Raw genomic sequence first — 56,992 nt, 5'->3', positions numbered from 1 at the left:
CCGTGGATATCGTCCATGCGATCGCGCCCCGCATCTGCGTCGGTCACGTTCATCGCGCGGATATCGCCGCCCGAACAGAAATCCGTGCCCGCGCCGCGCAGCACCACCGCGCGCACGCTCCGGTCGGCGCGGATCTGCTGCACGGCGCCGCGCAGCGCATCGCGCATGGGCAGGTTCAGCGCGTTCTTTTGTTGCGGCCGATTGAGTGTGAGCGTGGCGATGCCATCCGCGATATCGACCAGCAAGGCTTGTGCTTCCGCCATTCCGTTGTCTCCGTTCAAGGTTGCCGCCACAGCTTGAACGAAGCGCGGGCGCGCGGCTATTTGCATGTTTTGAAACCGGCATTCGCTTGCAGTGAAGGCCCCCGTAATTGCCAGAATGGAAAAGGTGGTGGCGTTCGGGAGATAATCGCCGACTACTTTGGAGACAACGTCATGCGCTTTGATCTGGTTGATCTGAACCTTTTCACGCATATTGCGGAAGCCAGCAGCCTGACCCGCGGTGCAGAACGTTGCCACCTGTCGTTACCCGCCGCCAGCACGCGCATCAAGAACCTGGAAGAGCAGGTGGGCGTCAAGCTGTTGAGCCGCAGCAGCCAGGGCGTGAAGGTGACGCCAGCCGGCGAGACGCTGCTGGCGCACGCGCGCCGCGTGCTGCGCCAGATCGAACAACTGAGCGGCGACTTGCAGGAGTACGCATCCGGTATCAAAGGGCACGTGCGCGTGTTTGCCAATACCACCGCGATGAGTGAATTCCTGCCCGGGGTGTTGCGCACGTATCTTGTCAACCATCCCGACGTGACAGTGGATATCCGCGAGCGGCTCAGTCCGGATATCGTCCGGGCCGTGCAGGAAGGCATGGTCGATATCGGCATCGCGGCCAGCGGCGTCAATATGGAAGGGCTCGAGGTCATGCCCTACCGGCGCGACCGGCTGGTGCTGGCCACCGCGCTCAGTCATCCGCTGGCGCAGCGCAGGCGCGTGCGTTTTGTCGATACGCTCGACTACGACTTCATCGGCCTGGCCGAAGAAAGCGCCATCCACAACTTTCTGAAGCGCGCCGCGTCCGATCTGCAGCGCACGCTGCGGTGGCGGATCCAGGTCAGCAATTTCGAGACCGCGGCCCGCATGATCGAAGCCAACGTGGGCATCGGCGTGCTGCCGGAAAGCACGGCGCGCCGCCATGCGCAGACCATGGCGTTGAACATCGTGCAGATCGACGACGAATGGGCGGAGCGCAAGCTGCAGATCTGCGTGGCGGATCTGGACGCGCTGCCCGTATTCGCGCGCAAGCTGGTGGACCTGCTGGTGGCCGATGGCACGGGCAACCCGGCCTGAGCAGATCGCTATCGTGCGCTAGACCAGTTCCGCGATCATGCCGCGAAGTTGATGCTTGTGGAGCTTGCCGCTGGCCGTGGTGGGTATCGCCAGCACGCGCACGATGTGTGCGGGGCGCTTGTACGGAGAGAGCCGTTCGGCCAGGAAGCCGTGCAGCGCCGCTTCGTCGAATTTTTCGCCTTCGCGCAATTCCACAAACGCGATGATTTCCTCGTTGCCGTCGGCTGTGGCATTTCCCATGACGGCGGAAAGCCGCACCGACGGATGCGAATTGATCACCGATTCCACTTCGATCGGGTAGACGTTGAAGCCCGAGCGGATGATCAGATCGCGCGTTCTGCCAACGATGAATAACGCGCCGTCCGGGCCGATGCGGCCGATGTCGCCGGTGTTCAGCCAGCCGTCCGGTCGCAGCGCCTCCGCGGTCTGCGCGGGCGCGCGATAGTAGCCGCGCATCACGCCCGGGCCCTTGACCCATAGCTCACCGGGTGTGCCGGGCGGCAGCGTTTCGCCGTTGGCCCCAACCACGCGCAACTGCGCGCCTTCGACGATCTCGCCGGCGGAACAATCGCTGCGCGGACGATCCATGCGCGTAATGAACAGCGATCCCGCATATTCGGTCATGCCGTAGCCATGATGAAACGGCTGGCCGAACATCGCCTCGACATTGCGCTTGAGCGCCGGTTCGAGCGGGCCGCCGCCGGTGTAGAGATATCGCAGTCGCGGCGGATGCAGCGTGGTGCGGCCGGTCTTTTGCAGATGCGCGAGGATGCGGCTGAACATTGCCGGCACGCCTTGCAGGATCGAGATTTCGTTGCGCTGTAGCGCTTCGCATGCTTCGGCGGCGTTGAAGCGGGCCACCAGATGCAGGCTGCCGCCGGCCTGGAAGGTGGCCAGCAGCAATGTCGCCAGGCCGAAGATGTGGGATATCGGCATGACCGCGAAGGCGCAATCGTCTGGCGCCATGCGGCGCGTCTCGGCGGTGACGCGCGCGTAATGGAGCAGGCCGCGATGCGTGACCATCACGCCCTTGGGTTGTCCCGTGGTGCCCGACGTGTAGATCAGCGCCGCGACGTCGCGCGCGAGGTCCGCGGATTCGGGCTGGCTCGATGTATCGACGTCGGCGGCCATCAACGGGCCCAAACCGGGCGGGGCGATCTCGCGCGCACGGTAGCGCAGGCCATGCCGCAGCGCGTCCGGCGACGCCGCGTGCGTGAACAGCATCAGGCGCGGCGTGCAGTGCGCGCGGATCTCCTCGATCTCGCGCGCGGTCATCCGTGCATTGGTCGCCACCGGCCATGCGCCGCGTTCCGATAGCGCAAAGATCAGCGCGATCAGCGCGATGCAATTCTCGCCGACGATCATCACGCGGTCGCCCGCGCCGACGCCCTGATCCTCCAGGTAGCGCTGCGCCAGGCCAATGCTGGCCCACAACTGCGCAAAGGTCTCGGTGCGTTCGCCGTCGACCACAGCGACGTTGTCCGGCGCATGCGTGGCCCAATGGCGGGGAATATCGCTAATCCGCTGCGCGATCTCTCGGTCCTGCGGCATCTCGCTCACGTCCTTGTGCAGTTTGAAAGAGGGGACCGGCCACCGGCCCCGCACGATACGTCGCAGTGTATGGGTGTGCGCGGCGCGGCGGCAATTCGTGATTGGGAAAGCGGCGCTTCGCCGTGGCGAAAGCGCGTGGCCGGCATGCCGGCCGTGCGCACGGCGTGGCCGTGAGGCCCGTCATTCGACTGCGATATTGGCTGTCTTCACCACGTTGCCCCACAGCGCAAGTTCCTTCTTGATGCGGTCTTGCAGTGGCGCGGGGCCGGTGATGTTGAGATCGTAGCCGCCATCGGTCATGCGCGTGCGGAATGCCGGATCGTTGCCGACGGCTTGCTGCGCCTTCACCAGCCGGTCAGTCACGTCGGCGGGCATGCCCAGCGGTCCGATCAGGCCATACCAGCCGGTGATGTCGTACTGCTTGAGTCCCGATTCCACCAGCGTCGGCACGGTCGGCAATGCCGCGTTGCGCGTGCGCGAAGTGACGGCCAGCGCGCGCACCTTGCCGCCCTGGATATGGCCGATGGCGGTGCCAGTGATGTCGAACATGAACGTCACCTTGCCGCTGATGACGTCGGCCATGGCGGGCGCGTTGCCTTTGTAGGGCACGTGCAGCATCTTTACGCCGGTCATCTGCGCCAGCAGTTCGGCCGACAGATGATTCGACGCGCCGACGCCGGCCGAACCAAAGCTGACATCGCCCGGATGCTTGCGCGCATACGACACCAGTTCATCGACGTTGCGCGCCGGGAAGTCCTTGTTGATCAGCAGTACGTTGGTGTAGTCGGTGATCAGGCCGACGTACGTGAAATCCTGCGCGGGCCTGAAGGTGACCGACTTCTGCACCAGCGGCGTCATCGTCATGGTCGGGCTGGCGACGAAGTAGAGCGTGTAGCCGTCCGGCTTGGCGTTGACGGTCATGCCGGCGGCAATGGCGCCGCTGGCGCCGGCGCGGTTGTCCACGATCACCGGTTGCTTGAGTACGCGGCCCAGATAGTCCGCATAGATACGCGCGGCGGTATCCACCGGTCCGCCCGGCGCGTAGCCGACCAGCAGCCGCACCGGCCGCGATGGATAACTGTCGGCAAATGCCGCCCCGTGGACCAGCGCCAGAATGGCGCCGGCTAGCATGATGCGTCGCATGGTCTCCTCCTGTTTCTATATCAGGCTGTTATGGGAGGAGACTGTGCGCCACGCCCGCCACGCAGGCAATTTGCATTTGTTTAAGGTGGGCTTTGTTGAAGCGATAGCGGCGCGGCGGGACGGCGATCGCACGAAACTGCGGCGGAGCGGCTGCCTGCCGGCGCAAATGCTGGCGCCGGCGATGAAGCGCCTACGCCACCTGCACCGCCTACAGCGCGGCAGGCTGCTTTTGCGGCGCGGCTGCGGCGGGCTTGCCGGCGGCGCCGGCGTTGCCGGTGCTGCTGCCGGCGTTATAGGCGAAGTATTTCGCCTTGGCGCCTTTGCTCCAGTAGGCAACGGTGAATTGCTTGCCGTCGCGCGCGTAGAGCAGCTCCAGGCTGCCGTTTGCCGCAGTCCATTCGGCGTAGGCGTTTTCGGCGTTGGCGTCGGTCTTGCGCCGGGATGTGTAGCGCGCGTCGAGCTTGCTGCTGACCTCGTCGAGCGCGCTGCGCTCGAATGTCATGGTGATCAGCGCCACGTTATCCTGCGCATCGCAATTGACGATCACGCGGCTCAGCCCTGGCAGGTTGAAGCGGTCCAGGCGCTTGATCTCGATGGCATCGCCACCGGCCCATTGCGCCGTGCCGGCCTTTTCGTGACCCGGGCCGGGCGTCATGCGCGCGCATTTGGTCTTGCCCAGTTCCAGGCCGAGCGGCGCGGCGATATTGGCGGCGGCCGGGGCGCTGGCGGCGGTTTGGGCGTTGGCGGCGGCGGCCAACAGCATGGCGCCGAACAGGAATGCCTTGTGCATCGAAAGAATTCTCCAGATCGTAACCGGAGGATTCTACGGCTTTCCGGGGCGGCAACTTGAGCGCCCGCCCGGCGCCCGGGCGCGCCGCCTCGCGCAGCCACCGTCGCCTTCGTCACCTGGTCGCGGCGTGCGCCAGAATGGGGCATGCGCGCCGCGCTTGTCGGGCTCCACGCCCGACGCTGCGCAAGGGGGCGTGCGGCGTGCCCCTTTTTTTGCAATGCCGCCGCGAAAAAGTTACTCCGCGCGTATCCAGCAACTACAGTAATTCATGCCCCCGATCGCCTCGCGCGCGTGCAGGCAGGTCGGGCACGGTGATTGCGGAATCGTCTTCCACCGCCACCCGGGGCTGCCCGGCGTCGTGTCGGTGCCTGGATATACCTAACCATGCAAGAGCTTGCCTTTCGCACGCTGCTGTATCGCTATTTCTTTTTCGACTGGCTGTTCAAGGATGTCAGCCGCGGCGATCTGATGGCGCGCGCCGCGGCGTGGCGCTTCAATCAGTCGCGCGCGCACTGGCTACTTACCTATATGCGGCGCTGGCTCTGGTGCGGCGTGCTGTTCTACGGGCTGGGCTGCGCGGTCGAAGTGCTGATGCGGGCGCCGACGCTGTCCGTGATTTTCTATGTGCCCGGCACCCTCAGCGTGCCCGTCAATATCGTCATCGGCGTGATCTGGATCGGCCTCAAGGCCTGCCCGGGTCCGCTGCGGATGTAGCCGCCCCGCTGGGTCTCGATGCTGCGCCGCACATTGGACATCGCCTCCAGGGGCAAAATAGTTACTGGCTCTCCACAGTCTGCTGCGGCAAAATGGCGGTGATGTGCGCCGCGACCCGCTCGGGTCGTTCCGTCCGCTACCCCTGTACCGCCCGCCGGCGTCAATGACGCGCGAAGGAGTTCCGATGACGATTGCCCTATTCGCCACCGATGGATGGCGCAGGTGCACGTGCCGCGGCCGTGCACCGCGCGCAACCGAAACCATGCCTGCGCCGCGTTCGGCGCCCATATCTGCGCACCTCCCCGCGCTACTTGCCGCGCCAACGCCCGCCGAGGGCCGCGCATGCTGATGATTGCGCTGGTGGCGCTGCCGTTCGCGGGCGCCATGCTGATCCAGTTCTGCAAGCGCGCCGGCAGCACCGTGGCCTTTGCGCTGGCCGCCGCAGCGGCGCTCGGTGCGCTGGGCCTGCTGGCGGCAAGCTGGCCGACCGTTGCGGCGGGCCAGGTCCTGGGCTGGCGCCACGACTGGCTCGATGCGATCGGGCTGCACCTGAGTTTACGGCTCGACGGGTTGGCCTTCACGTTTGCCCTGCTAATTGCCGGCATCGGTCTGCTGGTGATCGTTTACGCGCGCTATTACCTGCCGCGCGTGGCGTCGACGGTGCGATTCTTCACGCTGCTGATGCTGTTCATGGGCGCGATGCTTGGCGTGGTGTTGTCCGGGAACCTGCTGCTGATGCTGATGTTCTGGGAGATGACCAGCATCGTATCGTTCCTGCTGATCGGCTTCTGGTCTTATCGTTCAGACGCGCGCAAGGGCGCGCGCATGGCGCTGACCGTGACGGGCGCGGGCGGCCTGGCGTTGCTGGCCGCAGTGCTGCTGCTCGGACATATCTGCGGCAGCCTGGAATTGAACGACATCCTGGCGCAGGCGGGCGCGGTGCAGCGCCATCCGCTGTATCCCCTGATGCTGGTGCTGGTGCTGGTCGGCGCGTTTACCAAGTCCGCCCAGTTTCCGTTCTTCTTCTGGTTGCCGCACGCGATGTCGGCGCCCACGCCGGTTTCGGCGTATCTGCATTCGGCCACGATGGTCAAGGCCGGTGTGTTTCTGCTGGCGCGGCTGTATCCGGTGCTGGACGGCACCGATTGGTGGTTCTACCTGGTCAGCCTGTCGGGTCTGATCACGCTGGTGGGTGGCGCGGGCATGGCGTTGCTGCAGCGTGACCTCAAGGGGCTTCTGGCGTATTCCACCATCAGCCATCTGGGCCTCATCACGCTGCTGTTTGGGCTCGACACGCAACTGAGCACGGTGGCGGCGCTGTTCCACATCATCAACCACGCGGTGTTCAAGGCGTCGCTGTTCATGGCGGCGGGCATCATCGACCATGAAACCGGCACGCGCGACCTGACGCGCCTGCATGGGTTGTGGCGCTATATGCCGCACACCGGCGCGCTGGCGATCGTGGCGTCGCTGTCGATGGCTGGCGTGCCGCTGCTGAACGGCTTCCTGAGCAAGGAAATGTTCTTCGGCGAAACGCTGGCGCAGGGACTGTTCGGCCATTTCAACTGGATGGTCCCGGCGATGGCGACGCTGGCCGGCGCGCTTAGCGTCGCCTATTCGCTGCGCTTCATCTACGGCGTGTTCTTCGACGGCACCCCGAACGACCTGCCCAACTATCCGCCGCATGAGCCGCCGCGCCTGATGAAACTGCCGGTGGAGATCCTGGTGGTGATCTGCCTGGTGGTGGGCCTGGTGCCCAACGTCACGGTCGGTGCGCTGCTCGATGTCACCGCGCGCGCCACGCTGAACGGACCGCCGCCCGCATACAGCCTGAGCCTCTGGCATGGCGTGAACCTGCCGTTGCTGATGAGCCTGGTGTCGATGGTCGCGGGTGCCTTGCTGTTCCGCTTCCGGCGCGAGGCGTTTCATCGCCACCACGCCACGCTGGCGATCCTCAATGCGCGCGACCGTTTCGAGGACGTGATGCAGGCCATGACGTGGCTGGCGCGCCGTTTTACCGCGTGGATGGAAAACGGTTCGCTGCAGCGGTACGTGGCCATGCTGCTCGCAGCGATGGTGCTGCTGCCGGGCTGGTATCTGCTCGGGGCGGGCGCACTGCAAGGCGCCGACGCGGTGCGCGCGCTGCGCGGACCGCTGCCGCAGTCTCCGCTCGATGCGATGACGGCGCTGGCGCTGGCCATCCTGTCGCTGGGCGCGCTGCTGGTGGTGTTCAACCGCCGTCGCCGCGTGGTGGCGCTCGCGCTGCTCAGTACCTGCGGCTTGATGGTGGCCTTGCTGTTTACGCGCTTTTCCGCGCCAGATCTGGCGCTGACGCAGATCTCGGTGGAAGTGGTGACGATCCTGCTGCTGGTGCTGGGGTTGTATTTCCTGCCCGTCGATGCGGGCGAGCGCGTGGGCGTCGTGCGCCGCGTGCGCGATGTCGCCCTGGCGGTGGCCGGCGGCGCATTGGCGGCCGGTGCGGCATTCGCGGTGATGACGCGCCCCTATGCGTCGATTGGCGATTTCTTTGTCGAAAACGCGCTCAGTGGCGGCGGCGGTCATAACATCGTCAACGTGATCCTCGTCGATTTCCGCGGCTTCGACACCTTCGGCGAGATCTGCGTGTTGCTGGTGGCCGGGCTCGGCGTGCAGGCGATGCTCAAGGGTTTGCGGCTGGCTGCGCCCGATCTCGATCCCAACGGAGCGCCATGGGCTAGTCAGAGCCATCCGCTGTTGTTGTCGATCCTGGCGCGCCTGATGCTGCCGCTCACGATGCTGGTGGCGGTGTTCATCCTGCTGCGTGGGCACAACCTGCCCGGCGGCGGCTTCGTCGCGGCGCTGGTGACGTCGATCGCGCTGTTGCTTCAATACGTGGCCAGCGGCGTGCTATGGACCGAAGCGCGCATCACGGTCAACTATCGGGTGCTGGCAGGCGCGGGCATCTTGGTGGCGGGCCTGACCGGTGCGGGCAGCTGGTTGTTCGGCTATCCGTTCCTGACCACCGCGTTCGGGCATTTCCATCTCCCGTGGATCGGCGAGATCGAACTGGCCACGGCGATGGTGTTCGACCTTGGCGTCTATTTCACGGTGGTCGGCACCACGCTGCTGATCGTGTCGCACCTTGGCGTGCGCGACAAACGCATTGCCGCGCGCGTGGCCGAATCGCAGGAGGACCGGTGATGGAAGCCGCTTTCGCCATTGCCATTGGCGTGCTCGCCGCTTGCGGCATTTATCTGCTGCTGCGTGCGCGCACCTTTACGCTGGTGCTTGGACTGACGCTGCTTTCGTATGCGGTGACGCTGTTTTTGCTGTCGATGGGGCGGCTGGCGACGGCGCGGCCGCCGGTGATAGCCGCCGGCGCAAGCTATGCGGATCCGGTGCCGCAGGCGTTGGTGCTGACCGCCATCGTCATCAGTTTTGCGATGACCGCGTTCGCCGTCGTGCTGTCGTTGCGCTCGCTGGGCCAGTCCGGCAGCGATCACGTTGACGGCGCGGAGCCCGGTGCAGGCACGGCGAAGGAGCGCGCATGACGGTGACGCATTTGCTGTTGCTGCCGGTGCTGGTGCCGATGTTTGCCGGTGCGCTGCTGGCGATGATGCCGGCGCGCTGGCAACGCCGGCAGCGCAGCTTGTCGATTGCTGCCGCCCTGGCGTTGCTGCCACTGGCCATCGTGCTGCTTCGCGTGGCCGATAGCGGCGTCATTCCGGTGGCTGCGATGGGCAACTGGCCGGCGCCGTTCGGCATCGTCTTCCAGCTGGACCGTCTTGGCGCGCTGATGCTGACCTTGACCGCCGTGCTGGCATTGGCCACCTCGGTCTATGCCAGTTGTGGCGACGCGCGCCTGGGCCGGCATTTCGATGCGCTGTTCCAGTTCCAGCTGATGGGCCTGAATGGCGCGTTCCTGGCGGGGGATCTGTTCAACCTGTTCGTGTTCTTCGAGATCCTGCTGATCGCCTCGTATGCGCTGCTGGTCCATGGCGGCGGCGAGCGGCGCATCGTGCCGGGCCTGCATTACGTGCTGATCAATCTGGTCGGGTCAAGCTTCTTCCTGATCGCCATCGGCGTGTTGTACGGCGTGACGGGCACGCTGAACATGGTCGATATGGGCGCCCGGCTCGGCACGCTCGATGCCGATGCGGCGCACCTGGTGGCCGCGGCCGGAACCATGCTGCAACTGGTGTTCCTGCTCAAGGCGGCGGCATTTCCGCTGTACTTTTGGCTGCCGCGTGCCTATGCGGGCGCCACGGGCGCGGTGGCGGCGCTGTTCGCGATCATGACCAAGGTAGGCCTGTACGCGATCGTGCGCACGCAGGCGCTGATCTTTGCGCTGGACGCCGGGCCGCTGGCGGGATTCATGCACGACTGGCTATGGTGGATGGCGCTCGCCACGCTGGCGATCGGCGCAATCGGCGCGCTGGGCGCGCGCGAGGTCCGGGTGCTGACCGCGTATCTGGTGCTGACCTCCGTCGGTCTGCTGCTGGCGGGCATCAGCGTGCAAAGTGCGCCGGCGTGGAGCGCTGCGCTGTACTACCTGCAGAGCACCACGTTGTGCACGGCCGCCTTGTTCCTGTTGTCGGAAGCGCTCGATACGCAAGGCGAGCCCGATAGTCGCGCCGCGCGGGCCGCCGCCGCGGCAGCGGCCGATTCCGTCGCGGCGGATCGCGCGGCGGGGCGGCGTCCCGGCATTCGGCTCGAAGGCGCGCTGTTCATGGTGGCGGCTGTGGCCGCGGCCGGTTTGCCGCCGCTCTCGGGATTTCTGGGCAAGGCGATGCTGCTGCGCGCCACCGTCGGCCCCCTGGCGCCGGTGTTGTGGCCGGCGGTGCTGGTATCGAGCCTGCTGTTGCTGATCGCAGTGAGCCGCACGGGCAGCCGGCAGGTCTGGAGCGCGCCGCACGTTTATCACGGCGTGCGTTCTCCCACGCGCCGGCTGGTGCTGCGCAGATGGAAACTGGCATGCGTGGTGTTGCTGCTGGCTGGCAACGTGGCGTTGGTGGTGTTTGCCAAGCCGATGGAACGCTATCTCGACGCCACCGTGGGCCAGTTGTTCGATATCGCCGCCTATCGCAAGGCTGTGCTCGGAGCGGGCCACGTGGGCAATGCGGACCATGCTGGGGCTGGCGACGCGGCGCAATCGGGCAGGGGAGACTGAGCGATGCTGAAACGATGGTTCCCGCATCCGTGGCTGAGCCTGGTGCTGTTGATTATCTGGCTGCTGCTGGTCAACGATCTCTCGGCCGCGCAACTACTGCTGGGCGCGCTGCTCGGGTGGGGCATCGCGCTGATGGTGGGGCAGCGGCTGTGGCTGCGTCCCGTATCGCTGCGTCGCCCGGACCTGATGGCGCGGCTGGCCGCGCATGTGCTGTTCGATATCGTGCACGCCAATATCGAGGTGGCGATGCTTGTGCTGGGGCCAATCGGGCGCCTGCGTCCGGCCTTTATCCAGTTGCCGCTGGACGTGGAGCATGAGATGGCGCTGACCGCGCTGATCAGCATCGTATCGCTCAGTCCTGGCACGCTATGCGCAGAATTGAGCGACGACCGTCGCACGCTGCTGATCCACGTGCTGCATTTGCGCGATGAAGCGGCGCTGGTCGACACGATCAAGTCGCGCTATGAAGCGCCATTGAAGGAGATATTCGTATGCTTGCCGTCGTGATTCCGATTGCACTGACGATGCTGGGCCTTGCCTTTGTGCTGACGCTGTACCGCCTGCTGCGCGGGCCGGGCCTGCCCGACCGCATCATTGCGCTCGACACGCTGTCGATCAACGCGATCGCGCTACTGGTGCTGTACGGCATGGTGATCGATTCGACGCTGTTCTTCGAGATCGCACTGCTGATCGCGGTGACCGGCTTTATCGGCACCGTGGCGCTGACCAAATACCTGCAGCGCGGCGACATCATCGAGCTGAAGTAGGAGCATGGACATGCATCCCGTAGCCGAAACCATCGTATGTGCGCTGCTGCTGATCGGCAGTGCCTTCACGCTGATTGGCGCCATCGGTCTGGCACGCCTGCCCGACTTCTACATGCGCCTGCATGGACCAACCAAATCCACCACGCTTGGCGTCGGCGGCGTGGTGCTGGCCTCGGTGGTCTATTTCAGCACGCGCGGCAGCGGCCTGAGTCTGCACGAGATCCTGGTGACGGCGTTCCTGTTCCTGACCGCGCCGATCAGCGCGCACATGCTGGCCAAGGCCGCGATCCAGCAGCGCTTGCCCGTGATCGATCGCACGCGCGGTCGCGCCTGGATGCCCGATCGCTCCGTGGCCAACGCCGACGACGATGCGGCGGAAGCGGTCATGGCGGCTGGCGAAGACCGCTAGCGCGGTGCCCTTGCCAGTGGCGGTGGATCGATCCCCCGTCGCCATACGTTTTTGCCGGCTGGATCTTACGAGCCTTGTTCAGCTCCGCTGCACAGCGTTGCGTCGCGGCGACATACCCCACTTCCGGACGACCCTCCACACGTTGGCGCGATGCTAAGGTAGCCCGCCGCCGTATGGTGGCATTTCAAAAATCCTTTTCAAAAGACATAGAAATGCTCAGGGTCGCAGTGTCCAGATATATCCCGGTGTTCGCGTGCGTGGCTACGCTGGCCGGTTGTGCAACGTTCCACAATGCCGAGCCCTTTCCCAAGGAGCCGAAGCAGATGACGGTGGACGTCAGCAAGGAAATGCCATCGACATGGACGGAAATGCCGATGGGTGTCCATGTGGTGCCCAACACGCGCATGCTGGTGAGCGGTCATCAGGCGGGGCAGGGTGCGTCGATGCTGTTCGGGCCGCTGGGCGTACTGGTGGGTAGCGCGATCAATGCCGAGCGAGGCAAGTCGATGCTGGGCGACGACAAAGCGCTGGGCAGTCACGATCTGGTGTCGGCCACCGAGCAGCTCGTGAAGGACGGTATCGCCGCGGACGCGCAAAGCAAGCTGAAGTTTGGCCCGGGTATCGCGGGCACGCCGCAACTGACGCTGCTGCCATTCGTGGTGCTCAGCTATGTGAACGACACCGACGTGCGTCCCTACGTGGTGGTGAAGACCACGCTCAAGGACGCGACCGGTGCGCAAGTCTGGAGCAGCCGCTATATCTCGGCCAGCGCGCAGGCGCGGCCATTCGCCGGCGACAACGGCTGGCTCAGCGATTCAGGCCAGCCGCTGAAGCAGGCCCTGGAGCAGTCGCTCAGGCGCAGCGTCGACGTGATGTTGCGCGACGTGGCTGGCAAGACCTTGCGCGATCCCGCCAAGTGGATGTACGTGGGCGGCCAGTACGCCTTCGTCAAGCAGCCGTTGAAGGTCAAAGGCAACCTCGTGCTCGACGAAGGCGAATACATCGCCTTCACGCCGCGTCTTGGCGATGTGGTCGTGTTCACGGGTGTCAACATCTTCGACCGCAAGATCGTCGCCATCTCCGATGCCACGGAGCAGGATCCGAACGTGGCGAAGTTCGAGGTGCCTGAGGGCAACGCCCAGCGCGCGGCAGGCAAGGACGGGGGCGACGGCAAGGACAGCGGCGCATCGGGTGCACCCGCCGCTACGCCCGCACCCGCCGCTCCCGCGGCCGGGCCGGCCACCACGCCCGCTGCGTCGGTGTCGATGCTGCCGCCTGCGCGGTAAGTCGTCGAAATCAGCCGCCGAAATCAGCCGGGCCGCAGGTCACGTGCCGGTCGACACGCCGGTGCGTGGCAGGTCCCATTTCTGGCGGTATGCATGCTTCATGGGCCTTCGCGCGCCGCGTCGCGCCAGCAACCGGATTCCGGGTCCACGCTGGCCGGCGCGCCGCCGCGCAGCAGGCCGGCGTCGTCATGCGCGGGCGGTTCGACGTCGAATGCGATCCGCAACGCCTGCGCGACGCGCGGGTCTTCGACGGGAAGCTCCCACGTCAGAAATAGCTGCGTGCCATCCCGATCGACCGGAAAGTCGCCGGCATGGAAACCCGTGCCGTCGCGCGGAATCACCGCGTGCGGCTGGCAGGTGTCGAAAATCAGTACCGTGCCGCGCGTCAGCGGAATGCGCAGATCCAGGGCCGGAAAATGCACCACTTGCCCTTTGTCTTCGCTGACGAAGAGATTGCAGAACGCCGATTCGCCGTACTGTTCGCCGTCGTGGTGATACCGCGCGCCGCGACACGCCATCAACGCAACGTCGCTGCCAGCCAGCAGATTGGGCAGCCCACGCGCGGCTGCCCAATCGGACGCAGCTTTCACGCAGCGCGAATATTCGGGCCAGCGCGCACGCGCGCGCGCCAGCGGCATTTGCTCGACGTCGCCGGGGCCCAGCGCAAGATGGGTGGCGATCTCGCGCGCCCAGTCGGCGTTTAGCCGCGCGCTTGCGGCGGGGATGTCGAGCGTGCCGCTCAGCACGATATCGCTGACGCTTCGGCTGCGCAGCGTGTCATCGGCCAGCGTGCTCCAGAAATACGAGGTCAGGGCGTCGCGTGCGGAATCGGGATCGGTGCGGGAATTCATGGACGCCAGTGTAGGGCCGCCGGTGCTTGGCGGCCAACCGGATTCTTGCACGCGCCACGGCGTGCGGCAGATCACCCGCTTTTCATTTCCGGATGCATCCGATACATTGCGATGTCACGATCTGCCAGAGATGCCGTGAAACACTACACACGCGAAAACTTCGAGCTCACGCAAAGTGTCGGTTTCCATCTGAACCGTGCGCGCAGCGGCCTGCTGATGGAGATGGATGCGGCGTTGCGTCATCTCGATATCACCGCGCAGCAGATGGGCGTCCTGCTGTCGCTGGCGCGCGGCGCGGCAAGCACGCCGCTGGAGATCAGCAAGCTGCTGGGCATCGACACCGGGCTGATGACCCGCATGCTCGACAAGCTGGAAAGAAAGGACTTGCTGCAGCGCCAGCGCAGCGCCGAGGACCGGCGCGTCGTGCATCTGGTGCTGACCGACAAGGGGCGGGACATCGCCATGCAGTTGCCGCAGATCGCGCCCGATGTGCTCAACCATCGCCTGCGCCATTTCAGCGCGGAAGAATTCGCCGATTTCGTGCGCTTGCTGCGCAAATTTACTGACGGTGCGTGAGCCGGCGGGCGCGGCCTGGCTCAGCGCTGCCGCACGACGAAATCGGCTGCGAACGCCACGGCCAGCTCTACGCCATCACACGGCGCGCGGCTTTCACTTCACGGTCAGTGAAGGCGCATTCACTCAATATGACTTGGCTGCACCGCGTGATGCTATCTATAGTCGTGCGGGGCCGGGCGTCGCTCCGGCGGGACACGGGAGATCCAAACGATGACAAAAAACTGGGTGGCGGCGGGGGCCGTCGCGGCATCCTTGCTGGCGTCGACGGCGTTCGCGCAGGACGATGCTGTCCACGTCATGATTTCAGGCGGTTTTACCGCGGCGTATCAGACGTTGGCGCCGCGCTTCGCCGATGAGACCGGCAACAAGCTCGCCACGGAGCATGGGCCGTCGATGGGGCAGTCGCCCGAGGCCATCCCCAATCGCCTGGCGCGCGGCGAGCCGGCCGATGTGGTCATCATGGTCGGCTATGCGCTGGACGATCTGATCCGCAAGGGCGTGGTCGATGCCAGATCGCGGGTTGAGCTGGCCGATTCGCGGATCGGCATGGTGGTGCGCGCGGGGGCGACCGTGCCAGACATTCGCACCGTCGACGCGCTGCGCCGCACGCTGACGCAGGCGAAATCGATCGCCTATTCAGATAGCGCCAGCGGCGTCTATGTGGAGCGCGAACTGTTCAAGAAGCTGGGCGAGCCCGATGCGCTCGCTGCCAAGGCGCGCAAGATCCAGAAAATTCCCGTGGCATCGGTGGTGGCCGATGGCCAGTACGAAATCGGCTTTCAGCAGGTGGCGGAACTGTTGCCCGTGAAGGGCGTGACGTTTGTTGGGCGTATTCCCGAAGAAGTGCAATCGGTCACGCGCTTTGCGGGCGGTGTGCCGATCCATGCCGCACATCCAGCGCAGGCCAAGGCGCTGCTCGACTATCTGGCGTCGCCGGCGGCACAGCCAGTGGTGCGCGACACGGGACTCGATTCCGTATCGAACTGATTGCGCGTTACGGTGCGGCCATCGTGCGGTGGCGTGCGCCCGCAGTAGCGGCGGCTGTTATCGACCGTGCGATTTTTCGCTGTGGGGTCCTGCCCGGGGCCGGCGTGATTGCCGGCCCTTTTTCATTGGGGCGCACAGTTCGACGCACCTGCCGGGACAAAAAGTGACGTTGTGGGAATTGTCTTACGAATGTTTCAGCAGGGGTCTTCTGCTCGGGTCAGGGGCAAAAACGTAACCTTCAACTACAGCAAGGCCACAACGCAAACCGGCATGTGAAGGGCAAGCCGGCAGTCGCGGGCCTGACCAAAATCCACTTCAAGAGAAGGAGCACGACATGATCGCAAAGAAATGGCTGACCGCCGCAGTGTGTTCGATGATGGTAGCAGCGCCGGCGGGCTTCGCCTACGCGCAGGCCGGTTCCAAGGCCGACTACGACGCTGCCGTGAAGCAGGCCGACGCCGACTACAAGACGGCCGCCGCCAAGTGCGACGGCATGTCCGGTAACGCCAAGGACGTTTGCAAGGCAGAAGCCAAGCGCGACCGCGACGTGGCCAAGGCCAACGCCGAAGCCAAGCGCGACGGCACCGAGAAGGCCCATGCCAAAGCCATGAAGACCAAGGCCGATCGCGACTATGACGTGGCCAAGGAAATGTGCGATGACAAGAAGGGCAACGACAAGGACGTGTGCGTGAAGGAAGCCAAGGCTTCGCATGAACGCGCTCTGGGCTCCGCCAAGGTCGAAAAGGCTGCCGCCACCGGCACCAGCACCGATGTGGCCGAAGCCCGCGCCGATGCGCGCAAGGACACGGTCGACGCCGCCTACAAGGCCGACAAGGAAAAGTGCGACGCAATGTCCGGCGATGCCAAGGACAAGTGCCAGGCCAACGTAAAGGCCAAGTACGCCAAGTAATGGGATCCGTGCGCAGCACGATCTCGATATAGGTAATGCACCGGCTGGTCTGCGCACCGCGTGGACCAGCACTCACCCGAAATCAGGAGCCACATATGAACTGGGATCAGATCGAAGGCAAGTGGGATCAGGCGAAGGGCAAGATCAAGGAAAAATGGGGCAAGCTGACCGACGACGACATCACTGTCATCAACGGCAAGCGCGACCAACTGGCGGGCCGGATTCAGGAACGCTATGGCTATACCAAGGAACGGGCTGAGGAAGAAATGAAGGCCTGGGAGCGCGATACGCGCTGGTAACCCGGCGTATCGGGCCCGATCGGCAAGCCGGCGTCACGCCGGCGATCGGGTCCACACACGCGTCATGCGCGGACACGCGTGACGGACGGCGGCGGAGCTTCGGCTCCGCCGTTTTTTGTTTGTGCTGTGGCCGATATGACGGGATCCTCCTGCGTCCTGGGTCGTTTCCCCATTGTCAACCCCTCATGTAGGCGTTGCGGCCGCAGACGTACTGGCATATCCGTTCCCTGTTACAAAACCGCGTGACAATCTAAAAAAAATGTCTGGGAAACGCCCGGGAAATCCGGGATTCCGTGCATATTGCCAACCGGTGTCAACCAGTATTATTTCAAAGCGTTACGGAATATTACGAGCCTCGCCCGCATCCCCACGCACATGACAAGACGGGCAGGCCAGCCGGCGCGCCGCGGGCGCGAATGCCGGAAAAGGGTTATCTGCGCGACCATGTTCCACGAGAGAACAGGCGCGCCATCCAGGGGAGCATCAAGTCGTGCCAGGACCGATCGCTTGTCTGCAAGCGCTTCTTCACGCCCGCGCAGGGGGGCTTTTCGATTTTTTTCCGTCGCATTACGTGCGCTATCTGGCGACGGTCGCGTCGGTTTCCACGTTCTGTTACCCGGCGGGCAGCCGCAAGTGGTTGCCGCGCCGCGCGAAGCTGGTTGCACTATCGGCGCTGCAAGCCGACGCCGCGCAGCCATGGCTGCGGGCCGCGGCATCATGTGCGCTGCTGCAGCGCGTCGTGACCGCGCGCCCCTTGGTGCTGGAAAAGCCATTCCGGCCGCTTGGCGCGCTGGGCATGGGCTTTGCCGAGCGCGCGCGGCTGGTGATGGAGCACTACGCGACCATGCACGCCGCGCTGCCGATTTGCGTGTGTGACCGCATCTATCTATCCGGCGGTATCGACTGGGCGTTCGCCGATGGGCGCTACGCGCTGCGCCTGGCAGATTCCGGCCCCAATCCGAAGGAAGGCGAACTGGCGTTCTATTGGATCGACACGGAAACGGGCGCGAGCCTGACGCAACTGAGCTTCTATCTGCGTCGTGGCGGCGAGGGCCCGGAGATCTTCATCGGCGGCCTGCAGGGACCGATGAACGAAGACAGCCGCGAGTGGATTCGCGCGGCCACCAAGGCCTGCGACGGTCTTCGTCCCAAGGATGCGGCGATGGAAGCGTTGCTTGCGCTGGCCGGGCAGATCGGTGCGCGGCGCATTGTCGCGGTGTCGCGCGCCAATCATGTTGGCCGCCAGCGGCGTACGCCGCGCGAGATCCACGCGGACTACGAAGGCTTCTGGCAGGAATACCACGGTACGGTGCGGCCCGACGGCAATGTCGATGTGCCCGTGCATCAGCCGCAGCGCGACATCGCCGAGATCGCGTCGAAGAAGCGTTCGGCATGGCGGCGCAAGCAGGCCATGGCCGAATCGATCCAGGCGACCGTGCGTCACGCCCTGCAAGCCGACAGCGAGCCGGCGCGCAACGACGCGGCATCGCCACCGATGGTCTACGCGGCGGCGTGAAGGGTCGCGCACCACGCGCGCGCAGCCATGAGAGACGTCATACACGCCATGTGCTGTCTGCACGACAGAACGATGCGGCGGTAAACCCTAGTAGTCTAGCCACCTAGACTTTCACTAGAGTCCGGTATCGACCTAGATCGCGCTCATGCCCCGGCATGAGCGCGCCTGTGCATGCTGGACGCCACCGCATTACTTTCCCGCAGCCGCGAGCCGGTTTACCTGCAACTCGCCACGATATTTCGCCGCCAGATCGAGAGCGGCGCATGGCGCCTGGGCGAGCGGATTCCGTCGCTCGATGTGCTATGCCGCCAGTACGGCGTGGCGCGCATGACCATGCATCACGCGATATCCCAGCTAGATGCCGAAGGGCTCGTGGCGCGTTCGCGCGGGCGCGGCACGTTCGTCAAGGCCGCCGGGCGCGAACGGCGGCAACTGTCGCTGCCGGTCAGTTGGGATCAGGCCGTCGCCGTCGGCGACCAGCTTTCCACCGAAGCAATGGTGGAATCCACCGCGGACGTGGCACTGCCGCAGGATCTGGGCATGCCGTGCGAAGGCCAACCAGCCCCCGCCTATCACTTTCTGCGGCGCGCGCATCGCTCGGCGGGACGCCCATTCGCGGTCGGCGAGGTCTATATCGCCGCCGACGTCTTTGCACGCGAGCCCGAGGCGTTCCGGCAGGGCGCATCGGTGCCGGTGCTGGATCGCTTTCCGGGCCTCAAGGTCAACGCTGCGCGCCAGCGCCTGTCGATCGTCGCCGCGGGCGCGCAATCGGCCGGCGCGCTGGAGCTTGCCGTGGGCGCGCCCGTCGCGGAGCTGCGCCGCTTCGCCTGCGTCGACAACGTGATCGTTTATTACGCGCGGATCGAATTTCCGACCGAGTACGTGTGCCTGGATTTCGATCTGCTAGCCCCACTTTCCTGACAACCGCCAACCACACGGAACCCCAAGATGGAGACACAAGAATCGATGAACGGTGCGGAGAGCCTGGTCAAGACACTGCTTGCCTGCGGCGTGGACACCTGCTTTGCCAATCCCGGCACCAGCGAAATGCACTTTGTCGCCGCGCTCGATCGCATTCCCGGCATGCGCTGCGTGCTGGGTTTGTTCGAGGGTGTGGTGACCGGCGCGGCCGACGGCTACGCGCGCATGGCCGACAAGCCCGCCGCCACGTTGCTGCATTGCGGCCCGGGCCTGGCCAACGGCCTGGCCAATCTGCACAACGCGCGCCGTGCGCAGACGCCGGTGGTCAATATCATCGGCGACCAGGCGACCTACCACCGGCCGCTCGATGCGCCGCTGACCGCCGACACCGAAGGCTGGGCGCGGCCGGTTTCGGTGTGGACGCGCACCGCGACGCATGCCGCCTCCGTCGGCGCGGATGCCGCGGTGGCCGTGCAGGCTGCGCGTTCGGCACCGGGCGGCGTGGCCAGCCTGATCCTGCCGTCCGACGTGTGCTGGGATGCCGGTGGCAAGGTTGCGGCGCGTCTGCCAGACCTGCCCGTGCCGAAGGTGTCGCCCGACGCGGTGCAGAACGCCGCGCGCATCCTGCGCAGCGGGCAGCCGACGCTGATCGTGCTGGCCGGCAGTGCGCTGCGCGAAGCCGCGTTGGCCGACGCGCATCGCATTGCCGCGGCGACCGATGCGCGCCTTATTACGCCGATGTCGAACTCGCGCGTGTCGCGCGGGCGCGGACGCCTGGCCGTCGACCGCATTCCGTATTCGGGCGACGCTGCGCGCCAGAAGCTCGCCGGCATTCGTAACGTCATCCTGGTGGGTGCGCCCGCCCCGGTCACGTTCTTTGCCTATCCGGGCAAGTCGCCGCGGCCGTATCCCGAGGATGCGGCGATCCACGTGCTGGCGCGCGCCGAAGAAGATCTGGGCGAAGCGCTGGCGCGCCTGGCCGATGAACTTGGCGCACGCAATGCCGCGCTGCCGGCTTCCGGTTCGACATCTGCCCCGGCCGAGACCGCGCGCGGTGCGGTGACGTCCGAAGCCGTGGCGCAATCGCTGACCGCGTTGCTGCCCGAGCATGCCGTGGTGGTGGAAGAGAGTGTGAGCTTCGGCCGGGCGTTCTATCCCGGCACCGTGCATGCCGCGCCGCACGACTGGCTGCAGCTGACTGGCGGCGCGATCGGTGCCGGCTTGCCGCTGGCAACCGGCGCGGCTATCGCCGCGCCCGATCGTCGCGTGGTGGCGCTGCAGGCCGACGGGTCCGGTATGTACACACTGCAATCGCTGTGGACCATGGCGCGGGAACGTCTCGACGTCACCATCGTGCTGCTGGCCAACCGCAAGTACGCGATCCTGCTGGGCGAACTGGCCGGCGTGGGCGCCAATCCGGGCAAGACCGCGCTCGACATGCTCGACCTCGGCAATCCCGATCTGGATTGGGTCAAGCTGGCCAACGGCATGGGCGTGGAAGCCGCGCGCGCCGACAACATGGAAGCGTTCAACGACCTGTTCCGTAGCGCCAACCAGCGCAAGGGCCCGTTCCTGATCGAACTGGTGATCTGAGGCGCGGTGCCTCTTCCGGCGCGTGCATGTCGCGCGTCGGAAGAGGGTATGCCGAGCGCCCCCGGCCCGCGCGCTGCACCGCTTAGCGTTCGATTTCGGCCCAGGCGGTCATGGCCTGACCGCCCGCGTCGTCGCCGGTCCAGAGCATCACGCGCGCAGCGTTGTCGGGATCGTCCCTGCCGCCGACGGTGACCGTGTCCTGGTGGAACAGCGGCGCCAGACCGCGGAAGCCAAAGCGCTTGACGCGCACGTCGGGCCGTTCCTGCCGCAGTAATTCGAGCGTCAGCATGGCCTGCAACGGGCCATGCACGATCAGTCCTGGATAGCCCTCCACATCGCGCACGTAATCGAGGTCATAGTGGATGCGGTGGCCGTTGAACGTCAGCGCGGAAAAGCGGAACAACAGCACCGGATCGGCCTGCAGTGCTCGGCCGAACTGCGCGGTGTGTTCCAGACGCGGGCGCGGCGGTTGCGGCTGGCCTTTCTCGGGCATCGCGCGGTAGACGATGTCGTGCCGCTCGCTGAGGCGCGTCTCGCCCTGCACGCTGTAGTCGTGCGTGACCGTCACGAACCACAACTCGCCGGTGCGGCCGCTCTTGTGCTGTACATCGGTGATGGTTGACGTCTTGGTCACGGTTTCACCGACGCGCAGGCCGCGCTGGAAGCTCAACTCGCCGCCGGCCCACATGCGGCGCGGCAGCGGCACCGGCGGCAGGAATCCGCCCAGCGCCGGATGGCCGTCCTGACCCAGTGTGTGCTGCGGCGCGCGCGGCAGAAAATACAGCCAGTGCCACAGCGGCGGCAGCGGCTGCGCGGCGATGGCGTTGCCGTCCAGATCGAAGGTGGCGGCCAGCGCGTGCACGGGCTCGGGGGCCAGCGTCTCGGTGCGCGTTTCCGAACGGCCGATCCATTCGCGCAGTTGTTCCAGAGTGGGTGTGCTCATCGTGATTCCATGGATCGTTCAGCGGCCCGCGGGCAGCCAGTTGGTGACGTCGCGTTCCTGCTCCAGCCGCCATACGCGGGCGATGATGGCGCGCATCTCCGCTTCGCTGGCGCCGTGCCGGAATGCACCCAGCTGGATCGCCTTGGCTTCCAGTTCGGGGCGCGACAGTGTGTTGTCCGGGTCGCCCTTCGGCACGTCGACGCGGGCTTCGAGCGTGCGGCCGTCGGTGGTCTGCACGGTCACGCGGCCAATCCACTGACGCGGATATGCGTTGTTGATTTCCTCGTCCAGCACCATCGTGACCTTATTGCAGAACGCGGCGATGCGGGTGTCCTGCAAGGCGTGCTGCTCGAACTCTGCCAGCCCGGCATGGGCGTGCACGGCCACCAGCCCCAGCACCGTGCCCATCGAAAACTTGGCCTGATGGATCGTGACGGGATTGACTACCGGGCCCAGCACGTCGATGGCGCCCTGGTGCACGTGGGCCGTCACCGCAGCGATCTGGTCTGCATGCAGCGATTCGCGCTGCATCAGCGCCTTCAGTGCATCGGCCGCCGGATGCGTGTGGCGGCACGAGGCAAAGAACTTGAACGACGTTTCGGCAGTGGCCCAGCGCGTGCCAAGACGATCGGTCAGCGCGGCCGGGTTTGCGTCGCTGGACATCCCGGCGGCCATGCCCTGCTTGCCTTCGAGAATCTGTTTCGCACCGGTGAAGCCGGCGCGCGCGAGCCATGCCGACTGCAGGCCGTCGGCCGCGGCCTTCGCCGTGTGCAGCTGTTTGGAATCGGCGGCATCGCGCAGGAATTCCCACAAGCCGGCCGCTTGGGTGCCGGCGGAACCGAGCGCCTGGTTGATGCCTTGCGCATCGAGGCCGAACAGCTTGGCCACGGCCGCGGCGGCGGCCAGCGTGCCGACCGTGCCCGTGGTGTGGAACACGCGATAGTGCGAACGGCCCATGAATTCGCCGATCCGGATGCCTGCTTCGTAGCCGGCGATCGAGGCCAGCAGCACATCGGCGCCGGATTTTCCTTCGGCCTGCGCGGCGGCCATCACGGCCGGGAATACCACCGCGGCCGGATGCAGCACCGAACCGTTATGCACGTCGTCCTGTTCCACCACGTGCGACGACGCGCCATTGATCAGCGCAGCAAAGTAGGGCGAGGTGCGGCGGCGGTCCACCAGCACTTCCGCATCGCCGCCGTTCGGGCCCATCGCGGCGGCAAACTCCTGGATGCGGCGCACGGCCGGGGCGTCCTTGCCGGCGATGGCCGAGGCGATCCAGTCCAGGAACAGGTCCTTGGTGCGCTCGATGACGGGCGCGGGCACATCGTCCAGCTTCAGTTGCGCGATGAAGTCGCAGAGCTGCCGGGTCGGGTAGGTATCGTTGGGCATGGGGATGTCGGGCGTATCAGAACGAGCGCGGCAGTTCCAGCACGTGCTCGGCCACGTAGGACAGAATCAGGTTGGTGGAAATCGGCGCGACTTGATAGAGGCGCGTTTCGCGGAACTTGCGTTCGATGTCGTATTCGGCGGCGAAGCCGAAGCCGCCATGCGTCTGCAGGCACACGTTGGCTGCTTCCCACGATGCATCGGCCGCCAGCAGCTTGGCCATGTTGGCTTCCTTGCCGCACGGCTTGCCCGCATCGAACAATTGCGCGGCCTTGTAGCGCATCAGGCTGGCCGCTTCCACGTTGACGAACGAGCGCGCGATCGGGAATTGCACGCCCTGGTTCTGGCCGATCGGCCGGTCGAATACGATGCGCTCGCGCGCATAGCTGCTGGCGCGGTCGACAAACCAGTAGCCGTCGCCGATGCACTCGGCGGCGATCAGGATGCGCTCGGCGTTGAGCCCGTCGAGAATGTACTTGAGCCCTTTGCCTTCCTCGCCGATCAGGTTTTCCGCGGAAATTTCCAGGTTGTCGAAGAACAGCTCGTTGGTCTCGTGATTGACCATGTTGCGGATCGGCTGCACGGTCAGGCCGTTGCCGATGGCCTGGCGCAGATCGACCACGAAGACCGACAAGCCTTCGGACTTTCTTTTCACCTGATCCAGCGGTGTGGTGCGCGCCAGCAGCAGCATCAGGTCGGAATGCTGCACGCGCGAGATCCACACCTTCTGCCCGTTGATGATGTACTTGTCGCCTTTGCGCACGGCCGTGGTCTTGAGCTTGGTGGTGTCGGTGCCCGTGGTGGGCTCGGTCACCGCCATCGACTGCATGCGCAGTTCTCCCGAGGCGATGCCCGGCAGCCAGCGCTCTTTCTGCGCGTCGGAGCCGTGGCGCAGCAGGCAGCCCATCACGTACATCTGGCCATGGCATGCGCCGGAGTTGCCGCCGCTGTGGTTGATGGTTTCCATGATCACCGACGCGGCGGTCAGCGGCAGGCCGGAGCCGCCGTAGGACTCCGGGATCAGCGCGGAGAGCCAGCCGGCCTGGGTCAGCGCCTGCACAAACTGCTCCGGAAAGGCGTTTTGTTCCTCGATGCGTTGCCAATAGGCCGAATCGAATTGCTGGCAGAGGTCGCGTACGGCCTCGCGGATTTCCGGGTAAATCTGGTCTTGGTCCTGTGCTGCGGGCATGGCAATGTCCATGAATGTCGGGGTGAGGCCATTATTCCCGAGCCGCCGCGGCAGCAACATTCGCTTTTGCCGAAGCGCGGCTTTCGTGCCGGCATAGGGACGTGGCGCCAGCCCGGCTCAGGGTTATCCCGCGACTTTTCTGGCGCCTTGTCCAGCCTTCGGCAAATCGGAATTGTGCGCCGGGGCGATTGCTTTCACGCTGCGCATCACGGGATGACCCCGAATGATTTCCCGCCGATTCCACCCATAACCGGACGCGTGACACACGCGCCAACAGGAGACCACGCATGACCGCATCCCGGCTTTCCCATCCCATTGCCGCCCGTCTGCGCCACGCCGCGCTCTCGATGTCCTGCACCGCGCTGGCGGTGGCCGCCATGACGGCCTTGCCAGGGCGCGCGCACGCATCGGACGCCTATCCGTCGCGGCCGATCGCCATGGTGGTGCCTTTTGCGGCGGGTGGGCCTACGGATGTGGTGGCGCGCTCGGTGGCGGCGGCCATGTCGAAATCGCTGGGGCAGAGCGTGGTGGTGGAGAACCGGCTAGGCGCGGGCGGCACCGTGTCCGCCGCGTACGTGGCCAAAGCCGCGCCCGATGGCTATACGATCCTGATCCACCATAACGGCATGGCCACCGCGCCGGCGCTGTATTCGAAACTGCCGTACAAGCCGCTCACCGATTTCACGTTTGTCGGCCAGGTGGCGGACGTGCCGATGACGCTGCTTGGCCGTCATGACCTGCCGGCCAACAACCTGGCCGAGCTGGTCAGCTACATCCAGAAGAACCAGGCCAAGGTGAATCTGGCCAATGCCGGCCTCGGCGCGGTCTCTCAGCTTTGCGGGATGCTGTTCCAGAAGGCAATCGGCGTGGACCTGCAGACCATTCCCTATCAGGGCACCGCCCCGGCGATGACGGCGCTGCTCGGTGGTCAGGTCGATATCCTGTGCGACCAGACCACGCAGACGCTACCTCATATCAAGGCGGAAAAGGTCAAGCTCTACGGCGTGACCACGGCCGAGTGCATTGCGGCGCTGCCCAACACGCCGACGCTGCGCGAGGGCGGCCTGAAGGGCTTCGAGGTCAAGGTGTGGCACGGCATCTATGCGCCCAAGGGCACCCCGCCTGCCGTGATCGACAAGCTCAACGGCGCGCTGCGTGTGGCCCTGAAGGATCCTGCCGTGGTGGCCCGCATGAAGGACCTGGGCGCGGTGATCGTGCCCGAAGACAAGCAAACGCCGGAAGGGTTGCGCACGTGGCTGTCGTCGGAAATCGACAAGTGGTCGCCGATCATCAAGGCAGCCGGCGTGAAGGCCGATTGACGTTCTAGAGTGCGTTGGCGCCGCCTACACTGGCTGCCGCGCCGCGTCGACCAGGTACTGGATCAGCGTCTCGGCAAACTGGGGCAACTCGCGGCCGGGCCGGCGCACGAGCCGCAGTTCGCGCCGGGCCCAGTCGTCTTCGAGCCGGATGAAGCGCAGCACCTTGCGGCTGGCGTAGCGGCGCGCGCAGCTGTTGGGCACGATGGCGATGCCCGCGCCGGCCTCCACCATGCGGCACACCGCGTCGAAGCTGCCCACCTGTATGCGCAGGCTGATGCGCTTGCCCATGCCGCTGGCAATGCGGTCCAGAAACGTCTGAATCGCCGAGGACTGGTTCAGGCCGACGAAGCGGCAGGTGTCGAGCAGATCGGCAAAATGCAGCGCCTTGAACGCGGGCAGCGGGTGATTGACCGGCGCGATCACGATCAGCTCGTCGCTGCACAACTGCATGGTGTCGAGGTCCGCGGTGGCAACCTCTCCGGCCACGATGCCAAGGTCCGCCGCACCGGTGCCGATGGCCGACACGATATCGGCCGACAGGTGTTCTTCAAGCTCGACGTCCACGTCCGGGTTTTCGGACAGGAAATGCGAAAGCGCGTTGGCCAGGAAGGAATTGGTGGCCGTGGTATTGGCCAGCAGCCGCACGCGGCCCTTGACGCCCTTGGCATAGGGCCGCAGGTCCGAATGCAGGCATTCCAGCTGGCGGAACACTTCACGCGCGTGGCGCAGCAGTTCATCGCCGGCCGGCGTCAGCCGCACGCCTTTGACCTGACGGATCAGGAGCTGGGTCTGGAACGCTTCCTCGAGCTGCTTGATGCGCGAACTGGCGGCGGGCAGCGAAAGGAACGTGCGTTCCGCAGCGCGGGTAAGGTTTTCGGTTTCACCGACGTTTAGAAAAAGGCGCAGGTCGGTCAGGTCGTAGTGCATGGGTTCAGTGAGCGCGAAGCCCACTTTTGTCATTCATGAATTCCATAATCTCGGGCGCCAATTTATCTTATGCGGCCATGCAATAGAACGGGTACGTTCCCGAATCCGGAAAACTGGCAGCCAAGGAGGCAGCAATGAGTGGAATGATGGCAGGCAAGGTAGTGGTGGTGACGGGCGCCGGCGGTGGCATCGGGCGCGGTATTGCGCTGGGCATGGCTGCAGCCGGTGCCAAGGTCGTGGCGAACGATCTGGGCGTGTCGATGAGCGGCGAGGGCGGCGATGCCGGACCCGCGCAGCGCGTGGTCGAGGAGATCCGCGCGGCCGGCGGCGAGGCGGTGGCCAATACCGACAGCGTGTCGACCTGGGCCGGCGCCAATGCCATCGTCCAGTGCGCGCTCGACCAGTTCGGCCGCATCGACGCCGTGGTCAATAACGCGGGAAACCTGCGCGACCGCATGTTTTTCAAGATGAACGAGGAAGAATGGCGATCGGTCATCGACGTGCATCTGCACGGCACGTTCTTCGTCAGCCGCGCCGCCGCCAACTATTTCAAGGATCAGGAAAGCGGTGCGTATGTGCATATGACGTCGACCTCGGGGCTGATCGGCAACCTCGGGCAGGCCAATTACTCGGCGGCGAAGCTCGGCATCGCTGCGCTGTCCAAATCGATCGCACTGGACATGGCGCGCTTCAACGTGCGTTCGAACTGCATCGCGCCATTCGCGTGGAGCCGCATGACCAGTTCGATCCCGGCCGAAACGCCCGAGGAAAAGGCGCGCGTGCTGCGCCTGCAGAAGATGGAAGCTGGCAAGATCGCGCCGGTGGCCGTGTTCCTGGCCAGTCCCGCCGCCAGCGAAGTCAACGGCCAGATCTTTGCCGTGCGCGCGAATGAAATCATGCTGATGAGCCAGCCGCGTCCCGTGCGCTCGGTGCACACCAGCGAGGGCTGGACGCCTGAATCGGTCGCGGAAATCGCCATGCCGGCCATGCGCAGCAGCTTCTTCAAGCTGGAGCGCTCGCCCGACGTGATCAACTGGGATCCAATCTAAAACAGCCCCTGCGGTCCGCGCCGCGTTGCAGTGCAGCAAAGCGGCGTGGCACGCATTCTGCTCATTCCTTCCATCACGTTGGATTCGCCGGCGCTGCGCCAGCGATCTGCCGACTGCGCACCTGGAGGGTGCGTGGCAGACGGCGCGAGCCAGGGCGCGTCAGGTCTGCGTGGTCCAACACGGTGCGCGAGTGTGCGAGTGCGCGTGAGGTGTGAAGCGTGTGAATGACTGTGTGATCGGCAATCGCGCGCTGGCACATTGCGCGTTGGCACTCGGGCATAGACAGTGCTGATTTGTGCGACCGGCAGGCCGAGCTCAAGCTAGTGCGGTTGGATGACGCATTGCGAATGAGCGGGAAAGCAGCGGCAATCCATCGGCAGGCAAGACGCGGCAATACGTCGCAGCGCGTCGTATTCAGGCGCTAGCCATCCATGATGCCGGTGGGGGGATTTGGCGCTTGCGGCGGCGCGCACGGCGCGATGGGTGTGCGGATGCGAACGCGCTGAAGCGCACGTGAGTCCGGCATAGATCGATATGAGTTTTACCTGCAAATCATGCGTTTGCACGATGGCCGAACGAATGCGGCTGATGCACAGTCATGACATGCGTGTAGGACCGTTGCCGACAGCGCTTGTCGGATGATTCTGGAATTGCAATGTGGTTACACAACACGCTGTGCACGATGCGCGGTAAAGGTGTAATGTGTGTCACAAGCATGGTCAATGGCCCGTCGCAGCGGGGTGAGCAAGGCGAGCGTTTCAGTGCATCGCGTGCACGTCATGAGTGTGTAGCGCAGTGACTGAACAGACAGCAACCGCAGTCAACGCCAACCTCACATCTGCCGTTATTTGACTATGATGAAGTAAGGACTTCGCAACTTGGCAACTCCACCAAGCCGGGGTGGCGGAACGCAAGATTGCCGCGAGGTCTTAGGGGAGTAGAACTACCTTCGCCTCGGACGTGGGACTCTGACGGGAGTGAGGTATGGACATTTTTGGCCACTACGCCACGCGCTTCGAAGCTCGCAAGGAAGAGGAATACAGCATCCAGGAGTATCTGGAGATCTGCAAGAAGGATCCTGTTGCCTATGCGACCGCTGCGGAGCGTATGCTCGCCGCAATCGGACAGCCTGAACTGGTGGATACCCACCACGATCCTCGCCTGTCCCGACTGTTCTTCAACAAGGTGATCCGGGTCTATCCCGCGTTCCGTGATTTCTACGGAATGGAGGACACGATCGAGCAGATCGTCTCGTTCTTCAAGCACGCGGCGCAGGGCCTGGAAGAGCGCAAGCAGATCCTGTATCTGCTGGGGCCTCCCGGTGGCGGCAAGTCGTCGCTGGCCGAGAAGCTCAAGGCGCTGATGGAAGAGATTCCGATCTACGCGCTGAAGGGCTCGCCTATCCATGAATCGCCGCTCGGGCTGTTTTCGGCCGACGAGGACGGCAAGATTCTGGAGGAGGACTACGGCATTCCAAGGCGCTATCTGAATACCATCCCATCGCCGTGGGCGGTCAAGCGTCTGCACGAATTCAATGGCGACATCACCAAGTTCCGCGTGGTGAAGCTGCGGCCGTCCGTGCTGGCGCAGATCGCGATCTCGAAGACCGAGCCTGGCGACGAAAACAATCAGGATATTTCCTCTCTGGTCGGCAAGGTCGACATTCGCAAGCTTGAGGATTTCCCGCAGGACGATCCGGATGCCTATTCCTATTCCGGCGGCCTGTGCCTGGCGAATCGTGGCCTGCTCGAGTTCGTCGAAATGTTCAAGGCGCCGATCAAGGTTCTGCACCCGTTGCTGACTGCGACGCAGGAAGGCAACTACAAGGGAACCGAAGGCTTTGGCGCGATTCCGTTCGACGGCGTCATCCTGGCGCATTCGAACGAGGCCGAGTGGCAGACCTTCAAGGCCGACAAGAACAACGAGGCTTTCCTCGACCGGATCTATATCGTCAAGGTGCCGTACTGCCTGCGCGTGTCCGACGAGGTGAAGATCTACGACAAGCTGCTGCGCAGCAGTTCGCTGTCGGCGGCGCCGAATTCGCCGAACACGCTCAAGATGATGGCGCAGTTCGCGGTGCTTACGCGCATCAAGGAGCCCGAGAACTCGAACATCTTCTCGAAGATGCGTGTGTATGACGGCGAGAGCCTCAAGGATGTCGATCCGAAAGCCAAGTCGTACCAGGAATACCGCGACTACGCCGGCATCGACGAAGGCATGAACGGCCTGTCCACGCGTTTTGCGTTCAAGGTGCTTTCCAAGGTCTTCAATTTCGACAACACCGAAGTGGCCGCCAATCCGGTGCACCTGCTCTATGTGCTCGAACAGCAGATCGAGCGCGAGCAGTTTCCGCCGGAGCAGGAAGCCAAGCTGATGTCGTATATCAAGGAGTACCTGACCACGCCGTACGTGGAATTCATCGGCAAGGAAATCCAGACGGCCTATCTGGAGTCGTATTCCGAGTACGGTCAGAACATCTTTGACCGCTACGTGGTGTTTGCCGATCTCTGGATCCAGGACCAGGAATACCGCGATCCGAATACCGGTGAAATCCTCGATCGCAACGCGCTCAACGACGAGCTCGAAAAAGTGGAAAAACCCGCGGGCATTTCCAATCCAAAGGATTTCCGCAACGAGATCGTCAATTTCGTGCTGCGCGCTCGAGCCAACAACGGCGGCAAGAATCCGGTGTGGACCAGCTACGAAAAGCTGCGGATGGTGATCGAGAAACGCATGTTCTCGACCACGGAGGATCTGCTGCCGGTGATCTCGTTCAATGCCAAGTCTTCGCGGGAAGACCAGGACAAGCACGAGAACTTTGTCAACCGTATGGTCGAAAAAGGCTATACACCGAAGCAGGTTCGGTTGTTGGTGGAGTGGTACCTGCGCGTCAGGAAGTCGTCGTAGGCAGTCTGCGGACGCGATGTCCTTCATCCATGGCGTCCTCATGGTCTCATGAGGACGCCTCAACAAGGCGGGCGAACGGCTTATGGCTACGGTCATCGATCGGCGCGAGAACGGCGGCAACAAAAGCGCTGTCAATCAGCAACGCTTCATCAAGCGTTACCGCGAGCAAATCCGGCAGGCGGTGGCGAAGGCGGTGTCCGGCCGCAAGATCATGGACATCGAGCAAAGCGGCCAGGTGTCCATTCCGGTCAAGGACATCACGGAGCCGATTTTTCATCACGGCCAGGGTGGACGGCGCGAGTGGATCCATCCGGGCAACAAGAAGTTCGTCAAGGGTGACAGCTTCGACCGTCAGCAGCAGGGCGGCGGCGGAACCGGATCGCGCGCCAGCGACAGCGGCGAGGGCGAGGACGATTTCGTCTTTACGCTGTCGCGCGAAGACTTTCTGAATTTCTTCTTCGAGGATATGGCGCTGCCGGACCTGGCCAAGCGTCATCTCGCCAAGATTGCCGAAGTGCGCAAGGTGCGCGCCGGTTTTTCCATCGACGGCACGCCATCCAATCTGTCGATCCTGCGCACCATGCGCAGCTCGCTCGGGCGGCGTATTGCGCTGTCGAGCCCGTATTTGAAGCGGCTGCACGAACTCGAGATCGAATACAACGAGACGCTGGAGAAAGAGGGTCCGTATTCGGCGCATGCCGAGGCGCTGATGGAAAAGATGCGGCACCTCCGTGCGCAGGTCGACCGGGTGCCGTTTATCGAAAAGCTCGACCTGCGGTACAACAACCGCGTGCTCAAGAAGCGCCCGCAGGCGCAGGCGGTGATGTTCTGCTTGATGGACGTCTCCGGATCGATGGACGAAAGCCGCAAGGATCTCGCCAAGCGTTTCTTCATGCTGCTTTATCTGTTCCTGAAGCGCAATTACGAACGCATCGACGTGGTGTTCATCCGTCATCACACGGTCGCCAAGGAAGTGGAAGAAGAGGATTTCTTCCATTCGCGCGAGTCCGGTGGTACCGTCGTTTCGAGCGCGCTCAAGCTGATGGTGGAAGTGATTCATGACCGCTATCCGCCAAGCCAGTGGAACATCTACTGCGCCCAGGCATCGGACGGCGACAACTGGGCCGGCGACTCGGAGTTGTGCGGCCGCCTGCTGCGCGAATCGATCCTGCCGCTGGTGCAGTACTACGCGTATGTAGAGGTCGCTTCGGAAGAGCCGCAAAACCTGTGGGAGGAGTACCTCACGGTGAAGAGTCAGTTCGAGCACTTTGCGATGCAGCGCATCATCGGTGCCGACGAGATCTATCCCGTGCTGCACGACCTCTTCCAGAAGCGGGCCGCTTGGCCTTCGAGGTAGCGGGGCACGCATCGCAGCAGCAATCCGGTATCGCGCGGCCAGCGCATACGGGAATCGTCACTGGGGAAGTCTATGGCCTATCTATCGACAGGCTCGGAGTGGACCTTCGAGTTGATCCAGCGCTACGACCGCGAAATTGCCCGCATTGCCGGCGATTTCGGCCTGGACACCTATCCCAACCAGATCGAGATCATCACGGCCGAGCAGATGCTCGATGCCTATGCGTCGGCGGGGCTGCCGGTCGGCTACAACCACTGGTCGTACGGCAAGCATTTCCTTGCCTCGGAGCGCAGCTACCAGCGCGGCTACATGGGGCTGGCCTATGAAATCGTGATCAACTCCAATCCGTGCATTGCGTATCTGATGGAGGAAAACACGATGCCGATGCAGGCGCTGACCATCGCGCACGCATGCTATGGCCACAACTCCTTTTTCAAGGGCAATTACCTGTTCCGCACCTGGACCAACGCGGACGCGATTATCGACTACCTGCTGTTCGCCAAGAATTACGTGGCGGAATGCGAGCAGCGCTATGGCGAGCAGGAGGTGGAGCTGCTGCTGGATTCGTGCCACGCGCTGCAGAACTACGGCGTGGATCGCTACAAGCGGCCCAAGAAGCTGTCGATCACCGAAGAGCAGGCGCGCCAGACCGAGCGCGAGAACTATCTGCAGATGCAGGTCAACGACCTGTGGCGCACGTTGCCCAAGCATCGGCCGCATGCGCTGCGCGAGGAAGAAGAGGCGGCCGAAGCTGAAATGCCGTTCCCGCCCGAGCCGCAGGAGAACCTGCTCTATTTCATCGAAAAGAACGCGCCCAAGCTGCAGCCGTGGCAACGCGAGATCGTGCGCATCGTGCGCAAGATCGCCCAGTATTTCTATCCGCAACGCCAGACCAAGGTCATGAACGAAGGCTGGGCGACGTTCTGGCATTACACGATCATTCACCAGCTATACGAGGAAAAGCTGGTCAATGACGCGTTCATGCTGGAACTGCTGCAGGCGCACACCAACGTTATCTACCAGCCGCCGTACCACAGCCCTTACTACAGCGGGCTCAACCCTTATACGCTCGGCTTCCTGATGTTCCAGGACCTGCGGCGCATGTGCGAGAACCCCGACGACGAGGACCGCCGCTGGGCGCCGGAAATTGCCGGCAGCGACTGGCGCCAGACGCTGGACTTTGCCATGCGCAACTTCAAGGACGAGAGCTTCCTGCTGCAGTTTCTGTCACCGCGCGTGATTCGCGAGTTGAAGCTGTTCTCGGTGCTAGACGATGACCGCGAAGGCAAGCTGCGCGTGACCGCGATCCACGACGACGAGGGATACCGCGAGATCCGCCAGTTGTTGGCCAATCAGTACGACCTGTCGAATATGGAGCCCAACATCCAGGTCACCAATGTCGATGTCGGCGGCGATCGCTCGCTCACGTTGCGGCATTTGCAGAGTGATCGGCGGCCGCTGGCACAGAACTTCGACGAGGTGATCCGCCATGTCACGCGGCTGTGGGGCTTTACCGTACGTCTAGAGGTGGCCTACGAGGATGGCCGGCGGGAAATGAAGTATGAGTGCAAGCCCGAGCGCCGCCATCATTCGCATCGCAAGGCGGCATAGGGCGGATTAGGGCGCCATTAGGCAAGTGCAGCGCGGCGTGGCGGGTGTCGCGGCCGGAAAAGAAACGCGCCCCGCAAACCATGCGGGGCGCTTCGTTTTGTGCGGGTCGGGTGATGCGCTTCAGCGCGCCCGGGCATGCGCCGAGCGCGGCCGCGCGGCGGAGCTGGCGCCGGCGCGTTGCAGATCGACGCCGGGAAGCAGATGCAGCAGACGCACCAGTTCCGACTGTCGATGCGTGCCGGTCTTGCGCAGCGTATCGCGGATGTGCACGCGCACCGTATGCGGCGACAGGAATTCACGCTCGGCGATCTCGTTGAGCGTTTCGCCTGCGGCCAGGCGAATGGCGATGATGCTTTCTTTCCTGGACAGCCCGAACAGCGATGTCAGTACGCCTGCGTCCAGCACAGAGCGCGATTCCGAATTGCCCAGCAGCATCATGGCCATCGGCAATTGCCAAGGCCCTTCCACGGGCTGCCGCGAGATCAGCGGCATGACGATGATCGGCACCGGCTGTCCGCCCGACGTGATATGCATCCACGAGCCTGCCGCCGCGCCGCCGTTGCGGCCGCCATGCACCGCGTTGTCGAGCAGTCCCGCCAGCACGTGCTGCAGCGATTCGGGCCGTGCGCGCAGCACGCCGTTATCGAGCGCCAGGTTGGTATCGGCCTGCACCAGCGCCTCGGCCCAGCCGTTGGCGTAGCGCACGCGCATGTCCGCCTGCAGCGCCATCACGCCGAAATCGAGCGTATCGAGCCCGGCCAGCCCCAGCGCGGCCAGTCCGCTCAATTCGAAATTGCGATGCTGCATGCGCGCGGCGCGCGCCCAGTGCGGCATGACCTGCGCCAGGCGGCGCCTGCAGTTGCGCGCGTCACAGTCGTCGCAACTGCGCGTCGCGCTCATCCACACGCACACATCGTGGGTGTCGAGCAGGCGGATGCCGTGCGCCAGGCCATCGCAGTCGAACGGCATCGCAGCATCTGGCATGGGACCGGGCAGCAGCGCGGTGTCGGTGGATGCGCCAATCAGGGCGCGACCGGGCTGCATGCGCATGCTCTCGGGCATGCTGCTGGCATTGGTGAAGCAACCGTGCGGCGTGACGCCAAGGCGCGCGCGACCCGCGAGCTTATCCCAGATCAGGTAGCTCGGACTCGACGAACACGTGTAGTGGGAAAACAGGTCGAGGGCGGCTGGCATGGCCGCCACGTCCATGGCGGACTCATAGATGGAATCGACCAGACGATAAAAAACGTCGTCGGCAGACAAGTGTTCGCCCATTTCTTTTTCCCCCGGTGGCAAACGCCTTATTTCCTCAAGGCCGCTACGGCGAGGCGCGGCCATTCTTTATGTGTTTTTTGCTGCCCGCAACCGGTGCTGGACCCGATCGGCTGCGGCAAAGCGGCTTGTCGATGATCGTGCATAAACCGGCGCCCGGAATATCCCGCCAAGGGAGGGGGCGGCAGCCGTTAAACAGCGCGGGACGGCAAATTGCGAAAGTCCGCGAGATGGTAATGCTGTGTCAGCGGTATTTCAAAGCCTTCGCGATGAATATTCGGCGCGGGAATTGCACAAATGAGACACCGATTCTTCACGGCGCGCCCCGCTGGCCACATTGCTTGCGTCTCACGGTGTCGCGGTTCTCGCGGACGTGACGATATCGGCGCCCGCACCGGCTGCGGCGGCCGTCGCAGCATCCCCCGCCTGCGCGCCGCCATCCACCTGCACGGTGACATACGGCGCGGCCATGCGAATGCCGTTGCTGTCGAAATTGCGCTTCAGGCGCACATTGAAGGCGCGCGAGATTTCCGCCTGCATCAGCGGCCGGGTCTTGAACTGCGCCAATACGACCTGGCCGTTCGGGTCGAAGCGGTCGAGACCCAGGATATCGAGTCCCGATAGCAGATTGCGGCTGTATCGATAGTCGCGTGCTACCTCGGCGCCCGTTTCGCGGATGATTTCCAGTGCGCGGTCGAAATCGCTCTGGTAGGCAATCGAAATATTGAATACCGCGAACGCATAGCCGCGCGACAGGTTCTTGACGGCCTTGATCTGGCTGTAAGGGAGCGTGTGCAAGGCGCCCTTGCCGTCGCGCAGGCGTACGGTGCGGATCGTCATGCCCTCGACCACGCCGGTGTGATCGGGCAGTTCGATCGAGTCGCCAATCGCGATCGAGTCTTCGATCACGATAAACAGCCCGGTGATCAGGTCCTGCACCAGGCTTTGCGCGCCAAAGCCGATGGCCAGCCCCACCACGCCGGCGCCGGCAAGCAGCGGCGTGACATTGACGCCGAGGTTGGCCAGCACCGCGATCATCGCCACTACCAGCAGCCCGACGAACGACGCGTTACGCACCAGCGGCAGAATGGTCTTGGCGCGCAGGCTGGGCTGCGCGGAGCGGTTGTTGGTGGGCGACAGCGATTCCGTGATGGCCGTGTCGATCAGCAGCCAGATCAGCCATGCCAACAGCACCACGCCTATCGCGCCGAGGATCGATTGCGTGATGTGCCGCGCCAGCGGTGTCGATTCGGCCAGCCGGATCAGCGACGTATGCCAGATGCGCGCGTTCAGTTCCAGGAAGGCGGCCCAGATCACCACGCGCATCAGCGCCCGGCCAAAGCGCCCGAAGCGGCGGAGATAGGCCGAGCGCCGGCGGTCGCGCAGGCGCGGGGCGCGCACGGTGGCCTTGGGCGAGCGGCCAACCACCAGCGTCAGCAGCATCGCCCCGACGAACAGGGCGACGGTGATCACCGCCCGGCGCAGGAACTCATCGGCATGCCCGGTTGCCATGATCGTGCCGACCACCGACGCCACCACCACCGCCAGCATCGGCAGATACCAGGCCTGACCGGCCATATGCAGCAGATCCATCACGGCAGGATGTTCCTGGCGATAGGGAAACGGGCGGAATGCGATCAACTGGCCGACAGCGCGGCGAAAACGCACCGTGAAGACGCCGATCAGGATCGCGGCCAGGATGTTGGCGAACGTGCTGGTCAGGGCAGACAGGTTGACGCCCAGCGCGGTGATCACGCGCGTATCCGTGTGGGCCTCGCCAAGCGCCGCCAGCGCGCCGGTGACAAACAGCAGGATCGGCGAATGGAGCAGCAGGTCGCGCACGGCATGCTTGCGGTGGCCAGACTGGAACAGTGCAAAGATGACCTGACAGACGGCCGACATCACCGCGCCGGCCACGATCGCATAGGCCACCAGCACGGCGCCGATGCTGGCCGGCGTGCGCCCGAAAACATGGCCGGCCAGCAGTACCGTGATCGCGAATGCCACGATCCACGGGCCGATTCGGCGCAGGAAATAGATGCCGACGTCGATCCAGGACGGCACGGTCGGCAGGCGCGGCGGGCGGGCGCTGCGTAGGCGGTTGCGGTGCAGGCGGCGCGACAGCTCGCGCAGCAGCCATCCCGTGAGGCCCCATCCCACCAGCACGATGCCGAATTCGCGCAGCGATTCCATGGCCGACCGCGTCTGGCCGATCGTCACCGCTTCCTGCCATTCCTCGCCGGCAAACTGCATGCGCCAGCGCCAGTAGTGCCATGGGCCGCTGTCCTTGTGCGGGGTCTTGTCGATTTCCTGCAGCGCTTGCGCAACGGCGCCGATCAGTCCCGGGCCGGGAGCCGCCGCGCTGCTGGCCGGCACGGCCGACGCGTCGAGTCCCTTGCGGATGGTCTGCAACTGGTTCAGCAGCGTCTGGCGTTCGGCATCGTTCTGCAGCGTGTTGATGACTTGATCGAGTGATTGCGCCAGCGGCTGGCTGGCGGCGGGCGGCGCCGATGCGGGGGCTGTGGCTTTCTGTGCAGCGGCCAGCAGCGGTGTGCTGGCGCCGTATGCAGTGCTGCAGAACATCAGGACGAGCAGGGCGGTCCGGATCCAGGCGGCGGGCAAACAGGAAAATCTTGGGCGATGCATGGCGGGGGCGCGGACGGTGCTTGTGCCGTCAGATAGCCAATATGCGCGTCACTGTAGCGCATTGCAGCACAGGTGCGCCGCACGGGCAGCCTCGTGGCGTATGACGGCTTGCTCAAAAATTCAAAAAAATTGAACAACTTCTCCGCAAACGCATCACTTTCAGTGGTGAGGCGATCGCTATAGTTCTGTTCATGGACGGCACGCAACGTAACGCAGCCAAGGCAAGGCAACAAGAACCAAGCCCGGCCGCATGCCGCAGCCATCGAACCTGAACGCTTAAATTTTTGAATATTTTCGGAGAGAAATCATGACCAAGACCCGCGCCCTCAAGATCGCTTCGACCCTCGTCCTCACGCTGGCCGCCTTTGGCGCCGCCCAGGCCGCCCCGGTATCCGCCGACAAGTACGGCTACGAGTTCCGCACGTCGGTGCCCGCCGACAAGTACGGTTACGAGTTCCGTACGTCGGTGCCTGCCGACAAATATGGCTACGAGTTCCGCACGCACGACACGTTCACGGACGGCGCCCGCGCTGGCAAAACCGATCCGTTTTCCGACGGCGCACGCACAGTGGCCGGCCTGGACAAGGTAGGCGTGTCCGCCGAGCCTGCCCGCAAGGCCGATCCTTACCTTGACGGCGCCCGCAACGCCGATCCTTATACGGACGGCGCACGATTTGTGGCCGGACTGGACAAGGCAGGCGTGTCGGCTGACCCGGCCCGCAGCTTCGACCCCTTCCTCGACGGCGCACGTGCATGAGCGATGTCACGCGCAAATCCAGAGGCGTTACGTAACCCGTAACGCCTTTTTTGTTTTGCCCGGCACGTCTTGAGCGGTGCCAGCGTGCGCCCCGGCGCCCGCCCGAAGTAGGGTGGCGAAAGCTGGAACGACCGGTGGCTGCGGCACGGCGGGTGGACGATTGAAACAATGGTATGGCGCGCGCCCGGCAGCCTCGCGTCTGGCATGTGGTTTGCAGATTCGGATCGGTGAACACGATTGAAACGCAGCGTTCAGACTTGCCGACCGGGAGACCCGCCATGTTCCAGAACTTTGCCGCCCAGCCCGATGCCGTGATCGTGCGCGATGCACGGATCGCCGCCGCGATCGATGCCGCGATGCTGCGCCGCCGTGACGAATACGCCGGCCAGCCGATGGCATGGAGGATGTTCTGCGAAGCGTCGCACGTGGCCACCTTGTGCGACCCGTTGCGGATGGCGTTTATCGAGCGCGTTGCCAATGAGCGCGGCGCCGACATCGCGCTGCGCCTGAAGGTCAAGGCCGAAGCGATCCGTGCGGAGGCGATTGCGCGGCTGTCCTGATGTTGGCGCCGCGCTCGCGCCCCCGTCCGGTGAGGCGCGCCGAACCTACGGCAACACCGGGTTGGCCACCGCGCGCGCGATGATCGCATCGGCGTCGCGTTGCAACAGCAGCCGCTGGGCGACCAGCGTGTTGGCCGCCGCGGTGACCGCCGCCACATATCCCGCCTGATCCGTATAAAGCGATTCGAGCGAAGGGCGTGCGTCGCCCGCTGCAATCCGCGCCGCTTCGGTCTTGTGGAACGGAATGAACGACCCGGTCAGATTGGACAGGTCGACGATGCCCGGCGTCGCCACATAGTTGAATTCGAGGCTCGTGCCGATCGGCGCGCGGGCTTCCACGCTATGAATGCCGGCGCGCGGAATGCCGGTCGACGCATCGACCTGCGGCACCAGGATCGCGTAGTCGCGATTCATATAAGCCGGCGGCAGCAGCGTGGCGATGCCCGATTCGTCTTCGCGACGGTATTGCGGCCCGAAGTCGAGCAACGGATAGCCGTTATAGCGCGCCAGATACTGGAAGTCCGGGATAGGCGTGGGCGCGCCCGATACCGGCCACGTCACGCCTTTCATCGCCGGCAGCGCCAGACTGGCGGGGCGCACCAGTGTGCCGTCGGCTAACGCGGGCACCTGGCTTGCGGGCGGCGTTGTGCCGCGCACCACCCAGTCTTCCAGGTCGATGAACAGTGCGCGGAACGTGTCGTTATGGTGGATCACCGTGCCGGCCGGATACACGTTGCGCGTCGGGTCGAACGAAATGCTGGTGGTGCCGCCCGCCCCACCGTGCTGCGTGCCGGCGTAATAGTAGATGCGCACGTTGTCCGGCTGCTTCAGGTCGGTGAACCCGTTGGCGTCGGTCAGCACGGGTGAACCCTGCAGTTGCCAGAATTCCGTACCGGACAGGCCAAGGAAAAACTTGGGGCAGGTGTTGGTCGCCGCGCAGCGCGCCATCACGCCACCGGTCTTGCCGGAGATGTCGTCGACATAGTCCTTGTCGAGCCCGCGCGGCGCGGTCTGGCCGAAGGCCGTATGGTCGGTGCGCAATCCGCCGCCGCCGCCGGGCACGGCAAAGCGCGTGTTGATATTGGTCTGGCGCGCGGCCACATGCGCGTAAATGCCGTCGAATACCTTGGAGCCATCAAGCGCCTGGTTAAAGCCAAGATGCAGGAAGGTCTTCATCGCATTGCCGGACTGCGAAGTGCCCTGGCCGATCGCGTGTGTGATGCGGCCCGACAGCGGATTGGGCGTGCCAGCGCTGTCTGCAGTCTTGCTGCGGAAAAAGCTCACCGTGTCGCGCAGCGCGGCCAGGCCGACGCCCATCACCTTCGGATCCTTGGCGACGTAGACCAGTTCATACAGGTACTTCGGATCGAAACCGCCGCGCAGGCACACGCTGGCGGGATCGGCCGTGCCGGGAAACGGGTTGGCGCCGTCGCATTTGGCGAACTTCCAGTCGCTGGGTGCAATCGCCACGCGCGGGTCGGTTTCATTGGCGCGGCGCGTCAGCGAGTATCCGGGCTGCGTATTGTCCAGGCTCGCGGGTGCGTAAGGCAGCATCGTGCCGTTGAAGACGCCGCCCGGCAGCGTCATCATCGGCGTTGCGGTGGTGGGCACCAGTTCGGATCGATAGGTGCCGGTAATCGACGTACCATCGGCGTTTTTCGCCACCGGCACCGACACGGTAAGCCGCGCGGGGCTGGACTTGGGCACATCGCCTTGCCATGCCGCATAGAGCAGCACGTAGCCGCGTTCAAGGTACACGCCGTCGCTGGGCGTGACGGCGGGATTGGGCATCGTGAGGATGTTGCCGCGATTGGGCGCGTCGTAGCGCAGCACGCCACTGGCCTTGCTCATGTCCTTGGGCTTGAGCATGACGAAGTCCGCCGTGTATTCGACCATGCCGTTGGCATTGACGGGCGCGAGCGCAAGGTCCTGGATGACGGCGTTCCTGGGGTCCTTCGGATCGATCTCGCCGCTGACGGTGCCGGTAAGCTGTTCATATTGGCCGACGCTGCCATAGGTGCCGGCAAAATCCTGCTTGCCTGTGATCTTGAGGCTCAGCGCCGGCGTGCGCGCAGGCGTGGCGCCGGCATTGCCGGCATTGCTGCCAGAATTGTCGTTGCTGTCGTTGCCGCCGCAGCCTGCCAGCAAGGTGATCCCCGCCGCAAGGGCGAGCGCTGCCGCGTGCCGCCGATGTGCACGTGCTTCCATCGATGTCTCCTCGTATTGTTATCGGATGCGCCCCGTCGATGCGGGAGGCGCCTCGAATATAGGCTCGGGAGATTGTGCTGATAAATTGATTGTTTGGATCGATTGATCGATCCTGCGGAAAGATCGTCGTCGGCGCGTTTGCGGCGATATTCCGCTAACATCGTCATCCGTTCGCTACCATCGCCGCCGCGCCTGACGCCCATGCCACCGCTCGACACGCTGTTGCCGTTTCTGGGAATCGCCATCCTGCTGAGCCTTGCGCCCGGGCCCGACAATATTTTCGTGCTGCTGCAGTCGGCCATGCACGGCACGCGCGCGGGCCTGACCGTGGTGCTGGGCCTGTGCACGGGTCTGGTGGTCCATACGGCGGTGGTGGCGGTGGGATTGGCCGCACTGCTGGCCGCGTCTACCGTGGCATTTACCGTGCTGAAGATCGCCGGGGCGTTATATCTGGTCTATCTGGCGTGGCAGGCGTTTCGCGCGCCGGTTGGCGAAATCGGCAAATCGGATACGCCAGTCAGGACGGGCCGCCATATGTACTGGCGCGGCGTGGTGATGAACCTGACCAATCCGAAGGTCGTGATCTTTTTCCTGGCGTTCCTGCCGCAGTTCGTTGATGCACGGCAGGGCCATGTGGCGCTGCAACTGATGGTGCTCGGCTTTGTGTTCATCGTGGCCACGCTGCTGGTGTTTGGATCGATCGCGTGGTTTTCCGGCGTGTTCGGCCGCTTGCTGATGCGTTCGGCGCGCGCGCAACGCGCCATCAACTGGTTCGCGGGAACAGTATTCCTGGCGCTGGCGGGCCGGCTTGCGCTGTCGCAGCGCTGACGGCTCAGGCGAACGTGATCGCGCGGCGACGTTCGGGGCGCTCCAGATGCGGCACGTTATTGAAGCTGAGCAGACGCTGTGTACCGCGGCCGACGATCAATTCGCAGAAACCGGTGTTGCGGAACTGCAGGTTCAGCTCGATGGCGGTCTGCGTGGGCGCACCGAGCAGGTCCGCCACGGCGCGCCCGATGGCGCCTCCGGAGCTGACTACCAGCAAGCCGTCCTCGCGCGCAGCGCCTTCCGTGGCGTGCGCCAGCGCATCCTGCATGCGCGCGCCAAACGCCTGCCATGTCTCCGGCATGGCCGGTAGCTGGTCCTGCGTCCATGCGGCAAAGGCCGCGCGGAAGGTGCGCCAGTAATCCTGATAGTCGCCGTTCTGATGCGCGCGATGGTCTGCGCCGTTGGTGAAGCTGCGGTACAGCGCTTCTCCGTCATATTCGTTGAGACCCGCATGCGTGCCGACCGGCGTTGTGGCGGCGCCCATGCCGTTCAGGATCTCCGTGGCGGTGTCTTGCTGGCGAACCAGCGTGCCGGCCACCACGCGGCGGAACTGCACGCCGCGGTCCTTGAAATATTCACCCAGCCATCGCGCCTGCTGGCGGCCGACATCGGACAGGCAATCGTAGTTGGCAGCGCCGAATGAGGCTTGCCCGTGGCGGACCAGAAAGAGCGTGGCCATGATGTGCGCAAGAAGCGGAAGTCGCGAAGGAATCGATGCTGCGATTCTAGCCACGCAACGCTGGCGGGCCTAGAAAGACCCGCCAGAATTCATGGCGGTCATGGTTTCGCTGCATGCCGTCCGTTGCGCGGCGAGCGTGCGGTGGTCAGTCGAGCGTCACGCCGGTATCGGCCGTCAGCTTGAGCACCACGGGCAAATATGCCTTGTACGCCCGTTCGGCTTCCTGCGGCGTGTTGCCGACCGGCTCGGCGCCCATTTCCTCGATCTTCTCCTGCATGGCCGGCGATTTCACCAGCGCAACCACTTCGCGCCCGATTTTTTCGACAATGGCATCCGGCGTCTTGGCCGGTGCCAGCAGCGTGGAAGGACCGACGATCTTGTATGCGGCGTCGCTGTAGCCGGCTTCGGCGAAGGTGGGCACATCGGGCAGCGCCTTGGCACGCGTGGTGCCGGCCACTGCCAAGGGTCGCAGCTTGCCCATGGCGATGTGCTGGCGCAGCGTGGTCACCGACCCGATCGTCAGGTTGACTTGCCCCGCGAGCAGATCGGACACCATCGGCCCTTCGCCGCGATAGGGCACGTGCAGGATGTCCACGCCGTAGGTCTTGTCCATATACGCCTGGATCGTGTGCGGCTGGGTGCCCGGGCCCCACGACCCCATGCGCAGCTTGCCCGGTTCCTTTTTTGCGTAGGCCAGCAATTCGGCCACCGTCTTGACCGGGACCGTACTGTTGACGGTCAGCACCGTGCGCGCCGTCGCGATGTCCGAAATCGGCCGAAGCTCGGTGCGCGGGTCGTACGGCAGTTTCTTGTAGAGCGCGATGTTGGCAGTGATTGGCCCGGGAATGGTCATCAGCAGCGTGTAGCCGTCCGGCGCCGACTTGGCGACGAAATCGGTGCCGATGATGCCGCCCGCGCCGCCCTTGTTCTCTACGACGACCGTTTGGCCCAGGCGTTTGGACAGCCCCTCGGCCACCTGGCGCGCGAGCGTATCGGTGAGCCCGCCGGCCGGGTAGGGCACCACAAGCCGGATCGGCTTGGTCGGATATTCGCCCTGCGCCAGCGCGCTGGCTGGCAGCACCGGCAACAGCGCGAGCGCGGCGCACGCAATGCGCATGGCACGCCGCCGCGGCGGCAGTTTCGATTGCTTCATGGTGTGTCTCCTCGTTTGTGGCCCGGTCCGCTTGGCGGACAGCGCCGCTATGGTTGCGGCTTGCCGGGCGATTCTGGTTGGGTGCAGCGAGGGAAAAACAGATCAGGCGTTGATGCCCAGATAGCTTGTGACCATCCGTGCCATCTCTTGGGCCAGCCGCTCGTCGTCGAGCGGCAGCGGTCCGGGATCGTTGAGTACGGCGTTAACGAGCGTGCCAAAGACCATCTGCATGGCAAAGCGCACGCGCAGTTCGGCTTCGTCCGGTGCGCCGGACAGGCGCGGCACCAGCAGCGCCACCAGCCGGTTGACGATCTCCTGGCCATTGCGCTGGTGCAGCAGCCACTCTTCGGGCCGTGCCGCCGATTGCTTGAGCGAGGCGCGCAGGATGCCGCGATTGTTGCGGCAGCCGTTGACCATGAAGCGCAGGATTTTCTCGATGATCTGGTGCGCCGGCACTTCGTGCCAGCGGGGCTCCGCCATGTAACGGGCCACCGAAGCGTCCGCTTCTTCCATCACCTTCGCTCGCAGCGCCTCGAAAAACGCCATCTTGTCGCGGAACCGGCCGTAGAAGGCGCCCACCGACACCTGGCACGCCGCGGCGATCTGCGCCACCGACACCTCGGCGAAGTCGCGCTCGGCCAGCAATTGCCGCCCTGCGGCCAGCAGCGCCGCCTCGGTTTCACGCGCGCGCCGTTGGCGCGGCGGTTGAAGGACCGACGGCGTTTCGACTTTCGGGAAACCGGCGGTGGCGGATCCGGCACTCACAGAGGATGGATGCATGGGGATTTTCCGTATTCGAATTCGGATTCGGTTTTGCACCTTACGGCCCGATTGCGCCACGCGTCAAGTTGCGGGGTATAATTTCCAATATATGGAAATTCGTTCCGCTTTTTGACACACGGCAACCCACGCGCCCACACTGGAAAACAGGAGACAAGATGCCCATGAACACGCCGGTCGAACAATTCATCGCCGAACGCCGCCTCGAGGATCCCTCGTTTGGCGGACTGCTGGCCAAGGGCTTTGCGCTGCTGCGCTGCTTTATCGACGACCCGCGCCCGCTGGGCAATGGCGAACTGTCGCAACGGCTGCAACTGCCGCGCGCCACCGTATCGCGCATCTGCCGCACGCTGTTCGAGCTTGGCTATCTGGATTGGGACCCGAAGCTCGACAAGTATTTTGTGGGCGCACAGGTGCTGGCGCTGGGATATCCCTATCTGGCCGGCTTGCAGGTGCGGCATCTGGCGCGCCCGCTGATGCAGGCGCTGGCCAGCCAGCTGGAAGGCGCGGTGTCGATGGGTGTGGCGCACCGGCTGGACGTCACGTACCTGGAATCCTGCACGCATAACGAAGGCACGTCCGCACGGCCCACGGTGGGCGCAGTGCGGTCGGTGATGACCACCGCCATGGGGCGCGCGTATCTATGCACGCTGTCCAAGGTCGAGTTCGAGAAGCTGATGGGCGCGGCGCGCACCGAGCGTCCCGAAGAATTCGCGGCCTGTTACGAGACCGTCTGCCACAACGTCGCCCATTACCCCAAGCGCGGCTTCACGCTCAACGAGGGCGATGCCGGCAGCGATATTCACGGCGTGGGCGTCTATTCACGCATCACCTATCTGAACCGACCGCTGCTATTCAATTGCGCGATTTCCGGCCTGCGCGTCAAGCGCGGGATGATGGAAAAGCGCGTTGCGCCGCTGCTGCGCGAGATGGTTCGGTCGATCGAAAGCATGGCTGGCGTGAGACGTTAGCCGCCGGTGCGCGGGACCGGATCTTCCCGCCTGACTGAACGGCCGCGGCACGTACCGCGCCGTCATCGATGGAGACACCATGCAGGACCTGCAACCGTTGCTGTGCCCGCGTTCGATCGCGATCATCGGCGCTTCCACCCAGCCCGACAAGGTGGGTGGGGTACCTATCCGGCTGTTGCGCGAACTTGGCTATGAAGGGCGCGTTTTCCCGGTAAATCCTGGCGCCGACACCGTGCAGGGCGTGCGCGCGTATCCCACTATCGAGTCGATTGGCGAGCCGGTGGATCTGGCCATCGTGGCCGTGCCCGCTCCCGCGGCGCCCGACGTGATGATGCAACTGGGCAGGGCCGGCACACGCGCCGCGGTGGTGTTCACGTCCGGTTTTGCCGAAGTCAGCGGCGGCGAGGCGCTGCAGCATGCACTGGCGGATCAGGCGCGTGCGCATGGCGTGCAACTGCTGGGCCCCAACTGTCTTGGTGCGATGAATCTGCGCGAGCGCATGTACGCCACGTTCTCGCCGATGCCGTTCGCGGGCGTGCCGCCCGTTGGCGAAGTGGGTCTGGTCAGCCAGAGCGGTGCGTTCGGCGCGTATGCGTTTGCGCTGGCGCGAGAAGCGGGGCTGGGGCTGAGCCACTGGGTCACCACTGGGAACGAAGCGGGTTTGCAGGTGGCTGATGTGATCGAATGGCTGGCGCACGATCCGCAGACGCGCGTCATCCTGGCGTATATCGAGGGCGCGCGCGACGGCATGCGCTTGCGGCAGGCATTCGCCGCGGCGCGCGCCGCGGGCAAGCCGGTGGTGGTCGCCAAGGTGGGCACCACTGCGGCGGGCGCCAGTGCCGCGCAATCGCACACGGCCAGTCTGGCGGGCGAGGATGCCGTCTATCAGGCGGTATTCGACGAATACGGCGTGCATCGCGCCCACACGCTTGAAGCATTTTTCCGGCTCGGTTATACGCTTGCGCGCGGCCGTCGTCCCGCCCAATGGCAATCGCCGACCGGCATGCCCGCCGATGCCGTGGCGCCCGTGGCGATCGTTACGGTGTCGGGCGGCGTGGGCATCATGATGGCCGACAGCGCGGAGTCGCTAGGACTGCCGCTGCCGCCGATGCCGCAGGCCGCCGCACAGGCGCTGCGTGCCGCCATTCCGTTTGCCAGCACGGCCAATCCGATCGACGTAACCGGACAAGTCGTATCGCAGCCGCAGGTCTTTGTCGACGCCCTCGCGAATGTCGCGCGCTGCGGCGAATACGGCAGCGTGGCCGCATTTCTGGCTGGCGGTGTCAACGCACCGCGGCTGTGGAGCGTGCTGCAGGAAACCGTGGAGACGCTGGCGGGTGACAGCGCCGCCGCGCCGTTGATGATCTCCGGCGTGATGGATGACGAGAAGCGCGCGTGGCTCGAGGCGCGCGGTTGCCTGGTGTTCAAGGAGCCCGCGCATACCATGGAAGCGGTTGCCGCACTGGCGAAGGCCGCCGCCATGGAAGCGTGTGCATCGGAGGCGAACGACACGCGCGAGCCCACCTTGCAAGGCCCGCGGTTGCCGGATGACGCCACCGCATTGAGCGAAGCCGAAGCGATGGCGTGGCTGGCGGAAGCCGGCGTTCCGGTGGCGCCGCATGGCCTGGCTAATGACGCCGACGCGGCGGTGCGTATCGCGGAATCGATCGGATTTCCGGTTGCCGTGAAAATCTGCTCGCGTCACGTTCTGCACAAGAGCGATATTGGCGGCGTGATCCTGAACCTGCAAAACGCTGACGACGTGCGCGCGGCATTTACGCGCGTGCGCGAGGCGATGGCGCGGGCGCGCGATGCATCGGGAAGTCCGGTGCCGTTCGAAGGCGCGCTCGTTGCACGCATGGTGCGCGGCTGGGGCGAAATCATGGTGGGCGTGCGCCGCGATCCGGTCTTTGGACTCGTGGCACTGGCTGGCATCGGCGGCACCGCTGTCGAGATTTTCCGGCAGATGGCGTTCGGCCTTGCACCGCTGTCGCGTCAGCGTGCCCGCGCCATGCTGCTGCAAAGCCGCGCCGCGGCGTTGTGCATGGGGCACCGTGGGCATCCGGCCATCGATCTCGATGCGGTGGCCGATGTGCTCGTCAACGTGTCGCGCGTGGCCGCCGCCATCGGCGAGCGCCTGGACACGCTGGAAATCAATCCGTTCATCGTCGGCCCCGACGGGCTGGTGGCGGCCGATGCAGTCATCACGCTGCGCTGACGCGCCGCTTCTATTGTCGACACTACGAGAGACAAACTATGCGAGCAGAGTTTCGCAGGATTCGGCGCGCCGTCGGCCTGGCGCTGCTGGGGCTGGGCGTGAGCGGCGCACTGCCGGCGTACGGTGCATCCCCGGCTGATTCCTATCCCGCCAAGCCGATTCGACTGGTGGTGCCTTTTCCGCCCGGCGGCGGCACCGATGTGATTGGACGCATGGTGGCGGCGCGCCTGTCCACCGTGCTCAAGGGCACGGTTGTGGTGGAAAACGTGGCTGGCGCCACAGGAACGATGGGCGTCGCGCAGGTGGCGCGCGCCGCGCCCGATGGCTACACGCTGGTGCTTGGCATCTCCGCCACGCACGCGATCGCACCGTCGATCTTCCCTAAGCTGCCTTACGACCCATTGCGCGATTTCGTGCCCATCAGCCGCATTGCCTACGGCGGCAATGTGCTGGTGGCCAACACATCGCTGCCTGCGCACGACGTGCACGCGCTGATTGCCTTGGCCAAGAAGCCCGGCGCGGATCTGACCTACGGATCCTGGGGGCCGGGATCGGGCGGCCATCTGGCGGGCGAAAGCCTCAACGTGTCGGCCGGCGTTCATATGCGGCATGTGCCGTACAAGGGCGTGGCGCCGATGCTGAACGATGTGATGGGCGGCACGCTGCCAGTTGCCATGTCAGATCTGGCGGGCACCTTGGCGCTGATCCGCAGCGGCAAGGTGCGGGCGCTGGCGGTCTCGGGCTCCGAGCGATCTCCGGCGTTGCCCGATGTGCCGAGCTTCGCGGAATCCGGCATCGCGTTCCGCGTCGACAGCTGGTACGCCCTGTTTGCGCCCGCCAGGACGCCGCCGGCGATCGTCGACAAGCTGGAAAGCGCGATGCAGGAAGCGATGCGGGATCCCGCGCTGCAGGCGCAGATCGGCACGTTCGGCATGCGCTACGCACCGATATCGCGCGCGCAGTTTTCAACGCAGATCCGGGAAGACACGCAAGCGTGGTCTTCGCTCGTGAAATCGAGCGGCGCCGCGCTGGAGTGACCCCACAACAGATCAACGATCCACCCTTCCAGGACCAGGACCACGCAGATGAACCATCCCGCTTCCTCCATCTTTTCCACGCCCGTGTACACGAGCCCGCAAGCAGCGCTGGTGGCCAGTGCCGCGATTCCGCTGGTGATTTACGGCTATCCGCTGATCGAGACGCTGCGCACCTGTCGTCTGCAGACGTCGGTTGATACGCCCACGCAATACGGCCGGGCGCCGATGAACATGCTGTCGGCCAGCGCACGCCAGTGGACGCACGAAGATCGCGACATCGTCACGCCGGCAAACGATCTGCTGTATTTCTGCGGTTGGCTCAATCTGGCCCAGGGGCCGGTGACGCTGCGCGTGCCGGCGCTGCCCGATGCAGACCGCTACTACGTGATCGAACTGCTGGACGCGCATACCAACAACTTCGCCAATCTCGGGCCGCGCAACGTGCCGATGGAAGGTGGCGATGTCGAGATCGTTGGTCCGGGGCAGCTGGGGCGAGGCGAGCACGTGGTGCAGGCGCCGACATCGCTGGTGTGGGTGCTCGGCCGCGTGCTGGTGGCCGGGCCCGATGATCTTGCGCGCGCCTACGCCTTCGAACAGGGCTTTCAGGTCGTCCACAGCGCAGGCCCGGCGCGTCCCGCAAGTGTGGCGCAGTGGCAGGACTCTGGCGATGAAGCCGTCGACTTCTTCCAGAACCTGTTTCGCGCCATGCGCGATTTTCCGCCCGCCCCGCACGAGCTGGGGCTGTTCACGTTGCTGCGCAAGGTGGGCCTGCGTCTGGAAGACGACGTGGAGATCGCGACGATGCGCGCATCGGTGGTCGAAGGGCTGCGCAGCGCCTATGCGCAGGGCATGGCGCTGATCGAGGCGCATACGCGCAGTCAGGGCCACAAGGCTTGGGGGTACAGCCTGCGGCTGGGCGTCTACGGGGATGACTGGCTGCTGCGCGCCTGCACGGCGATGAAGGGACTGGGCGCGCTGCGCGCCGACGAGGCGGTCTATGCCATGGCGGATTTCGACGCCGATGGCCAGCGCCTGCATGGTAGGCACCAGTACGCCTTGCGCTTTCCGCCGGGCACATTGCCGCCAGCCGAAGCGTTCTGGTCCGTTTCGCTCTACGGCGAGGACCGGTACTTCACCGCAAATGAGATCGGCCGCTACGCAGTGGGCGATCGCACACCGGGAATGCGCCGGGAACCGGACGGCACGCTGGCGATCACCGTCGGCCATGCGCGGCCGACGGAAGACGCGAACTGGCTTCCCGCGCCGGACGGCAATTTCTATCTGATTCTGCGGCTGTATCACCCGAGCGCGGCTTTCATGGCGGGGCAGTACACGATTCCGGCCGTGCAACGGATCGGCTGAGTCGCCTAAGCGCCGACGCGACACTACGACAAGAAAGACAGGAGACAACCAAGCATGCAGCAATCCCACGACGATATGCAGCAACTGGCGCGCGACGCCATCATCTACACGCTGCCCCTTTATGAAATGGCCCGCATGCGCGCGGCGACTTGCCCGCGCCGCAATCCCGCGGGCATGTTTGCCGGCGATGGTCCCGCATCGACGCTGCGCTGGGTGAACCAGCTGATCCACACCCGCGAGTTGCTGGGACCGCAGCATCGCCAGGTGGTCACACCGAACAACGATACGCTCTACACCAATGCGTGGATCGATCTGTCGCGCGGGCCGGTGTTGCTCGATGTGCCCGACTTCGCGGGCCGATACTACGTGCTGGGCCTGCTCGATTTCTATACCAATCCGTTTGGCTACCTCGGCAGCCGTACCACCGGTACGCGCGCGGGAACGTTCCTGCTGCATGGGCCGGATTGGCACGGCAGCGTGCCTGCCGGCGTGCAGGCCGTGGCTTGCCCGACCAGCGCGGTCTGGATGATCGGCCGCCTGCTCGTGAACGGCGCCGATGACCTGCAAGCCGTCCATGCGCTGCAGGATGCAATTGCGCTGAAGCAGCTCGATGGCCAGCCAGCCGCGTTCCGTCTCGACGTGGGCATGCAAGCCCAGGAGCATCTTGGCGACGCGCGCCGCTTTGCCGAAGTGGTGAACCGCATGCTCCAACAAAACGCGCCGCCGGCTGCCGAGGCGGGCATGGTTGCGCGTTTTGCGGCGGTAGGAATCGGCGCGGGCGTTGACCCATCGCCGACGCAGATCGACCGGCTCGACACGGTGTTGCGTGATGTGCTCGGCGACCTCGCCGAACCGCAGGCGTCGGACATGGGCGGCGGCTGGGCGATGTCGGTGGACGTGCGCGAGTCGTACGGCACGCAATACCTGCAGCGTGCGCTGGTGGCGCGCAACTACATCGGCGCGCTGGGCGTGCAGGAAGCGATGTACATCATCGCCGATCGCTGTGCGGACGGGGCGCCGCTGGACGGCCGCCTGCAGTACCGGCTCCATTTCCCGGCCGGCAATCTGCCAGAGGTCGACGCGTTCTGGTCGTTGACGATGTACGACAAGAACGATTGCATGCTGGTGGCCAACGATATCGCGCGCTATTCGCTCGGAGACCGGTCGCCGTCGCTCGCGTACGATGCCGATGGCGGACTGACGCTGCTGCTGTCCGCGCAGCCGCCCCGCGACCGCGCGCAGCAGGGCAACTGGCTGCCGGCGCCATCGGGGCCGTTCTATGTAGCGTTGCGCCTGTACGTCCCGCGCGCGGCGCATCTGGATCGCACCTACCGTTATCCCGCCATCGAACGCGTGAAGGAGGCGTCATGACGCCATCGCAACTGACGCGCCGCCGCCTGCTTGGGGCAATGGCGCTTGCCGGCGTGGTCCCGCACGCTTGGGGCAACAACTGGCCCGCCAAGCCGGTACGCCTGGTTTCGCCCTATGGGCCTGGTGGATCCAACGACACGTCGGCGCGCGTGTTGGCCGAAGCGCTGAGCCGCAAGTATGGCCAGCAGGTGGTGGTCGAGAACAAGCCGGGCGCCGGCACCCGCGTGGCCAGTGAATCGGTCGCGCATGCTGCACCGGACGGCTATACGTTGCTGTGGGCCGCTGCGCCGTTCGCGATCAACACCGGGGCTGGACTGACGCAGCGTTTCGATATCCACAAGGACTTTGTCGCGGTGGGGCCGCGTGTGCTGGGGCCGCTGTTCCTGATCGTCAACGCGAATTCGCCGGTCAAGACCGCGGCGGACTTCGTGAAACTGGCGCAGCAGAAGCCCGAAGGCGCCACGTTTGCGTCGCCGGGCATCGGATCGGGCCCGCATCTGACCGCGGAACTGTTCGCATCGCTATCGAAGTTCAAGGCGCTCAATGTTCACTATCGCGGAGACGCCACGGCCTATACGGAGCTTCTCGCTGGCCGCGTGGATGCGACGCTGACCGCCATCACCACGGCGCTGCCATTCATACAGGCAGGCAAGCTGCGCGTGATTGCGGTGGCGGCCGACGCGCGCACGCCGGTGTATCCCGATGCGCCAACCTTTGCCGAGCAGGGTATGCCAGGCGTGGTCGGTTATGGCTGGTTTGGGGTCGTAGCGCCCGCGGGCACGCCGGCGGCAATCGTGCAGCAGGTCAATCGCGACGCCAGCCACGCGCTGGAGGATGCGCAGATCCGCCAGAAGTTGCTGGCGCTGGGCTTGCAACCGATGCCTGGAACCAGCGCGGAGTTCGCCAGCTTCATCGATAGCGAGGTAAAGAAGTGGGGGGCGCTGGTCAAGTCCCGCGGCATCGTGCTGGAGTAGGGGGCGACACCTTCGCGGCGCGTGCGCGGTCGTAAAACACTGCGCACGGTCCATGAACGGCGCTAAGATTCGCGGATCCCCGTGTCCGGAGCTGCCAGCGTGCCACGTATTTGCCTGAACATGATCGTCAAGGACGAAGCGCCTGTCATCGAGCGCTGCCTGCGGAGCGTCAAGCCCTGGATCGATCATTGGGTCATTGTCGATACCGGATCGTCGGACGGCACGCAGGCGATGATCCGCAAGTTCATGGCCGATTTGCCGGGCGTACTGCATGAGAGGCCCTGGCGCGACTTCGCGCATAACCGCAACCAGGCAATGGCGCTGGCGCGCGAGCGGATGCGCAATGCCGATGACTTTCTGCTTTTCATCGATGCGGACGAGACGCTGCGCATGGCGCCGGGATTTGCATGGCCGCAGCTCGATGCCGACGGCTACCAATTCCGCTGCGAACTGGACGGCTGGCAGTACTTGCGCAATGCGCTGGTCTGCGCGCAACAGCCGTGGCGATGGGAAGGCGTGCTGCACGAATACCTGACGCAGGACGCGCCGCATCGATGGGCCGCCTTGCCCGAGGCGACGATCGTGGTGGCGCGCGACGGCGCCCGGGCGCGAGCGGGGGACACCTATCTGCGTGATATCGAGGTGCTCGAGCGTGCGGTGCGCGACGAGCCCGCCAATACCCGCTATCGCTTTTATCTGGCACAAAGCTATCGCGATGCTGGCAAGCTGGACGAAAGCATCCGCGTCTATGCGGAGCGCGCCGCGATGGGCGGCTGGGAAGAGGAGGTCTGGTTTTCCCAATTCCAGATAGCGGTGCTGCGCGAGCGGCGCGGCGATGCGCCAAACGCCGTGCGCGAAGCCTACCTGCTTGCCTACCAGGCACGTCCCGCCCGCGCCGAGCCGCTTTGCGAACTGGCGCGGTATCACCGCTTGCGCGGAGAGTTCGCCCTGGCCCACCTGTTTGCACAGCAATCCGCGGCGATGAAGCGTCCCGCCGATGCGCTGTTTGTCGACGAATCGGTTTATGCGTGGAGGGCGCTGGATGAACTGGTGGTCAGCGCGTACTACGTAGGAGCGATCGAACAAGGCGCCCAGGCGCTGCGGCGGTTGATCGAGGAGGCGCGGTTCCCGCAGCACGAGCGACAGCGTATCGAAGGCAATCGGCAGTACTTTGGTTTATAGCGCGCGTGCAAACGGCACTTCACAGAAATGTCATAAAAACGTCACAATAGTGGTTTGGATTTCCCGCCGCGTAGAGCGGGGACGCACCCGGAGAGAGAAGATGACGTTGTTCGATGTTCGCCGCGCATTGGCGGTGCTGGTCGCAATGCCGCTTGCCATGGCCGCAGGCATGTCTCAGGCCGCATGGCCGGACAAGCCGATCCGGATGGTGGTGGGTTTTCCGCCTGGCGGTCCGGTCGATACGCACGCGCGCATCCTGTCGGAAAAGCTTCAGCCGATACTGGGCCAGACCGTGGTGCTCGACTACAAGGCCGGGGCGGCAGGGAATATCGGATCGGACAACGTTGCCAAGGCAGCGCCCGATGGCTATACGCTGCTGATCGCCAACACCGGGCAGATGGCCATCAACAATTCGCTCTATCCCAAGCTGCCGTACGGCATGCCGAAGGACTTCGCGCCCGTGGCCCGTACCGCGTTGATCCCGCTGGTCATGGTCGTCAACAACGATGTGCCGGCGAAAAACCTCAAGGAATTCATCGCCTATGCCAAGGCGAATCCGGGCAAGCTCAATTTCGCCTCGGGTGGCAACGGTGGCATTTCCCACCTGATGCCTGAAATGTTCAAGCAGGCGTCGGGCACGTTTATCGTCCATATCCCTTACAAGGGCAGTGCTCCGGCGCTGACGGACGTGATGGGCGGTCAGGCGCAGATGATGGCCGATTCGATCCCGCTGTTCACGCAGCACATCAAGACCGGCAAGGTGCGCGCGCTGGCTGTGACGTCCGGCAAGCGGTCGCCGGCGCTGCCGGATGTGCCGACCATGGAGGAATCCGGACTGAAGGGTTTTGAAGTCGTGGGGTTCTACGGCGTGCTGGCGCCCGCGGGTACGCCCAAGGACATCGTCGAAAAGCTGTCCGCGGCGCTGCGCACGGTGCTTGCGGACCCGGATACCAAGGCCAAGCTTGAGGCGCAAGGCGCGGAACCCGCCTGGCAATCGCCGGAAGCGTTTGCGGCCACGATCGTCACCGAGCAAAAGCGCTGGGGGCAAGCGGTGAAAGCTTCGGGCGCAAAGATCGACTGATCGGCCGGCTCACTGACCTGTTGACTTGCTGGCGATTGGCCGGCGCGATGGGCCCGGCATGCGAGCCAGCCCGCTCAGCTTGCGGCGGAGACCTTGCGTGCCAGCCCCGCGCATGAACCGATCAGACGCTGCGCGCAGCACGCGTTGCCCGTCCATTCGCCGCGGCTGACATTGCCGTCGGGGCCGGCAATCAGCTTGCGCTGACAATGTGCCACCGTCGCTGGCGGTTCCAGTCCCGCATCGCGCGGACCATAGCCGGGCGGGTGCGCGGTGGGTATCTCGTCGATCCATACATAGGCCGTGCCGCCCGGCACCGTTTGCACTGACTGCGGCGGCCCCCACTGCGCCTTGACCTGTTCCACCGGCGCGCCTTTCCAAGAATCGAAAATACGCTGCATTGCGCTGGACTCGATACTGGCGCAGGCGCTGATCAGCGCGATGGCGCCACTGGCCAGCAGCGCTGCTTGGCGGGTGCGATGGACTGGCGAAACAGGCATGACGGCTCCATTGCGAGGTAGCAGACCCTCCAGTCGGAGGGTAACGGAGTTCCGTTTCAAACGGCGCGGCCCTATGCGCGCTGGCGCACCAAGCTGCAATGCCCGACCGTGTTGGGATGGCTATCCGAACAGGCTTAGCGCCTGTTGATCGACGACCTGTCTGGCTGCGCGCCTGCCGGGCCGCTGGATTGCGTTGCGCGGCCTGACGTCGCGATCGGGCAGTATCGCGATGGGCTCCGGCGACGTCAGCGTGAACACATGCATCGAGGGCAGTGGCACCGCGCGGGCCTTCAGGTCCGCCAGACGGGGCGCGAGAATCTTGTAGGTGTCGAGGTCGAAGCGCGGCGCGACGGCTGGCAAGCGCTCTGCGTCTGCCAGCGTGGCGGCAGCGCCCACATAACACCAGTCCTCAATGACAAGCCACGGTTTTCCCGCGTCGTCGCTTTCGCGCCAGGCCACGGCGCCCGAAAACGGCCACGGCTGCAGCGCCAGCGATTCCAGCGCAGCCAGCGTGCGGCTGCGATGCGCGTCGCGCGACTCCTCGCCGGTGCATGCGCCGGCGCAGCGATGCAACTGGCGCGCGAAACACGGATTGCCGCGACGTGCCGACGGTTCGAGCATCAGCGTCGCCTGGCAAAGACCATGTTCTTCGGCGAGGGCACGCAGACGCGCCTGTGCGGCGGCCCGGCTCGGGAACGCGCCATAGAGCGCGGGATGGCGGGAGAAGTCGATATGTCGATTCGAACGCAGAAGGGGTGCAGGCAACCCGTCGACCATTTCCCAGGCAAACAGCTCGTCGCTCTGGCGCAGAAGCTGATTGTGCAGCGGTCGCATTGTCTTGACGAGCTGCGCCTCGAGCAGCAGCGCGCCCACTTCGCCGCCCGTTTCCCGCCAGTCCACGCGGCGTACCGCGCGCGCTAGGCGCATTTCGGTCGCGTTGGTGTGATCGCCGGAGAAATGAGCACGGATGCGCTGCCGAAGGTGGACGCTCTTGCCAACGTAGAGCAAGGCGTCATCGTCGCCATAAAACAGATAGATGCCGGGTCCGTGCGGCACGTCGTCCAGCGCGGTTTCCGTCAGGCCGGCGGGCAGACTGGCATGTTTGACGAGCGCCTTCACCGCGGATTCGACCAGATCGACCGTATAGAGGCCGTGAATTTTCTGCCAGAACTGCCACAGCAGGTCCGCATCGGCCAGCGCGCGGTGCCGGCCCTTGGGCGTAAGGTTGAAGCGGGCGATCAGCGCGTCGAGGCCATGGCGCTCCACCGACGGGAATAACGAGCGCGACAGGCGCAGCGTGCACAGCACATCGGCGCGAAACGTGATGTCGGCCCGGCGAAATTCGTTCTTCAGGAAGCTGTAGTCGAAGCGCGCGTTGTGGGCGACGAACAGGCGGCCTTGGAGGCGCTCGGCCAGCAGCTCGGCAATCGAGGCAAAAGTGGGTTGCCCGCGCACCATGGCATCGGTAATGCCTGTCATCCCCTGGATGAAGGGTGGGATGGCTGTTTGCGGATCGATCAGGGTATCCCACTCTTCAATGCCATGCGGGCCGACTTCGACCACGCCGATTTCAGTGATGCGATCGCGATTGGCGTCGGGACCCGTGGTTTCCAGGTCGACGAATACGATCGGCCGGGACAGGGCAGCCGCCAGCGCATGGGCGTCAAGTACGCCAGGATCGCGGCTGGAGAGGCGTTCGGGCCAATAGGTAGGCGGCTCGTGAGTGGTCGTCATCGGGGAATTCTAATGGATCGGAAAATTCTTTTTCGAAACCCCCTTGCGCAGACGGCGGTAGTCCACTAATATTCGCCCCCTCGCAACACGAAGCGCGCTGCCAAGGCAGTGTTGGCAAGGGTTTGCGGGGCGGCAGTGGTTGGTGTCTGGGCAGGAAAGGGCGCTGACGGCAGATAAAAAATCTTCTGCAAA

General features: G+C 64.7%; 49 protein-coding genes (1 of these 49 cut by a window edge). 32 read left to right on the top strand and 17 right to left on the bottom strand.

Features of this window, described 5'->3' with window-relative positions:
- Nucleotides 1–263, bottom strand: the beginning of a protein-coding gene (locus F7R19_RS15880; protein WP_170292597.1) for an enoyl-CoA hydratase/isomerase family protein. 535 nt of this gene lie to the left of the window's left edge; only the first 263 of its 798 coding nucleotides appear in the window; its start codon is at nucleotides 261–263; its stop codon lies off the left edge, out of view.
- Nucleotides 264–434: 171 nt separating this feature from the next.
- Between F7R19_RS15880 and F7R19_RS15875 the strand changes: the two genes are divergently transcribed.
- Nucleotides 435–1,337: a LysR family transcriptional regulator gene (locus F7R19_RS15875; RefSeq protein WP_150981208.1), complete on the top strand. Its 903-nt coding sequence runs from the start codon at nucleotides 435–437 to the stop codon at nucleotides 1,335–1,337.
- Between the two features lie 18 nt (nucleotides 1,338–1,355).
- Here F7R19_RS15875 and F7R19_RS15870 read toward each other — a convergent pair whose 3' ends face one another.
- From F7R19_RS15870 to F7R19_RS15860, 3 genes are all read right to left on the bottom strand, one after another.
- Nucleotides 1,356–2,888: a class I adenylate-forming enzyme family protein gene (locus tag F7R19_RS15870; RefSeq protein ID WP_150981207.1), complete on the bottom strand. Its 1,533-nt coding sequence runs from the start codon at nucleotides 2,886–2,888 to the stop codon at nucleotides 1,356–1,358.
- Between the two features lie 180 nt (nucleotides 2,889–3,068).
- Nucleotides 3,069–4,031 carry a Bug family tripartite tricarboxylate transporter substrate binding protein gene (locus tag F7R19_RS15865; RefSeq protein WP_061956907.1) on the bottom strand — a complete coding sequence of 321 codons (963 nt, stop codon included), beginning with the start codon at nucleotides 4,029–4,031 and terminating at the stop codon, nucleotides 3,069–3,071.
- 208 nt (nucleotides 4,032–4,239) lie between these two features.
- Nucleotides 4,240–4,821: a hypothetical protein gene (locus F7R19_RS15860; RefSeq protein WP_150981206.1), complete on the bottom strand. Its 582-nt coding sequence runs from the start codon at nucleotides 4,819–4,821 to the stop codon at nucleotides 4,240–4,242.
- Between the two features lie 384 nt (nucleotides 4,822–5,205).
- Between F7R19_RS15860 and F7R19_RS15855 the strand changes: the two genes are divergently transcribed.
- The 8 genes from F7R19_RS15855 (at nucleotide 5,206) to F7R19_RS15820 (ending at nucleotide 13,146) form a co-directional block, all read left to right on the top strand.
- Nucleotides 5,206–5,535, top strand: a complete 330-nt coding sequence (locus tag F7R19_RS15855; RefSeq protein ID WP_061956909.1) for a hypothetical protein — start codon at nucleotides 5,206–5,208, stop codon at nucleotides 5,533–5,535.
- A gap of 342 nt (nucleotides 5,536–5,877) precedes the next feature.
- Nucleotides 5,878–8,715: a monovalent cation/H+ antiporter subunit A gene (locus F7R19_RS15850; protein ID WP_084003982.1), complete on the top strand. Its 2,838-nt coding sequence runs from the start codon at nucleotides 5,878–5,880 to the stop codon at nucleotides 8,713–8,715.
- Nucleotides 8,715–9,065 (top strand): Na+/H+ antiporter subunit C, encoded by a 351-nt coding sequence (locus F7R19_RS15845; protein WP_061956910.1) that lies wholly within the window; start codon nucleotides 8,715–8,717, stop codon nucleotides 9,063–9,065. Before F7R19_RS15850 ends, F7R19_RS15845 begins: the two co-directional genes overlap by 1 nt.
- Nucleotides 9,066–9,067: 2 nt before the next feature.
- A complete protein-coding gene (locus F7R19_RS15840; RefSeq protein ID WP_150981256.1) occupies nucleotides 9,068–10,684 on the top strand; it encodes a monovalent cation/H+ antiporter subunit D in 1,617 nt (538 codons plus the stop codon).
- Nucleotides 10,685–10,687: 3 nt separating this feature from the next.
- On the top strand, nucleotides 10,688–11,191 hold the full coding sequence (locus F7R19_RS15835; RefSeq protein ID WP_061956912.1) for a Na+/H+ antiporter subunit E: 504 nt from the start codon (nucleotides 10,688–10,690) through the stop codon (nucleotides 11,189–11,191).
- A complete protein-coding gene (locus F7R19_RS15830) occupies nucleotides 11,176–11,451 on the top strand; it encodes a K+/H+ antiporter subunit F (RefSeq protein WP_061956913.1) in 276 nt (91 codons plus the stop codon). The genes F7R19_RS15835 and F7R19_RS15830 overlap by 16 nt, the downstream gene beginning before the upstream one ends.
- Nucleotides 11,452–11,455: 4 nt before the next feature.
- Nucleotides 11,456–11,860 carry a Na+/H+ antiporter subunit G gene (locus F7R19_RS15825; RefSeq protein WP_407648884.1) on the top strand — a complete coding sequence of 135 codons (405 nt, stop codon included), beginning with the start codon at nucleotides 11,456–11,458 and terminating at the stop codon, nucleotides 11,858–11,860.
- A 212-nt stretch (nucleotides 11,861–12,072) separates the two neighbouring features.
- Nucleotides 12,073–13,146: a hypothetical protein gene (locus tag F7R19_RS15820; RefSeq protein WP_150981205.1), complete on the top strand. Its 1,074-nt coding sequence runs from the start codon at nucleotides 12,073–12,075 to the stop codon at nucleotides 13,144–13,146.
- 98 nt (nucleotides 13,147–13,244) lie between these two features.
- On the opposite strand, the gene F7R19_RS15815 is transcribed toward F7R19_RS15820, so the two are convergent.
- Complete coding sequence (locus F7R19_RS15815; RefSeq protein WP_150981204.1) at nucleotides 13,245–13,997, bottom strand: hypothetical protein; 753 nt, start codon at nucleotides 13,995–13,997, stop codon at nucleotides 13,245–13,247.
- Nucleotides 13,998–14,132: 135 nt separating this feature from the next.
- Between F7R19_RS15815 and F7R19_RS15810 the strand changes: the two genes are divergently transcribed.
- From F7R19_RS15810 to F7R19_RS15780, 7 genes are all read left to right on the top strand, one after another.
- A complete protein-coding gene (locus tag F7R19_RS15810) occupies nucleotides 14,133–14,573 on the top strand; it encodes a MarR family winged helix-turn-helix transcriptional regulator (protein WP_061956915.1) in 441 nt (146 codons plus the stop codon).
- Between the two features lie 210 nt (nucleotides 14,574–14,783).
- Nucleotides 14,784–15,560 carry a substrate-binding domain-containing protein gene (locus tag F7R19_RS15805; protein WP_150981203.1) on the top strand — a complete coding sequence of 259 codons (777 nt, stop codon included), beginning with the start codon at nucleotides 14,784–14,786 and terminating at the stop codon, nucleotides 15,558–15,560.
- A gap of 337 nt (nucleotides 15,561–15,897) precedes the next feature.
- Nucleotides 15,898–16,470 carry a hypothetical protein gene (locus F7R19_RS15800; protein WP_150981255.1) on the top strand — a complete coding sequence of 191 codons (573 nt, stop codon included), beginning with the start codon at nucleotides 15,898–15,900 and terminating at the stop codon, nucleotides 16,468–16,470.
- 95 nt (nucleotides 16,471–16,565) lie between these two features.
- The gene (locus F7R19_RS15795) at nucleotides 16,566–16,769 is read left to right on the top strand and encodes a CsbD family protein (RefSeq protein WP_061956917.1); all 204 of its coding nucleotides are present in this window, start codon (nucleotides 16,566–16,568) and stop codon (nucleotides 16,767–16,769) included.
- A 490-nt stretch (nucleotides 16,770–17,259) separates the two neighbouring features.
- Nucleotides 17,260–18,285 (top strand): VirK/YbjX family protein, encoded by a 1,026-nt coding sequence (locus F7R19_RS15790; RefSeq protein ID WP_150981202.1) that lies wholly within the window; start codon nucleotides 17,260–17,262, stop codon nucleotides 18,283–18,285.
- Nucleotides 18,286–18,456: 171 nt separating this feature from the next.
- Nucleotides 18,457–19,206 carry a GntR family transcriptional regulator gene (locus F7R19_RS15785; protein WP_061956918.1) on the top strand — a complete coding sequence of 250 codons (750 nt, stop codon included), beginning with the start codon at nucleotides 18,457–18,459 and terminating at the stop codon, nucleotides 19,204–19,206.
- Between the two features lie 45 nt (nucleotides 19,207–19,251).
- Nucleotides 19,252–20,799: an acetolactate synthase large subunit gene (locus F7R19_RS15780; RefSeq protein WP_150981254.1), complete on the top strand. Its 1,548-nt coding sequence runs from the start codon at nucleotides 19,252–19,254 to the stop codon at nucleotides 20,797–20,799.
- A gap of 82 nt (nucleotides 20,800–20,881) precedes the next feature.
- Here F7R19_RS15780 and F7R19_RS15775 read toward each other — a convergent pair whose 3' ends face one another.
- From F7R19_RS15775 to F7R19_RS15765, 3 genes are read right to left on the bottom strand one after another with little or no spacing between them, the layout of a single operon-like run.
- Nucleotides 20,882–21,742, bottom strand: a complete 861-nt coding sequence (locus F7R19_RS15775) for an HTD2 family dehydratase (RefSeq protein ID WP_150981201.1) — start codon at nucleotides 21,740–21,742, stop codon at nucleotides 20,882–20,884.
- Nucleotides 21,743–21,760: 18 nt separating this feature from the next.
- Nucleotides 21,761–23,134: an MmgE/PrpD family protein gene (locus F7R19_RS15770; protein WP_150981200.1), complete on the bottom strand. Its 1,374-nt coding sequence runs from the start codon at nucleotides 23,132–23,134 to the stop codon at nucleotides 21,761–21,763.
- A gap of 16 nt (nucleotides 23,135–23,150) precedes the next feature.
- Nucleotides 23,151–24,320: an acyl-CoA dehydrogenase family protein gene (locus F7R19_RS15765; RefSeq protein WP_150981199.1), complete on the bottom strand. Its 1,170-nt coding sequence runs from the start codon at nucleotides 24,318–24,320 to the stop codon at nucleotides 23,151–23,153.
- Nucleotides 24,321–24,607: 287 nt separating this feature from the next.
- Here F7R19_RS15765 and F7R19_RS15760 point away from each other — a divergent pair, with 287 nt between their 5' ends.
- Complete coding sequence (locus F7R19_RS15760) at nucleotides 24,608–25,639, top strand: tripartite tricarboxylate transporter substrate-binding protein (RefSeq protein WP_150981198.1); 1,032 nt, start codon at nucleotides 24,608–24,610, stop codon at nucleotides 25,637–25,639.
- A gap of 24 nt (nucleotides 25,640–25,663) precedes the next feature.
- Here the strand turns inward: F7R19_RS15760 and F7R19_RS15755 are convergent, their stop codons facing one another.
- Nucleotides 25,664–26,566, bottom strand: coding sequence for a LysR substrate-binding domain-containing protein (locus tag F7R19_RS15755; protein WP_061956937.1), 903 nt, complete (start codon nucleotides 26,564–26,566; stop codon nucleotides 25,664–25,666).
- Between the two features lie 134 nt (nucleotides 26,567–26,700).
- On the opposite strand from F7R19_RS15755, the gene F7R19_RS15750 reads away from it, so the two are divergent.
- From F7R19_RS15750 to F7R19_RS15735, 4 genes are all read left to right on the top strand, one after another.
- Entirely contained in the window at nucleotides 26,701–27,615 is a 915-nt protein-coding gene (locus tag F7R19_RS15750) for an SDR family NAD(P)-dependent oxidoreductase (RefSeq protein ID WP_061956921.1), read from the top strand.
- Between the two features lie 984 nt (nucleotides 27,616–28,599).
- Nucleotides 28,600–30,522, top strand: coding sequence for a PrkA family serine protein kinase (locus F7R19_RS15745; protein WP_061956922.1), 1,923 nt, complete (start codon nucleotides 28,600–28,602; stop codon nucleotides 30,520–30,522).
- Nucleotides 30,523–30,604: 82 nt separating this feature from the next.
- The gene (locus F7R19_RS15740) at nucleotides 30,605–31,879 is read left to right on the top strand and encodes a YeaH/YhbH family protein (protein WP_150981197.1); all 1,275 of its coding nucleotides are present in this window, start codon (nucleotides 30,605–30,607) and stop codon (nucleotides 31,877–31,879) included.
- 72 nt (nucleotides 31,880–31,951) lie between these two features.
- Nucleotides 31,952–33,490 (top strand): SpoVR family protein, encoded by a 1,539-nt coding sequence (locus F7R19_RS15735; RefSeq protein ID WP_150981196.1) that lies wholly within the window; start codon nucleotides 31,952–31,954, stop codon nucleotides 33,488–33,490.
- Between the two features lie 120 nt (nucleotides 33,491–33,610).
- Here the strand turns inward: F7R19_RS15735 and F7R19_RS15730 are convergent, their stop codons facing one another.
- Together F7R19_RS15730 and F7R19_RS15725 are read right to left on the bottom strand one after the other, a co-directional pair.
- On the bottom strand, nucleotides 33,611–34,765 hold the full coding sequence (locus F7R19_RS15730) for a helix-turn-helix transcriptional regulator (protein ID WP_150981195.1): 1,155 nt from the start codon (nucleotides 34,763–34,765) through the stop codon (nucleotides 33,611–33,613).
- Between the two features lie 345 nt (nucleotides 34,766–35,110).
- Nucleotides 35,111–37,345: a mechanosensitive ion channel family protein gene (locus F7R19_RS15725; RefSeq protein WP_223506346.1), complete on the bottom strand. Its 2,235-nt coding sequence runs from the start codon at nucleotides 37,343–37,345 to the stop codon at nucleotides 35,111–35,113.
- Between the two features lie 370 nt (nucleotides 37,346–37,715).
- Here F7R19_RS15725 and F7R19_RS15720 point away from each other — a divergent pair, with 370 nt between their 5' ends.
- Complete coding sequence (locus F7R19_RS15720; RefSeq protein WP_061956940.1) at nucleotides 37,716–38,165, top strand: hypothetical protein; 450 nt, start codon at nucleotides 37,716–37,718, stop codon at nucleotides 38,163–38,165.
- Nucleotides 38,166–38,443: 278 nt separating this feature from the next.
- Nucleotides 38,444–38,725 (top strand): DUF7696 family protein, encoded by a 282-nt coding sequence (locus F7R19_RS15715; protein ID WP_150981193.1) that lies wholly within the window; start codon nucleotides 38,444–38,446, stop codon nucleotides 38,723–38,725.
- A gap of 45 nt (nucleotides 38,726–38,770) precedes the next feature.
- Here F7R19_RS15715 and F7R19_RS15710 read toward each other — a convergent pair whose 3' ends face one another.
- Nucleotides 38,771–40,933 carry an alpha/beta hydrolase domain-containing protein gene (locus F7R19_RS15710; RefSeq protein WP_150981192.1) on the bottom strand — a complete coding sequence of 721 codons (2,163 nt, stop codon included), beginning with the start codon at nucleotides 40,931–40,933 and terminating at the stop codon, nucleotides 38,771–38,773.
- Nucleotides 40,934–41,134: 201 nt separating this feature from the next.
- On the opposite strand from F7R19_RS15710, the gene F7R19_RS15705 reads away from it, so the two are divergent.
- Nucleotides 41,135–41,761 carry a LysE family translocator gene (locus F7R19_RS15705; protein WP_150981191.1) on the top strand — a complete coding sequence of 209 codons (627 nt, stop codon included), beginning with the start codon at nucleotides 41,135–41,137 and terminating at the stop codon, nucleotides 41,759–41,761.
- 4 nt (nucleotides 41,762–41,765) lie between these two features.
- Here F7R19_RS15705 and F7R19_RS15700 read toward each other — a convergent pair whose 3' ends face one another.
- The 3 genes from F7R19_RS15700 to F7R19_RS15690 form a co-directional block, all read right to left on the bottom strand.
- On the bottom strand, nucleotides 41,766–42,440 hold the full coding sequence (locus F7R19_RS15700) for a histidine phosphatase family protein (RefSeq protein ID WP_150981190.1): 675 nt from the start codon (nucleotides 42,438–42,440) through the stop codon (nucleotides 41,766–41,768).
- A gap of 145 nt (nucleotides 42,441–42,585) precedes the next feature.
- Nucleotides 42,586–43,593 (bottom strand): Bug family tripartite tricarboxylate transporter substrate binding protein, encoded by a 1,008-nt coding sequence (locus F7R19_RS15695; RefSeq protein ID WP_150981189.1) that lies wholly within the window; start codon nucleotides 43,591–43,593, stop codon nucleotides 42,586–42,588.
- A gap of 102 nt (nucleotides 43,594–43,695) precedes the next feature.
- Nucleotides 43,696–44,373, bottom strand: coding sequence for a TetR/AcrR family transcriptional regulator (locus tag F7R19_RS15690; RefSeq protein ID WP_150981188.1), 678 nt, complete (start codon nucleotides 44,371–44,373; stop codon nucleotides 43,696–43,698).
- Between the two features lie 164 nt (nucleotides 44,374–44,537).
- On the opposite strand from F7R19_RS15690, the gene F7R19_RS15685 reads away from it, so the two are divergent.
- The 8 genes from F7R19_RS15685 (at nucleotide 44,538) to F7R19_RS15650 (ending at nucleotide 54,569) form a co-directional block, all read left to right on the top strand.
- Entirely contained in the window at nucleotides 44,538–45,344 is an 807-nt protein-coding gene (locus F7R19_RS15685) for an IclR family transcriptional regulator (protein WP_061956946.1), read from the top strand.
- A 79-nt stretch (nucleotides 45,345–45,423) separates the two neighbouring features.
- Nucleotides 45,424–47,562: an acetate--CoA ligase family protein gene (locus F7R19_RS15680; RefSeq protein WP_150981187.1), complete on the top strand. Its 2,139-nt coding sequence runs from the start codon at nucleotides 45,424–45,426 to the stop codon at nucleotides 47,560–47,562.
- 38 nt (nucleotides 47,563–47,600) lie between these two features.
- Nucleotides 47,601–48,599, top strand: coding sequence for a Bug family tripartite tricarboxylate transporter substrate binding protein (locus tag F7R19_RS15675; protein ID WP_150981186.1), 999 nt, complete (start codon nucleotides 47,601–47,603; stop codon nucleotides 48,597–48,599).
- Between the two features lie 48 nt (nucleotides 48,600–48,647).
- Nucleotides 48,648–49,961, top strand: a complete 1,314-nt coding sequence (locus F7R19_RS15670; protein WP_150981185.1) for a DUF1254 domain-containing protein — start codon at nucleotides 48,648–48,650, stop codon at nucleotides 49,959–49,961.
- A 54-nt stretch (nucleotides 49,962–50,015) separates the two neighbouring features.
- Entirely contained in the window at nucleotides 50,016–51,332 is a 1,317-nt protein-coding gene (locus F7R19_RS15665; RefSeq protein ID WP_150981184.1) for a DUF1254 domain-containing protein, read from the top strand.
- Nucleotides 51,329–52,306: a Bug family tripartite tricarboxylate transporter substrate binding protein gene (locus F7R19_RS15660; RefSeq protein WP_150981183.1), complete on the top strand. Its 978-nt coding sequence runs from the start codon at nucleotides 51,329–51,331 to the stop codon at nucleotides 52,304–52,306. The genes F7R19_RS15665 and F7R19_RS15660 overlap by 4 nt, the downstream gene beginning before the upstream one ends.
- A 99-nt stretch (nucleotides 52,307–52,405) precedes the next feature.
- Nucleotides 52,406–53,488, top strand: a complete 1,083-nt coding sequence (locus F7R19_RS15655) for a tetratricopeptide repeat-containing glycosyltransferase (protein ID WP_223506046.1) — start codon at nucleotides 52,406–52,408, stop codon at nucleotides 53,486–53,488.
- Nucleotides 53,489–53,588: 100 nt separating this feature from the next.
- Nucleotides 53,589–54,569 (top strand): Bug family tripartite tricarboxylate transporter substrate binding protein, encoded by a 981-nt coding sequence (locus tag F7R19_RS15650; protein WP_061956953.1) that lies wholly within the window; start codon nucleotides 53,589–53,591, stop codon nucleotides 54,567–54,569.
- Nucleotides 54,570–54,643: 74 nt separating this feature from the next.
- Here the strand turns inward: F7R19_RS15650 and F7R19_RS15645 are convergent, their stop codons facing one another.
- Together F7R19_RS15645 and F7R19_RS15640 are read right to left on the bottom strand one after the other, a co-directional pair.
- Nucleotides 54,644–55,066 carry a hypothetical protein gene (locus F7R19_RS15645; RefSeq protein WP_061956954.1) on the bottom strand — a complete coding sequence of 141 codons (423 nt, stop codon included), beginning with the start codon at nucleotides 55,064–55,066 and terminating at the stop codon, nucleotides 54,644–54,646.
- Between the two features lie 120 nt (nucleotides 55,067–55,186).
- On the bottom strand, nucleotides 55,187–56,800 hold the full coding sequence (locus F7R19_RS15640) for a 3'-5' exonuclease family protein (protein ID WP_150981182.1): 1,614 nt from the start codon (nucleotides 56,798–56,800) through the stop codon (nucleotides 55,187–55,189).
- Nucleotides 56,801–56,992: the final 192 nt, after the last annotated feature.

It is taken from the genome of Cupriavidus pauculus, from assembly GCF_008801835.1.
Lineage (GTDB): Bacteria > Pseudomonadota > Gammaproteobacteria > Burkholderiales > Burkholderiaceae > Cupriavidus > Cupriavidus pauculus.
Note: the sequence above shows the minus strand (reverse complement) of the source record. Positions and strands in the feature narration are given on the sequence as shown.

Bases quoted from the DNA above. Each gene is read 5' to 3' on its own strand.
- F7R19_RS15875 (WP_150981208.1), top strand. From the start codon at position 435: ATGCGCTTTGATCTGGTTGATCTGAACCTTTTCACGCATATTGCGGAA.
- F7R19_RS15870 (WP_150981207.1), bottom strand. From the start codon at position 2,888: ATGCCGCAGGACCGAGAGATCGCGCAGCGGATTAGCGATATTCCCCGC.
- F7R19_RS15865 (WP_061956907.1), bottom strand. From the start codon at position 4,031: ATGCGACGCATCATGCTAGCCGGCGCCATTCTGGCGCTGGTCCACGGG.
- F7R19_RS15860 (WP_150981206.1), bottom strand. From the start codon at position 4,821: ATGCACAAGGCATTCCTGTTCGGCGCCATGCTGTTGGCCGCCGCCGCC.
- F7R19_RS15855 (WP_061956909.1), top strand. From the start codon at position 5,206: ATGCAAGAGCTTGCCTTTCGCACGCTGCTGTATCGCTATTTCTTTTTC.
- F7R19_RS15850 (WP_084003982.1), top strand. From the start codon at position 5,878: ATGCTGATGATTGCGCTGGTGGCGCTGCCGTTCGCGGGCGCCATGCTG.
- F7R19_RS15845 (WP_061956910.1), top strand. From the start codon at position 8,715: ATGGAAGCCGCTTTCGCCATTGCCATTGGCGTGCTCGCCGCTTGCGGC.
- F7R19_RS15835 (WP_061956912.1), top strand. From the start codon at position 10,688: ATGCTGAAACGATGGTTCCCGCATCCGTGGCTGAGCCTGGTGCTGTTG.
- F7R19_RS15830 (WP_061956913.1), top strand. From the start codon at position 11,176: ATGCTTGCCGTCGTGATTCCGATTGCACTGACGATGCTGGGCCTTGCC.
- F7R19_RS15825 (WP_407648884.1), top strand. From the start codon at position 11,456: ATGGACATGCATCCCGTAGCCGAAACCATCGTATGTGCGCTGCTGCTG.
- F7R19_RS15820 (WP_150981205.1), top strand. From the start codon at position 12,073: ATGCTCAGGGTCGCAGTGTCCAGATATATCCCGGTGTTCGCGTGCGTG.
- F7R19_RS15815 (WP_150981204.1), bottom strand. From the start codon at position 13,997: ATGAATTCCCGCACCGATCCCGATTCCGCACGCGACGCCCTGACCTCG.
- F7R19_RS15805 (WP_150981203.1), top strand. From the start codon at position 14,784: ATGACAAAAAACTGGGTGGCGGCGGGGGCCGTCGCGGCATCCTTGCTG.
- F7R19_RS15795 (WP_061956917.1), top strand. From the start codon at position 16,566: ATGAACTGGGATCAGATCGAAGGCAAGTGGGATCAGGCGAAGGGCAAG.
- F7R19_RS15785 (WP_061956918.1), top strand. From the start codon at position 18,457: ATGCTGGACGCCACCGCATTACTTTCCCGCAGCCGCGAGCCGGTTTAC.
- F7R19_RS15780 (WP_150981254.1), top strand. From the start codon at position 19,252: ATGAACGGTGCGGAGAGCCTGGTCAAGACACTGCTTGCCTGCGGCGTG.
- F7R19_RS15775 (WP_150981201.1), bottom strand. From the start codon at position 21,742: ATGAGCACACCCACTCTGGAACAACTGCGCGAATGGATCGGCCGTTCG.
- F7R19_RS15770 (WP_150981200.1), bottom strand. From the start codon at position 23,134: ATGCCCAACGATACCTACCCGACCCGGCAGCTCTGCGACTTCATCGCG.
- F7R19_RS15765 (WP_150981199.1), bottom strand. From the start codon at position 24,320: ATGCCCGCAGCACAGGACCAAGACCAGATTTACCCGGAAATCCGCGAG.
- F7R19_RS15760 (WP_150981198.1), top strand. From the start codon at position 24,608: ATGACCGCATCCCGGCTTTCCCATCCCATTGCCGCCCGTCTGCGCCAC.
- F7R19_RS15755 (WP_061956937.1), bottom strand. From the start codon at position 26,566: ATGCACTACGACCTGACCGACCTGCGCCTTTTTCTAAACGTCGGTGAA.
- F7R19_RS15750 (WP_061956921.1), top strand. From the start codon at position 26,701: ATGAGTGGAATGATGGCAGGCAAGGTAGTGGTGGTGACGGGCGCCGGC.
- F7R19_RS15745 (WP_061956922.1), top strand. From the start codon at position 28,600: ATGGACATTTTTGGCCACTACGCCACGCGCTTCGAAGCTCGCAAGGAA.
- F7R19_RS15740 (WP_150981197.1), top strand. From the start codon at position 30,605: ATGGCTACGGTCATCGATCGGCGCGAGAACGGCGGCAACAAAAGCGCT.
- F7R19_RS15735 (WP_150981196.1), top strand. From the start codon at position 31,952: ATGGCCTATCTATCGACAGGCTCGGAGTGGACCTTCGAGTTGATCCAG.
- F7R19_RS15730 (WP_150981195.1), bottom strand. From the start codon at position 34,765: ATGGGCGAACACTTGTCTGCCGACGACGTTTTTTATCGTCTGGTCGAT.
- F7R19_RS15725 (WP_223506346.1), bottom strand. From the start codon at position 37,345: ATGTTCTGCAGCACTGCATACGGCGCCAGCACACCGCTGCTGGCCGCT.
- F7R19_RS15720 (WP_061956940.1), top strand. From the start codon at position 37,716: ATGACCAAGACCCGCGCCCTCAAGATCGCTTCGACCCTCGTCCTCACG.
- F7R19_RS15715 (WP_150981193.1), top strand. From the start codon at position 38,444: ATGTTCCAGAACTTTGCCGCCCAGCCCGATGCCGTGATCGTGCGCGAT.
- F7R19_RS15710 (WP_150981192.1), bottom strand. From the start codon at position 40,933: ATGGAAGCACGTGCACATCGGCGGCACGCGGCAGCGCTCGCCCTTGCG.
- F7R19_RS15705 (WP_150981191.1), top strand. From the start codon at position 41,135: ATGCCACCGCTCGACACGCTGTTGCCGTTTCTGGGAATCGCCATCCTG.
- F7R19_RS15700 (WP_150981190.1), bottom strand. From the start codon at position 42,440: ATGGCCACGCTCTTTCTGGTCCGCCACGGGCAAGCCTCATTCGGCGCT.
- F7R19_RS15695 (WP_150981189.1), bottom strand. From the start codon at position 43,593: ATGAAGCAATCGAAACTGCCGCCGCGGCGGCGTGCCATGCGCATTGCG.
- F7R19_RS15690 (WP_150981188.1), bottom strand. From the start codon at position 44,373: ATGCATCCATCCTCTGTGAGTGCCGGATCCGCCACCGCCGGTTTCCCG.
- F7R19_RS15685 (WP_061956946.1), top strand. From the start codon at position 44,538: ATGAACACGCCGGTCGAACAATTCATCGCCGAACGCCGCCTCGAGGAT.
- F7R19_RS15680 (WP_150981187.1), top strand. From the start codon at position 45,424: ATGCAGGACCTGCAACCGTTGCTGTGCCCGCGTTCGATCGCGATCATC.
- F7R19_RS15675 (WP_150981186.1), top strand. From the start codon at position 47,601: ATGCGAGCAGAGTTTCGCAGGATTCGGCGCGCCGTCGGCCTGGCGCTG.
- F7R19_RS15670 (WP_150981185.1), top strand. From the start codon at position 48,648: ATGAACCATCCCGCTTCCTCCATCTTTTCCACGCCCGTGTACACGAGC.
- F7R19_RS15665 (WP_150981184.1), top strand. From the start codon at position 50,016: ATGCAGCAATCCCACGACGATATGCAGCAACTGGCGCGCGACGCCATC.
- F7R19_RS15660 (WP_150981183.1), top strand. From the start codon at position 51,329: ATGACGCCATCGCAACTGACGCGCCGCCGCCTGCTTGGGGCAATGGCG.
- F7R19_RS15650 (WP_061956953.1), top strand. From the start codon at position 53,589: ATGACGTTGTTCGATGTTCGCCGCGCATTGGCGGTGCTGGTCGCAATG.
- F7R19_RS15645 (WP_061956954.1), bottom strand. From the start codon at position 55,066: ATGCCTGTTTCGCCAGTCCATCGCACCCGCCAAGCAGCGCTGCTGGCC.
- F7R19_RS15640 (WP_150981182.1), bottom strand. From the start codon at position 56,800: ATGACGACCACTCACGAGCCGCCTACCTATTGGCCCGAACGCCTCTCC.